General features: G+C 69.1%; 55 protein-coding genes, 2 tRNA genes and 1 pseudogene (2 of these 58 cut by a window edge). 40 read left to right on the top strand and 18 right to left on the bottom strand.

Annotated elements, in window-relative coordinates; genetic code table 11:
* Positions 1 to 455 carry the end of a UDP-N-acetylmuramate dehydrogenase gene (locus G7071_RS02315; protein ID WP_166314412.1) on the top strand. The gene continues 592 nt to the left of window position 1, outside the view, so 455 of the gene's 1047 nt are visible here — the last part of the coding sequence; the start codon falls outside the window, past its left edge; its stop codon occupies positions 453 to 455.
* A gap of 4 nt (positions 456 to 459) precedes the next feature.
* Here G7071_RS02315 and G7071_RS02310 read toward each other — a convergent pair whose 3' ends face one another.
* Positions 460 to 1155, bottom strand: a complete 696-nt coding sequence (locus G7071_RS02310) for a DUF4190 domain-containing protein (RefSeq protein WP_206062885.1) — start codon at positions 1153 to 1155, stop codon at positions 460 to 462.
* Positions 1152 to 2189 carry an adenosine deaminase gene (locus G7071_RS02305; RefSeq protein ID WP_166314409.1) on the bottom strand — a complete coding sequence of 346 codons (1038 nt, stop codon included), beginning with the start codon at positions 2187 to 2189 and terminating at the stop codon, positions 1152 to 1154. Before G7071_RS02305 ends, G7071_RS02310 begins: the two co-directional genes overlap by 4 nt.
* Before the next feature lie 151 nt (positions 2190 to 2340).
* On the opposite strand from G7071_RS02305, the gene G7071_RS02300 reads away from it, so the two are divergent.
* From G7071_RS02300 to G7071_RS19910, 23 genes and pseudogenes are all read left to right on the top strand, one after another.
* Positions 2341 to 2413, top strand: a tRNA-Trp gene (locus G7071_RS02300).
* Between the two features lie 72 nt (positions 2414 to 2485).
* Positions 2486 to 2743: a preprotein translocase subunit SecE gene (gene secE, locus G7071_RS02295; protein WP_166314406.1), complete on the top strand. Its 258-nt coding sequence runs from the start codon at positions 2486 to 2488 to the stop codon at positions 2741 to 2743.
* A gap of 86 nt (positions 2744 to 2829) precedes the next feature.
* The gene (nusG, locus tag G7071_RS02290) at positions 2830 to 3642 is read left to right on the top strand and encodes a transcription termination/antitermination protein NusG (protein ID WP_166314403.1); all 813 of its coding nucleotides are present in this window, start codon (positions 2830 to 2832) and stop codon (positions 3640 to 3642) included.
* A gap of 73 nt (positions 3643 to 3715) precedes the next feature.
* Positions 3716 to 4144, top strand: a complete 429-nt coding sequence (rplK, locus tag G7071_RS02285) for a 50S ribosomal protein L11 (RefSeq protein WP_166314400.1) — start codon at positions 3716 to 3718, stop codon at positions 4142 to 4144.
* 85 nt (positions 4145 to 4229) lie between these two features.
* A complete protein-coding gene (rplA, locus tag G7071_RS02280) occupies positions 4230 to 4949 on the top strand; it encodes a 50S ribosomal protein L1 (protein WP_166314397.1) in 720 nt (239 codons plus the stop codon).
* Positions 4950 to 5130: 181 nt separating this feature from the next.
* Positions 5131 to 5985 carry an SCO4651 family lipoprotein gene (locus tag G7071_RS02275; protein ID WP_166314394.1) on the top strand — a complete coding sequence of 285 codons (855 nt, stop codon included), beginning with the start codon at positions 5131 to 5133 and terminating at the stop codon, positions 5983 to 5985.
* A gap of 298 nt (positions 5986 to 6283) precedes the next feature.
* Positions 6284 to 6964, top strand: coding sequence for a 50S ribosomal protein L10 (gene rplJ, locus G7071_RS02270; protein ID WP_166314391.1), 681 nt, complete (start codon positions 6284 to 6286; stop codon positions 6962 to 6964).
* An 87-nt stretch (positions 6965 to 7051) separates the two neighbouring features.
* Positions 7052 to 7441: a 50S ribosomal protein L7/L12 gene (gene rplL / locus G7071_RS02265; RefSeq protein WP_166314388.1), complete on the top strand. Its 390-nt coding sequence runs from the start codon at positions 7052 to 7054 to the stop codon at positions 7439 to 7441.
* 270 nt (positions 7442 to 7711) lie between these two features.
* Entirely contained in the window at positions 7712 to 8665 is a 954-nt protein-coding gene (locus G7071_RS02260) for an ABC transporter ATP-binding protein (RefSeq protein ID WP_166314385.1), read from the top strand.
* A 7-nt stretch (positions 8666 to 8672) separates the two neighbouring features.
* Positions 8673 to 9458: an MlaE family ABC transporter permease gene (locus G7071_RS02255; protein WP_166314382.1), complete on the top strand. Its 786-nt coding sequence runs from the start codon at positions 8673 to 8675 to the stop codon at positions 9456 to 9458.
* Between the two features lie 4 nt (positions 9459 to 9462).
* Positions 9463 to 10290, top strand: a complete 828-nt coding sequence (locus G7071_RS02250) for an MlaE family ABC transporter permease (RefSeq protein WP_166314379.1) — start codon at positions 9463 to 9465, stop codon at positions 10288 to 10290.
* Positions 10291 to 10294: 4 nt separating this feature from the next.
* Positions 10295 to 11584 (top strand): MCE family protein, encoded by a 1290-nt coding sequence (locus G7071_RS02245; protein WP_166314376.1) that lies wholly within the window; start codon positions 10295 to 10297, stop codon positions 11582 to 11584.
* Positions 11584 to 12624: an MCE family protein gene (locus G7071_RS02240; protein WP_166314373.1), complete on the top strand. Its 1041-nt coding sequence runs from the start codon at positions 11584 to 11586 to the stop codon at positions 12622 to 12624. The genes G7071_RS02245 and G7071_RS02240 overlap by 1 nt, the downstream gene beginning before the upstream one ends.
* Positions 12621 to 13586, top strand: coding sequence for an MCE family protein (locus G7071_RS02235; RefSeq protein WP_166314370.1), 966 nt, complete (start codon positions 12621 to 12623; stop codon positions 13584 to 13586). The genes G7071_RS02240 and G7071_RS02235 overlap by 4 nt, the downstream gene beginning before the upstream one ends.
* A gap of 1 nt (position 13587) precedes the next feature.
* On the top strand, positions 13588 to 14742 hold the full coding sequence (locus G7071_RS02230) for an MCE family protein (RefSeq protein WP_166314367.1): 1155 nt from the start codon (positions 13588 to 13590) through the stop codon (positions 14740 to 14742).
* Positions 14739 to 16160: an MCE family protein gene (locus G7071_RS02225; RefSeq protein ID WP_166314364.1), complete on the top strand. Its 1422-nt coding sequence runs from the start codon at positions 14739 to 14741 to the stop codon at positions 16158 to 16160. Before G7071_RS02230 ends, G7071_RS02225 begins: the two co-directional genes overlap by 4 nt.
* Entirely contained in the window at positions 16161 to 17444 is a 1284-nt protein-coding gene (locus G7071_RS02220) for an MCE family protein (RefSeq protein ID WP_166314361.1), read from the top strand. It abuts the gene before it with no gap.
* Positions 17408 to 18061, top strand: coding sequence for a hypothetical protein (locus G7071_RS02215; protein ID WP_166314358.1), 654 nt, complete (start codon positions 17408 to 17410; stop codon positions 18059 to 18061). The genes G7071_RS02220 and G7071_RS02215 overlap by 37 nt, the downstream gene beginning before the upstream one ends.
* Complete coding sequence (locus G7071_RS02210; protein ID WP_166314355.1) at positions 18058 to 18918, top strand: J domain-containing protein; 861 nt, start codon at positions 18058 to 18060, stop codon at positions 18916 to 18918. The genes G7071_RS02215 and G7071_RS02210 overlap by 4 nt, the downstream gene beginning before the upstream one ends.
* Before the next feature lie 252 nt (positions 18919 to 19170).
* Positions 19171 to 22659: a DNA-directed RNA polymerase subunit beta gene (rpoB, locus tag G7071_RS02205; RefSeq protein ID WP_166314352.1), complete on the top strand. Its 3489-nt coding sequence runs from the start codon at positions 19171 to 19173 to the stop codon at positions 22657 to 22659.
* A 132-nt stretch (positions 22660 to 22791) separates the two neighbouring features.
* Positions 22792 to 26667 (top strand): DNA-directed RNA polymerase subunit beta', encoded by a 3876-nt coding sequence (locus G7071_RS02200; protein WP_166314349.1) that lies wholly within the window; start codon positions 22792 to 22794, stop codon positions 26665 to 26667.
* Between the two features lie 282 nt (positions 26668 to 26949).
* Positions 26950 to 28185, top strand: coding sequence for a geranylgeranyl reductase family protein (locus G7071_RS02195; protein ID WP_166314346.1), 1236 nt, complete (start codon positions 26950 to 26952; stop codon positions 28183 to 28185).
* A pseudogene (locus G7071_RS19910) lies at positions 28097 to 28624 on the top strand (lysophospholipid acyltransferase family protein); the annotation flags it as partial. The gene G7071_RS02195 and the pseudogene G7071_RS19910, both read left to right, overlap by 89 nt.
* A gap of 142 nt (positions 28625 to 28766) precedes the next feature.
* Here G7071_RS19910 and G7071_RS02190 read toward each other — a convergent pair.
* Positions 28767 to 29987 (bottom strand): acyltransferase family protein, encoded by a 1221-nt coding sequence (locus tag G7071_RS02190; protein WP_166314343.1) that lies wholly within the window; start codon positions 29985 to 29987, stop codon positions 28767 to 28769.
* Positions 29988 to 30034: 47 nt separating this feature from the next.
* On the opposite strand from G7071_RS02190, the gene G7071_RS02185 reads away from it, so the two are divergent.
* The 5 genes from G7071_RS02185 to G7071_RS02165 all read left to right on the top strand — a co-directional run bounded on the left by G7071_RS02185 (position 30035) and on the right by G7071_RS02165 (position 35747).
* Positions 30035 to 30928, top strand: coding sequence for an NUDIX hydrolase (locus G7071_RS02185; RefSeq protein WP_166314339.1), 894 nt, complete (start codon positions 30035 to 30037; stop codon positions 30926 to 30928).
* On the top strand, positions 30921 to 32198 hold the full coding sequence (locus G7071_RS02180; protein WP_246210316.1) for a hydroxyacid-oxoacid transhydrogenase: 1278 nt from the start codon (positions 30921 to 30923) through the stop codon (positions 32196 to 32198). The genes G7071_RS02185 and G7071_RS02180 overlap by 8 nt, the downstream gene beginning before the upstream one ends.
* A 243-nt stretch (positions 32199 to 32441) precedes the next feature.
* Positions 32442 to 33683 carry a class I SAM-dependent methyltransferase gene (locus tag G7071_RS02175; RefSeq protein ID WP_166314333.1) on the top strand — a complete coding sequence of 414 codons (1242 nt, stop codon included), beginning with the start codon at positions 32442 to 32444 and terminating at the stop codon, positions 33681 to 33683.
* Positions 33676 to 34695: a WD40 repeat domain-containing protein gene (locus G7071_RS02170; protein ID WP_166314331.1), complete on the top strand. Its 1020-nt coding sequence runs from the start codon at positions 33676 to 33678 to the stop codon at positions 34693 to 34695. The genes G7071_RS02175 and G7071_RS02170 overlap by 8 nt, the downstream gene beginning before the upstream one ends.
* Positions 34696 to 34742: 47 nt before the next feature.
* On the top strand, positions 34743 to 35747 hold the full coding sequence (locus G7071_RS02165; protein ID WP_166314328.1) for a DNA topoisomerase IB: 1005 nt from the start codon (positions 34743 to 34745) through the stop codon (positions 35745 to 35747).
* A 19-nt stretch (positions 35748 to 35766) separates the two neighbouring features.
* Here G7071_RS02165 and serC read toward each other — a convergent pair whose 3' ends face one another.
* Entirely contained in the window at positions 35767 to 36888 is a 1122-nt protein-coding gene (serC, locus tag G7071_RS02160; RefSeq protein WP_166314325.1) for a phosphoserine transaminase, read from the bottom strand.
* Positions 36889 to 36944: 56 nt separating this feature from the next.
* Here serC and G7071_RS02155 point away from each other — a divergent pair, with 56 nt between their 5' ends.
* The gene (locus G7071_RS02155; RefSeq protein ID WP_246210315.1) at positions 36945 to 37463 is read left to right on the top strand and encodes a GNAT family N-acetyltransferase; all 519 of its coding nucleotides are present in this window, start codon (positions 36945 to 36947) and stop codon (positions 37461 to 37463) included.
* Between the two features lie 87 nt (positions 37464 to 37550).
* Positions 37551 to 38129, top strand: coding sequence for a VldE C-terminal domain-containing protein (locus tag G7071_RS02150; protein WP_166314319.1), 579 nt, complete (start codon positions 37551 to 37553; stop codon positions 38127 to 38129).
* Positions 38130 to 38195: 66 nt separating this feature from the next.
* Here G7071_RS02150 and G7071_RS02145 read toward each other — a convergent pair whose 3' ends face one another.
* Positions 38196 to 39302 (bottom strand): citrate synthase 2, encoded by a 1107-nt coding sequence (locus G7071_RS02145; RefSeq protein ID WP_166314316.1) that lies wholly within the window; start codon positions 39300 to 39302, stop codon positions 38196 to 38198.
* 139 nt (positions 39303 to 39441) lie between these two features.
* Between G7071_RS02145 and pdxH the strand changes: the two genes are divergently transcribed.
* From pdxH to G7071_RS02130, 3 genes are all read left to right on the top strand, one after another.
* Complete coding sequence (pdxH, locus tag G7071_RS02140; protein ID WP_206062883.1) at positions 39442 to 40110, top strand: pyridoxamine 5'-phosphate oxidase; 669 nt, start codon at positions 39442 to 39444, stop codon at positions 40108 to 40110.
* 341 nt (positions 40111 to 40451) lie between these two features.
* Positions 40452 to 42053, top strand: a complete 1602-nt coding sequence (locus G7071_RS02135) for an MDR family MFS transporter (RefSeq protein ID WP_246210314.1) — start codon at positions 40452 to 40454, stop codon at positions 42051 to 42053.
* On the top strand, positions 42050 to 42490 hold the full coding sequence (locus G7071_RS02130) for a MarR family winged helix-turn-helix transcriptional regulator (RefSeq protein WP_166314313.1): 441 nt from the start codon (positions 42050 to 42052) through the stop codon (positions 42488 to 42490). The genes G7071_RS02135 and G7071_RS02130 overlap by 4 nt, the downstream gene beginning before the upstream one ends.
* A 10-nt stretch (positions 42491 to 42500) precedes the next feature.
* On the opposite strand, the gene G7071_RS02125 is transcribed toward G7071_RS02130, so the two are convergent.
* Together G7071_RS02125 and G7071_RS02120 are read right to left on the bottom strand one after the other, a co-directional pair.
* Positions 42501 to 44084: an alpha-amylase family glycosyl hydrolase gene (locus tag G7071_RS02125; protein ID WP_206062882.1), complete on the bottom strand. Its 1584-nt coding sequence runs from the start codon at positions 44082 to 44084 to the stop codon at positions 42501 to 42503.
* A gap of 1 nt (position 44085) precedes the next feature.
* Positions 44086 to 44847 carry a hotdog family protein gene (locus G7071_RS02120; RefSeq protein ID WP_166314310.1) on the bottom strand — a complete coding sequence of 254 codons (762 nt, stop codon included), beginning with the start codon at positions 44845 to 44847 and terminating at the stop codon, positions 44086 to 44088.
* An 81-nt stretch (positions 44848 to 44928) separates the two neighbouring features.
* Here G7071_RS02120 and G7071_RS02115 point away from each other — a divergent pair, with 81 nt between their 5' ends.
* Positions 44929 to 45615 (top strand): iron-dependent transcriptional repressor DtxR, encoded by a 687-nt coding sequence (locus G7071_RS02115; protein WP_166320881.1) that lies wholly within the window; start codon positions 44929 to 44931, stop codon positions 45613 to 45615.
* Here the strand turns inward: G7071_RS02115 and G7071_RS02110 are convergent.
* Genes G7071_RS02110 through G7071_RS02100 form a run of 3 tightly spaced genes read right to left on the bottom strand, consistent with a single transcriptional unit; the run spans position 45591 to position 48571 of the window.
* Complete coding sequence (locus tag G7071_RS02110; protein ID WP_166314307.1) at positions 45591 to 46424, bottom strand: Sir2 family NAD-dependent protein deacetylase; 834 nt, start codon at positions 46422 to 46424, stop codon at positions 45591 to 45593. The genes G7071_RS02115 and G7071_RS02110 overlap by 25 nt on opposite strands.
* Positions 46421 to 46690, bottom strand: a complete 270-nt coding sequence (locus tag G7071_RS02105) for a DUF2277 domain-containing protein (RefSeq protein ID WP_166314304.1) — start codon at positions 46688 to 46690, stop codon at positions 46421 to 46423. Before G7071_RS02105 ends, G7071_RS02110 begins: the two co-directional genes overlap by 4 nt.
* A 21-nt stretch (positions 46691 to 46711) precedes the next feature.
* Positions 46712 to 48571 (bottom strand): beta-propeller domain-containing protein, encoded by a 1860-nt coding sequence (locus G7071_RS02100; protein ID WP_166314301.1) that lies wholly within the window; start codon positions 48569 to 48571, stop codon positions 46712 to 46714.
* A 52-nt stretch (positions 48572 to 48623) separates the two neighbouring features.
* Here G7071_RS02100 and G7071_RS02095 point away from each other — a divergent pair, with 52 nt between their 5' ends.
* Positions 48624 to 49778: a saccharopine dehydrogenase family protein gene (locus G7071_RS02095; protein ID WP_166314298.1), complete on the top strand. Its 1155-nt coding sequence runs from the start codon at positions 48624 to 48626 to the stop codon at positions 49776 to 49778.
* Between the two features lie 23 nt (positions 49779 to 49801).
* On the opposite strand, the gene G7071_RS02090 is transcribed toward G7071_RS02095, so the two are convergent.
* Positions 49802 to 49877, bottom strand: a tRNA-Arg gene (locus tag G7071_RS02090).
* Between the two features lie 97 nt (positions 49878 to 49974).
* Entirely contained in the window at positions 49975 to 50334 is a 360-nt protein-coding gene (locus tag G7071_RS02085) for a hypothetical protein (protein ID WP_166314295.1), read from the bottom strand.
* A gap of 105 nt (positions 50335 to 50439) precedes the next feature.
* Between G7071_RS02085 and G7071_RS02080 the strand changes: the two genes are divergently transcribed.
* A complete protein-coding gene (locus G7071_RS02080) occupies positions 50440 to 51072 on the top strand; it encodes a DUF305 domain-containing protein (RefSeq protein WP_166314292.1) in 633 nt (210 codons plus the stop codon).
* Positions 51073 to 51151: 79 nt separating this feature from the next.
* On the opposite strand, the gene G7071_RS02075 is transcribed toward G7071_RS02080, so the two are convergent.
* The 3 genes from G7071_RS02075 to G7071_RS19550 form a co-directional block, all read right to left on the bottom strand.
* Positions 51152 to 51832, bottom strand: coding sequence for a hypothetical protein (locus tag G7071_RS02075; protein WP_166314289.1), 681 nt, complete (start codon positions 51830 to 51832; stop codon positions 51152 to 51154).
* A gap of 89 nt (positions 51833 to 51921) precedes the next feature.
* A complete protein-coding gene (locus G7071_RS19555) occupies positions 51922 to 52638 on the bottom strand; it encodes a sulfatase-like hydrolase/transferase (RefSeq protein ID WP_343043527.1) in 717 nt (238 codons plus the stop codon).
* A 41-nt stretch (positions 52639 to 52679) separates the two neighbouring features.
* On the bottom strand, positions 52680 to 53447 hold the full coding sequence (locus G7071_RS19550; RefSeq protein ID WP_166314286.1) for a sulfatase-like hydrolase/transferase: 768 nt from the start codon (positions 53445 to 53447) through the stop codon (positions 52680 to 52682).
* 169 nt (positions 53448 to 53616) lie between these two features.
* On the opposite strand from G7071_RS19550, the gene G7071_RS02060 reads away from it, so the two are divergent.
* Together G7071_RS02060 and G7071_RS02055 are read left to right on the top strand one after the other, a co-directional pair.
* Complete coding sequence (locus G7071_RS02060; RefSeq protein ID WP_166314283.1) at positions 53617 to 54882, top strand: LCP family protein; 1266 nt, start codon at positions 53617 to 53619, stop codon at positions 54880 to 54882.
* The gene (locus G7071_RS02055; protein WP_166314280.1) at positions 54879 to 55064 is read left to right on the top strand and encodes a hypothetical protein; all 186 of its coding nucleotides are present in this window, start codon (positions 54879 to 54881) and stop codon (positions 55062 to 55064) included. Before G7071_RS02060 ends, G7071_RS02055 begins: the two co-directional genes overlap by 4 nt.
* Positions 55065 to 55180: 116 nt before the next feature.
* Here the strand turns inward: G7071_RS02055 and G7071_RS02050 are convergent, their stop codons facing one another.
* The 3 genes from G7071_RS02050 to G7071_RS19905 all read right to left on the bottom strand — a co-directional run bounded on the left by G7071_RS02050 (position 55181) and on the right by G7071_RS19905 (position 56624).
* Complete coding sequence (locus tag G7071_RS02050) at positions 55181 to 55540, bottom strand: MscL family protein (RefSeq protein WP_166314277.1); 360 nt, start codon at positions 55538 to 55540, stop codon at positions 55181 to 55183.
* A gap of 61 nt (positions 55541 to 55601) precedes the next feature.
* Entirely contained in the window at positions 55602 to 56075 is a 474-nt protein-coding gene (locus G7071_RS02045; protein WP_166314274.1) for an SAF domain-containing protein, read from the bottom strand.
* A 210-nt stretch (positions 56076 to 56285) separates the two neighbouring features.
* The gene (locus G7071_RS19905; protein WP_166314271.1) at positions 56286 to 56624 is read right to left on the bottom strand and encodes an FmdB family zinc ribbon protein; all 339 of its coding nucleotides are present in this window, start codon (positions 56622 to 56624) and stop codon (positions 56286 to 56288) included.
* A 106-nt stretch (positions 56625 to 56730) separates the two neighbouring features.
* Here G7071_RS19905 and G7071_RS02035 point away from each other — a divergent pair, with 106 nt between their 5' ends.
* Positions 56731 to 56999: the 5' end (the start) of a penicillin acylase family protein gene (locus G7071_RS02035; protein ID WP_166314268.1), read on the top strand. The gene runs 2365 nt beyond the window's last position; only the first 269 of its 2634 coding nucleotides appear in the window; the start codon lies at positions 56731 to 56733; the stop codon falls past the right edge of the window.

Below are 56999 nucleotides of genomic sequence, written 5' to 3'. Positions count from 1 at the left end.
ACGCCGAGCTCGCGCGCACCCTGGGCATCGAGGTCGCGCAGCGGGCCTCGCTGGACGAGGTGCGGGCTGCCGTGCTGGCGCTCCGGGCAGGCAAGGGCATGGTCCTCGACCCGGCCGACCACGACACGTGGAGCGCAGGATCGTTCTTCACCAACCCGGCGCTGACCCCCGAGCAGGCAGCAGCACTGCCCGAGGAGGCGCCGCGCTGGCCGCAGCCCGACGGGACCGTGAAGTCCAGCGCGGCCTGGCTGATCCAGCAGGCCGGCTTCGACCGGGGCTATCCCGCCGGGGCCAGGGTGTCCCTGTCGACCAAGCACGCCCTGGCCCTCACCAACCGTGGCTCGGCCACCACCGAGGAGCTGCTGGGCCTGGCCCGGGTCGTGCGCGAGGGCGTGGAGCGGGCCTTCGGCATCCGGCTCGAGAACGAGCCGGTGCTCGTCGGCTGCGCGATCTAGCGGGTCAGAACATCGGGTCGGAGGAGGACGAGTAGCCCTCCTGCGGGTCATAGCTCATGTCCGACATGTCGTTGCTGGCTGCGAGGCCCACGGTGATGAGGACGGCGAGACCCAGGGCGATCAGCACCAGTAGCGCGGTGCCGATCATGCCCATGATCCGGCCGGCCTGCGCCTGCTCCCGTCCGGAGTAGCGACCCGGAGCGGCGTCGATCTCCTTGACCGCGCGGCCGCCGACCATCCAGGCGAACGGCGCGAGCAGGATCGGGATGCCGCAGATGAACATGCCGGCCAGGGCTCCGATGCCCAGGAGCATGGCCGTGGTCGCCGACGGGTGCGGGGGTGCGACCTGACCGCCGTACGGCGCCTGCCCGTAGGGGGCCTGGCCATAGGGCTGCTGCCCGTACGGGGCCTGGCCGTAAGGCGGCTGCTGCTGGCCGTACGGGGCCTGGCCGTAGGGCGGCTGCTGCTGGCCGTAGGGGGCCTGGCCATAGGGCGGGTATGGCGACTGCGAGCCCTCGCCCGTGGGCTGGCCCCAGCCCGGCTGGGCCGGCTGGTCCTGCGCATAGGGGTTGGTCGGGGTGTCAGGGCCCGACCGCGACGGGTCGGGCTGGCCCTGGGGTTGCTGAGGGTCCTGGGGTTGCTCCGGCTTGGGCCAGTTGGGGTCGTAGGGGTTGCTCGGCGGCTCGGCAGGTGGCGTCACGCGGGCATCATCGCAGGTCCTGCGGCGAGCCACGCGTCGATGTCGGCCATCGCCCGCGCGACCACCTCCGCGGGCGCCCGCGAGGCGACGAACGAGCTGCGCGCCAGTCCTGCCAGCGTGGCGTCGTCGAGGTCGTGCGCGGCCCTCATCGTGGCGTACTGCCCGGCGAGTCGGGAGCCGAACAGCAGCGGGTCGTCGGCGCCGAGGGCGATGGTCGCCCCGGCCTCGATGAGCTCGGGCAGCGGGACGGAGGTGAGGTCGGAATACACGCCGAGTGCGACGTTGGAGACGGGGCAGACCTCCAGCGCCACACCTGCCTCGACGATGCGCGCCAACAGCTCAGGGTCCTCGGCCGCGCGCACCCCGTGGCCGAGCCGGTCGGCACGGAGCTGGGTGAGGCACGTCGCGACGTGCTCGGGACCGCGCAGCTCGCCGCCGTGCGGGGCGAGCAGCAGGCCCGCTCGTTCGGCGATCGCGAAGGCGGGGGCGAAGTCGGCGGTGCGACCGCGGCGCTCGTCGTTGGAGAGCCCGAAGCCGATCACCCCCCGATCGGCATACTGCGCCGCCAGTCGCGCCAGGGTGCGCGCATCCAGCGGATGTCGGGTCCGGTTGGCGGCGATGACGACCGCGATGCCGAGCCCGGTGCGGTCGGCGGCGTCGCGGACGCAGTCCAGGACGAGGTCGGTGAAGGCGGTGATGCCACCGAAGCGCCCCGCATAGCCACTGGGGTCGACCTGGATCTCGAGCCAACGGCCGCCGTCGGCCACGTCGTCCTGCGCGGCCTCGAGCACCAGTCGACGTACGTCGTCGTGGGTGCGGAGCACCGACCGGGCCACGTCATAGAGGCGCTGGAACCGGAACCAGCCCTTCTCGTCGGCGGCCGAGAGCTGCGGGGGCCAGTCCTCCGCGAGGCCGTCCGGGAGGACGATGCCGTCGCGCGCCGCCAGCTCGAGCAGGGTCTCGTGGCGCATCGAGCCGGTGAAGTGCAGGTGGAGATGGGCCTTGGGCAGAGTTCGCACGTCCCGGTGGCCCATGTCGTGCATCGTAGGCACCTCGTCTTCCGTGCCGCGCCCGACTGCCGGTTCGACGTCCTCGGGGCCTGCCCCGTATGCTTCGGGTTTGGTGGTTCGCGCCATTTGCTTCGTGCTGCCCGTCCGCGGGTCGCACACGCGGCGTGGTCACCGAAGGGCACTAGCTCAACTGGCAGAGCATCGGTCTCCAAAACCGAAGGTTGGGGGTTCAAGTCCCTCGTGCCCTGCAAGAACCGCAACACCCCTGAGGCAATCCAGCAGACAACCAGCCAGCAGACAACAAGGAGAAGGTGGCCGACGTGTCGGACTCCAGTGCAGTCCACGAGTCACGCGAGGACTCGCGGCGTGACGACGGCAAGCGCACCGGCCCCGCCACCTTCTACCGCCAGGTCGTGGCCGAGCTCCGCAAGGTCGTGTGGCCCACGCAGGAGCAGCTGGTCACCTACTTCCTGGTGGTGATGGTCTTCGTCCTCGCGATGATGGCGTTCGTCGCAGTCCTCGACGTGGCGTTCGGCAAGCTCGTGTTCGCCCTGTTCGCCGGCGACACCGCCCAGTGATCGGGTCCCCTTCCTGACCTGCGCACCACCAGTCCACCGACCGGTCAGACCGGTCGCACCCAGCAGAGACAAGTTCGGAGCATCACGTGTCGGATCAGTACGACTCCTCGGATGAGAACGAGGCCCTCGAGGTCACCGAGTCCCCCGAAGCGCCCCTGGCCCCAGAGGCCGGCGACGGCGCCGAGGCGACCCAGGACGAGTCCGTGACGGCCGAGGACGTGACCGCCGAGGACGAGACCGCCGAGGACGAGACCGCGGAGGAGCCGGCTGCCGACGACCCGCTGGAGGCGTTCCGGCGCGAGCTGTGGGCCAAGCCCGGTGAGTGGTACGTCGTGCACACCTACTCCGGCATGGAGAAGCGGGTCAAGCAGAACCTCGAGAACCGCATCATCTCGTTGAACATGGAGGACTACATCCACGAGATCGTGGTCCCCACCGAAGAGGTCGCCGAGATCAAGAACGGTCAGCGCAAGATGGTCACGCGCACCGTTCTCCCGGGCTACGTCCTGGTCCGGATGGACCTCACCGACGAGTCCTGGTCCGCCGTACGCCACACGCCTTCTGTGACCGGCTTCGTCGGCCACAGCCACGAGCCCGTCCCGCTCAGCATGTCCGAGGTCGAGGACATGCTCGCCCCGGCCGTCGTCGCGGTGGCCGAGGCCGAGGCCGCTGCTGCTGCGGGGGACACCTCGGGCAACGCGCCCGGCGTCAAGAAGCCGGTCGAGGTGGCCGACTTCGACGTCTCCGACTCCGTGATGGTGGTCGACGGACCGTTCGCCACGCTCCACGCGACGATCACCGAGATCAACGCGGAGTCCCAGAGGGTCAAGGCCCTCGTCGAGATCTTCGGCCGGGAGACCCCGGTCGAGCTGAGCTTCAGCCAGATCCAGAAGGTCTGAGGCTCACAGCACCACCAGGTAGTAGTGGCAGGGGGTGTCGCCCCCGTCATGACCACACGAGAGAGAGAACGAAATGCCTCCCAAGAAGAAGATCGCTGCGCTCGTCAAGGTGCAGCTGCAGGCCGGGTCAGCTACTCCGGCTCCGCCGGTCGGTACCGCCCTCGGTCCCCACGGCGTCAACATCATGGACTTCTGCAAGGCCTACAACGCGCAGACCGAGTCGATGCGCGGCAACGTGATCCCCGTCGAGATCACGATCTATGAGGACCGGTCCTTCACCTTCATCACGAAGACGCCGCCTGCGGCGGAGCTGATCAAGAAGGCCGCCGGTCTGAAGAAGGGCTCGGGCGTCCCGCACAAGGAGAAGGTCGGCAAGCTGACCAAGGACCAGGTGCGCGAGATCGCGACGACCAAGCTGCCCGACCTCAACGCCAACGACATCGACGCCGCGATGAAGATCGTCGAGGGCACCGCCCGATCCATGGGCGTCACCACCGACTGAGTCTCGCATCCGGCGAGCAACACCCGTGGCAGAGCCGCGCTGGCTCATTCACGACCACACTCTTCAGACACAAAGGGGACTTCCCATGCAGCGCAGCAAGACCTACCGCGCGGCGGCCGAGACGTTCAACCAGGACGAGCTCTACGCCCCGCTGACCGCCATCAAGATCGCCAAGGGCGGCTCGAAGAAGAAGTTCGACGAGACCGTTGACGTCGTCATGCGACTCGGCGTCGACCCGCGCAAGGCCGACCAGATGGTCCGTGGCACCGTCAACCTCCCGCACGGCACCGGCAAGACCGCCCGCGTGCTCGTGTTCGCCAACGCCGAGAAGGCCGATGCTGCCCGCGAGGCCGGCGCCGACTTCGTCGGTGGCGACGAGCTGATCGAGAAGGTCAACGGAGGCTGGCTCGACTTCGACGCCGTCGTCGCGACCCCCGACATGATGGGCAAGGTCGGCCGGCTCGGTCGCGTCCTCGGCCCGCGCTCGCTCATGCCCAACCCGAAGACGGGCACGGTGACGCCCGACGTGGCCAAGGCCGTGGCCGACATCAAGGGCGGTAAGATCGAGTTCCGCGTCGACCGGCACTCCAACCTGCACTTCATCATCGGCAAGGCCTCCTTCTCCGAGACCCAGCTCGCGGAGAACTACGCCGCCGCCCTCGAGGAGGTGCTGCGTCTCAAGCCGTCCAGCTCCAAGGGCCGCTACATCAAGAAGGTCACCGTCTCCACGACGATGGGCCCCGGCGTCCAGGTCGACCCCAACCGCACCAAGAACGTCGCGTCCGAGGACGAGTCGCAGGGCTGAACCAGCCCGCGTCCACGCCCGGTCACCGTTCGCGGTGACCGGGCGTGTCCCATTTGCTGCGCGTGTGCCAGTCCCCGGTCAGCCTGTGGCGGGTTTCACGCCAGGTGGCACAGTGGGCATGCGTTTGTCCGCAGCTGCCCGGGGTATGCCGAGGTGCAGTCCCCCACGTGAAGGAGCCACCATGGCCCGCCCGTCCTTGGCCCGCCGTCTCGGCGCAGCCACCCTGTTCACCACGTTGGCCCTCTCGGTCGCTGCCTGCGGCGGCGACGACGGCTCGGCCACCGACGCGGGCTCCAGCGCCAGCGAGGAGTCCGAGCAGCCGGAGTCCGAGGAGTCGGCGGAGTCGGAGGGGTCCTCCGGTGAGGTTCCCGAGCTGTCGGCAGAAGAGTTCTATCCCGCCGTCATGGGGGCCCTCGAGGACGCCGAGACCTTCGCCTTCTCGACCACCACGACCGGCGCCGGCGCCGAGAACGCGGTGTCCGGGGTGATGCGCTGGGCCGAGGACGGACTGGAGATGAAGGCCTCGAGCACCGGCGCGCAGGCCTTCGACATGATCGTGAGCGACAAGGTCATGTACATCGAGAGCTCCCTGGTGGGTTCGCCCGACGGGAAGAAGTGGATCAAGGTCGACCTCAGCGACCCCAACAGCCTGTTCGGCCAGCTCGGCAAGACGCTCGACCCGACCACGATGTTCAAGGCCATGTCGAGCCCCAAGGAGCTCGAGGTGCTGGGCTCGGAGGAGATCGCCGGCGTCGAGACCAACCAGTATCGCGTCGTGATGGACACCGCCGAGTTCACCAAGGCGCTGGACATGCCCCAGGAGATGCTGGGGTCGATGCCCGACGAGATCGCCACGTTGATGTGGGTCGACGCCGACAACCGGCCGCACAAGTTCACCCAGGAGATCGAGATCCCCGGGCCTGGAGGCAAGCCGGTTGCGACCAGGGTGGAGGGCACCTACTCCGACTTCGGAGTCGACGTGGACATCGAGGTGCCCCCGGCATCCGAGGTCGGCACCATGCCCGGCATGAGCTGACGCTCCCGCAGAGCTGACGCACGAGCGGTCGGTCCCGCCAGGGGCCGACCGCTCGTGGTCTGCCGAGGCCGGCGATTTGTCCGCACCAGCGCTCCTGCGTAGTCTTGCGCTCGAAACCAGAGACCGCCGGTTGTCGACGGGCATCAGCCCCGAGATCGAAGGTTCCGCCTCACAGCGGACGTCCAGCGCAGGTGGGAGCAAGACTCGCACACATGTGAGTCCACGCCCCGAGCCTGTGCTCGGGGCGTTCGTCGTCTGACGGGGCCGACGCCGGGGGTCGACATCCGGAAGGAGACCCATGGCGCGGCCAGAAAAGACTGCTGCCGTTGCGGAGATCGTTGAGTCGTTCAACGAGGCCGCCGGTGCTGTGCTGACCGAATACCGCGGGCTCACCGTGAAGCAGCTGCAGGACCTGCGGCGCTCACTCGGCGAGAACGCCAACTACGCCGTGGTCAAGAACACGCTTGCCAAGATTGCTGCCACCGAGGTGGGAATCGAAGGCTTCGATGACCTGCTCACCGGCCCCACGGCCATCGCCTTCATCAATGGAGACGTGGTCGAGGCAGCCAAGGGTCTGCGTGACTTTGCCAAGGCAAACCCCGCTCTTGTCATCAAGGGCGGTGTCCTGGACGGCAAGTCCCTCGACGCTGCAGAGGTCGCCAAGCTGGCCGACCTCGAGTCGCGTGAGGTGCTGCTGGGCAAGCTCGCGGGCGGCATGCTCGCCTCGCTGTCCCAGGCCGTCTACCTCCTCAACGCCCCGCTCGCCCAGGTCGCCCGGCTCGCCGGCGCCCTGGAGACGAAGGCGACCGAGGACCCCTCGATCCTCGCAGGTGGTGCCGGCACGCCGGCCGCTGCCGAGGAGACCCCGGCTGCCGAGGAAGCCGCCCCCGCCGAGGAGCCCGAGGCCGCTGCGGATGCAGCTGCCGAGGCCACCGAGGTCGAGGCGACCGACGAGGCGACCGAGTCCACCGAAGCCTGACCGGGCCGACGTACACCACCTGAAACCCACCCTTATTCACACGGCCGGGGAACACGAACCGGTCACCCAACGGAAGGAAACGCCACCATGGCGAAGCTCACCACCGACGAGTTGCTCGACGCGTTCAAGGAAATGACCCTCATCGAGCTCTCCGAGTTCGTCAAGCAGTTCGAGGAGACCTTCGGCGTCACCGCTGCCGCTCCCGTCGCCGTCGCCGCCGCTCCGGCTGCCGGTGGCGCCGGTGCTGGCGAGGAGGCCGCTGCGCAGGACGAGTTCGACGTCGTGCTCGAGGCCGCTGGCGACAAGAAGATCAACGTCATCAAGGAGGTGCGCGCCCTCACCAGCCTCGGCCTGAAGGAGGCGAAGGACCTCGTTGAGGCCGCCCCCAAGCCGATCCTGGAGAAGGTCGACAAGGCTGCCGCTGACAAGGCGAAGGAGGCCCTCGAGGCCGCCGGCGCCACCGTCACCGTCAAGTGACCTGATCGGCTCACGCCGATCCTCGCCGGAGGGCGACCACCCGAGAGGGTGGTCGCCCTTCGTGCATTTCGCGCCTGCTCGCTCCCTTCTGGTCAAGCGTGTTCATTTCGTTTCGCGATCCAGACGAGACGTAGACCACGTTCGGGCGTAACCTCACCGCCAGTGAACAGTTGATACCGAGGAGTAACGCTGGCACTCGAACGCGAATGGGGAGCGCGTCGGTTGCGGCGGAGCCGTGCGGGTCCGATAGAGCACAAGGGAGATTGCGTCATGGGCGTGGAGATCAAGGTCGATGGCCTCACCAAGTCTTTCGGCAAACAGGTGATCTGGCGCGACGTGACGCTCACGATCCCGGCCGGCGAGGTGTCGGTCATGCTCGGCCCCTCGGGCACGGGCAAGTCGGTCTTCCTCAAGAGCCTGATCGGGCTGATCAAGCCGGAGCAGGGTTCGATCCTGATCGAGGGCACGGACATCGCCAGCTGCCCCGAGCGTGAGCTCTACGAGATCCGCAAGCTCTTCGGCGTGCTGTTCCAGGACGGCGCGATGTTCGGCTCGATGAACCTCTTCGACAACGTCGCCTTCCCCCTGCGCGAGCACACGAAGAAGTCCGAGAGCGAAGTGCGCAACATCGTCATGGAGAAGATGGACCTCGTCGGCCTGGTCGGAGCCGAGGACAAGCTGCCGGGCGAGATCTCCGGCGGCATGCGCAAGCGCGCCGGCCTGGCCCGTGCGCTCGTGCTGGACCCCGAGATCCTCCTGATCGACGAGCCCGACTCCGGCCTCGACCCGGTCCGCACGTCCTTCATCAACCAGCTGTTCATCGACCTCAACGCCCAGATCGACGCGACGTTCCTCATCGTCACCCACGACATCAACAGCACCCGGACCGTGCCCGACAACATCGGACTGCTCTACCACAAGCACCTCGCCATGTTCGGTCCCCGCGAGATGCTTCTCAGCTCCGAGGAGCCGGTCGTGCGCCAGTTCCTCAACGCCCAGACCGTCGGCCCCATCGGCATGTCCGAGGAGAAGGACGCCGACGAGCTCGAGGCCGAGAAGGACCTCGAGATGCCGCCGCTTCCTCCGATCCCGCTCCAGCTCGAGCCCTCCAGCGGCATCCCCCGCCGCCACCAGCGCCCGCCGGGGGAGTGGTGCAAGGAGAACGGCGTGACGCCGCCTCCCGGCTCCTTCGAGAGCACGACTGCCGGCGCGATCGGAGCCTGATCCGACCGTGGCCTCCCTGACCGCTTCCCGGGCGCTCGCCCCGATCGGGACCGCAGGCAAGCTCTTTGCCTTCGCTCTCGACGTCGGACGCGCGCTGTTCCGACGACCGTTCCAGCTGCGCGAGTTCCTGCAGCAGGCCTGGTTCATCGCCTCGGTGACGATCGTCCCCACGGCGCTGGTGGCCATCCCCTTCGGAGCGGTCATCGCTCTTCAGGTGGGTGGGCTAATCAAGCAGTTCGGCGCCCAGTCGTTCACCGGCTCCGCATCGGTGCTGGCCGTGATCCAACAGGCAGCCCCCATCGGCACGGCCCTGCTGATCGCGGGGGCCGGCGGCTCGGCCATCGCGGCCGACCTCGGAGCCCGCAAGATCCGCGAAGAGCTCGACGCGATGATGGTGCTGGGCATCGACCCGATCCAGCGACTCGTCGTACCCCGTGTCCTGGCCTGCATGCTCGTGGCGTTCTTCCTCAACGGCATGGTCAGCGTCGTCGGGGTGGCGGGCGGATACGTCTTCAACGTGATCCTGCAGGACGGCACCCCGGGCGCCTACATCGCGAGCTTCACGGCCCTGGCCCAGCTGCCCGACCTCTACATCGGGCTGCTCAAGGCGATCATCTTCGGCCTGATCGCCGCCATCGTGGCGTCCTACAAGGGGATGAACGCCAACGGCGGCCCGAAGGGCGTCGGCGACGCGGTCAACGAGTCGGTCGTGATCACGTTCCTGCTGCTGTTCGTCGTCAACTTCGTCCTGAGCATGATCTACCTCCAGGTAGTTCCCCCGAAGACGGGTTGAGGACATGGCCAACCTGAAGAGCATCTACCAGAAGCCCCTGGGCACCCTCGACGAGCTGGGCGGCCAGCTGGCCTTCCACCTGGGCGTCCTGCGAGCGATCCCGCGCTCGGTCACCCACTACCCCAAGGAGATCCTGCGGATCCTGGCCGAGGTCACCCTCGGGTCCGGGGCCCTGGCGGTCATCGGCGGGACGGTCGGCGTCATCCTCGGGATGACCTTCTTCACCGGCGCGCAGGTGGGCCTGTCGGGCTATGCCGCCCTCAACCAGCTCGGGACCGCTGCGTTCGCCGGCTTCGTGTCGGCCTACTTCAACACCCGCGAGATCGCGCCGCTGGTGGCCGGCATCGCCCTCGCCGCCACCGTGGGTTGCGGCTTCACCGCGCAGCTCGGAGCGATGCGGATCTCGGAGGAGATCGACGCCCTCGAGGTGATGGCGATCCCGTCGATGCCGTTCCTGGTGGCGACCCGGGTCGTCGGCGGCCTGATCGCGATCATCCCCCTCTACGTCGTGGGGCTGTTGTCGTCGTACTTCGCCAGCCGGCTCGTGGTGACCACGGTCTATGGCCAGTCCACCGGCACCTACGACCACTACTTCAACGCGTTCCTGCCACCGGGTGACGTCCTGTGGTCCTTCGGCAAGGTGCTGGTCTTCGCCGTCACGGTGATCCTGATCCACTGCTACCACGGCTTCACCGCCTCCGGCGGGCCTGCAGGTGTGGGAGTGGCGGTCGGACGCGCAGTCCGGACGAGCATCGTGGCGATCAACGTGATCGACCTGTTCCTCTCGATGGCGATCTGGGGCACCAACGCCACTGTCCGATTGGCGGGGTGAGGCAATGAATCCGCTGGCCAACCACAAGGTGCTCGGAGTCGTCTTCCTCGCTCTCCTCCTGGGGAGCGTCTGGGTCTCCTACGGCGTCTTCACCAAGAAGTTCACCGACTACGACGAGGTCGAGCTGAAGACCTCGAACATCGGTCTCCAGCTGCCCATGCGCGCAGACGTGAAGATCCGCGGCGTCCAGGTCGGCGAGGTGATCGAGATCGACTCCGAGGCCGACGGCGCCACGGTGACGCTGGGGCTCTATCCCGACATGCGCGAGACGGTCCCGGCCAACGTCACGGGCTCCATCGTCCCCAAGACCCTCTTCGGCGAGAAGTACGTCTCCCTGATCGTGCCCGACGAGCCGTCCCCCGACCCGATCAAGATCAACGACGTGATCGACCGCACCGATGTGTCCACCGAGGTCGAGCAGGTCCTCAATGACCTCTACCCGCTCCTGGTGGCGGTGCAGCCGGCGGAGATCAACATGACGCTCAACGCGATCGCCACCGCACTCGAAGGTCGCGGCGACCAGCTGGGCAACAACCTCGAGACCGTCGACAGCTATCTCAAGCGGTTCAATCCCGAGATCCCGGCCCTGGTGGAAGACCTGCGCCTGACCGGTCAGGTCTCCGACATCTATGCCGACGTGCTGCCCGAGGTCGCCACGATCCTGCGCAACACCATCACCACTACGCAGACCCTCGAGGGCCGCGAGGACAAGCTGAACGCGCTCTACACCGACGTCGGCGCCTTCTCGGCGACCGCGGACCGTTTCCTGACCGACAACGGAGACAACATGATCAGGCTCGGCGAGGTGAGCCAGCAGCAGCTCGAGGTGTTCGCTCGCTACTCCCCGCAGTACCCCTGCCTGCTCGGCGGCATCGTCAACGCCGGCGCCCTGCAGGCAGAGGCATTCCGAGGCTTCACCCTGCACATCGTCCTGGAGACCCTGCCGACGCAGCCGCGCGGTTATGGGCCCCAGGACCGTCCGACCTTCGGCGACAAGAGCGGCCCGACCTGCGGTCGGCTGCCCAACCCGCCCTGGAGCCAGGAGAACCCGGTGACCCGCCAGCCCAACTTCGTCGACGGCGTCGACGAGCCGACCGGCAAGGGCACGTCCCGCGCCGCCACGGGCTGGGACCGGGGCGCTGGCTACCCCGGCAGTCGCGCCGAGTCGGCGTTCATGAAGGGGCTGCTCGGCCCGGCCATCGGTACGACCTCGGAGGACGTGCCCGACCTGGGCGTGCTCCTCGTCGCCCCCATGGCCCGCGGAGCAACTGTCAGCATCGGGGAGGAGGACTGATGCCACGCGCAGGACTGGACAAGAAGACGAGCGCGGACCTCGTCCGTCTCCTCATCTTCATCGTCGTCACCTCGATGGCCACTGCTGTGCTCGTCGTCCTCGTCGGCAACCTCAACTTCGCCTCGACCCGTGACTACAAGGCCGTCTTCACCGAGGCCACCGGGCTCGTGAAGGGCGACGACATCCGCGTCGCCGGCGTCAAGGTCGGGACCGTCAAGGACGTCGAGATCACCGAGCGGACCCGGGCTCTGGTCAGCTTCACCGTGGCTGACGCCACCCAGGTCAACGGCGGCACCTTCGCGAGGATCAAGTATCGCAACCTCGTCGGACAGCGCTACATCTCGCTCACCCAGGACGTCGGCGACTCCGGTCGGTTGCCCGAGGGCGCGACGATCCCTGTCGACCGCACCCAGCCGGCGCTGGACCTGACCGTGCTGTTCAACGGGTTCAAGCCGCTGTTCCGGGCGTTGTCGCCCGCCGACATCAACAAGCTCTCCTACGAGCTCATCCAGGTCTTCCAGGGCGAGGGCGGCACCCTCGAAGGACTCCTCGCGAGCACGGCCTCGGTCACCGACACCCTGGCGGACCGCGACCAGCTCATCGGCGACCTGATCGAGAACCTCAACCAGGTGCTGGTGCACATCGGCGACCGCGACGAGCAGCTGTCGCGCCTGATCAGCTCGTTCCGGCAGCTCATCGGTGGCCTCAAGGACGACCGCCAGGCGATCCTCGGATCCCTCGAGGGCATCTCCGACCTGTCGGTGGAGACCGCGAGCCTCCTCCAGGGGATTCGCCGGCCGTTCGTGCAGGACATCAAGCAGCTGCGAGCGGTCGCGGGCAACATCGACAAGAACAAGGCCGAGCTCGACCGCGCGCTGCAGGTGCTGCCGATCAAGCTGGAGAAGGTGGGTCGTACGGCGATCTACGGCTCTTGGTTCAACTTCTATCTGTGCGAGTTCCAGGGACGCGTCAAGCTCCCGGGCGGAGTCAACGTGCCAGTGAGCTACCAGACCGGTTCTGACAGGTGTGATCTCGGATGAGCACCTCGTTCCGCGACCGCAACCCGGTCATCATCGGCGCGATCAGCCTCGCCATGATCGCGGCGTCACTCGTGCTGGCCTTCCGGGCCGACGACCTGCCGCTGATCGGCGGCGGTGACACCTACTACGCCGCCTTCGCCGAGTCAGGAGGCCTCAAGCCCGACGACGAGGTCCGGATCGCCGGCGTCCGGGTCGGCAAGGTGGACTCCGTCGAGCTCGAGGGAGACCACGTGAAGGTGGCCTTCAAGGTCGACTCGGGCGAGGCATTCGGTCCGGACACCAACGCGGCGATCAAGGTCAAGACGCTGCTCGGGGCGATGTATCTCTCGCTCGAGCCGGCCGGTCCCGGGCAGATGAAGGAGGAGGCGACCATCCCTGTCGAGCGGACGTCGTCGCCGTACGACGTCGTCGAGGCCTTCGAGGGCCTGGCCTCGACGACCGAGCAGATCGACACCGATCAGCTGGCGGAGGCCATGACCACCATGGCCGACCTGACCCGCAACACCCCGGACGAGTTCAGGGCAGCCCTCGACGGCGTGACCCGACTGTCGGCCAACGTCGCGGCTCGCGACGCCGAGATCAACACGCTGCTGGTCAACCTCGAGAAGGTCTCACGCGTGCTCGACGAGCGCGACCAGGACATCATCGCCCTGATGCGCGACGCCGACATCCTCTTCCGCGCGCTGGTGAGCCGGCGCGAGGCGATCCATGACCTGCTCGTCTCGACGTCGACGCTCTCACAAGAGCTGACGCTGCTGGTCCGCCAGAGCCGCGCCGACCTCAAGCCCGCACTCACCCACCTGGAGAGCGTCGTCAACGTGCTGAACAAGAACGAGGACAATCTCGACAACAGCCTGCGCCTGATGGCGCCCTTCTACACGGTCTTCGCCAACACCCTGGGCAACGGGCCGTGGTTCGACACCTACATCTACAACATGCCTCCGGCACCCCAGGTGGGATGACATGGCTCTCAACAGACTGATGCTGGTCCCGCTCGTGGTGCTCGCCCTGGTGGCTGCCGCAGTGCTGACCCTCCTCGGTGGCGACGACCAGAAGCGGCTCGTCGCCCACTTCCCTCGGACCATCTCGATCTACGAGGGGAGCGAGGTGCGCGTCCTGGGGGTCCCCGTGGGCACGGTCGACAAGGTCACCCCCTCCGGCACCGACGTCGAGGTGACGATGTCCTACGACGCAGAGGTGAAGGTCCCCTCCGATGCCAAGGCTGTCATCGTGGCGCCCTCCATCGTGGGTGACCGGTTCATCCAGCTCACCCCCGTGTTCCGGGACGGTGACGAGGTGATCTCCGACAACACCGAGCTCGACGTCCAGCAGACGGCGGTGCCGATCGAGCTCGACCAGATCTACGAGAGCCTCGACACCCTCAACGTCGCCCTCGGCCCGAGGGGTGCGAACAAGTCGGGCGCGCTGTCGGACCTGTTGGCGGTCTCGGCCGACAACTTCGACGGGCAGGGCGCCAACTTCAACGCCACGATCAAGAACTTCGCGCGGCTCACCGACACGTTGGCCGACAACAAGGAGGAGCTGTTCGGCAGCACCGAACAGCTCGGGAAGTTCATCGAGACCCTGGCGCAGAACGACCAGACCGTCCGAAGCTTCAACCAGTCGATGGCTGACGTCTCGGGCCTGCTCAGGGGAGAGAAGGAGGAGCTGGCCGCCGCGCTCAAGAACCTGTCGACGGCAATGACCGAGGTCTCGTCGTTCGTCGCCGAGAACCGCGAGCTCCTGGGCCGCAACATCTCGGGCCTCAACCGGGTCTCCAAGGTGCTGGTCAAGCAGCGCGCAGCGCTCGACAAGGTCCTCCAGGTCGGGCCGCTTGCGCTCAACAACCTCGCCCTGACCTACAACCCCCAGGCCGGCACCCTCGACACCCGGTCCAACATGGGTCGGATCGGCGACGAGCTCAAGTCTGATCCGGCCCTGTTCCTGTGCGGCTTCACCAACCAGGTCAAGGGCTCCGGGAAGGTCTGCGACACGATCAAGCAGATCCTGCCCCGTAGTGGTGCCCTGTCAGACCGCAAGGGGACCAGCACCATGCCGTCCGCAGCGCACCTCAAGTTCGATCCGAGCCTCGGTGGCCTCGTGGAGGTGTCTCGATGAAGCGCACGTTCAAGACCCTGCTGCCCGTCGTCCTCTCGGCTGTGTTCCTGACCGGTTGCGACTTCGACATCTACAAGCTGCCGCTGCCCGGCGGCCCGGACGCGGGTGAGAACCCGATGACGATCAAGGTGCAGTTCGCCGACGTGCTCGACCTGGTCCCCAAGTCGACCGTGAAGATCAACGACGTCAGCGTCGGCACCGTCGACGCGGTGTCCCTCGACGGCTACACCGCCGAGGTGACGCTGCTTCTGCAGGAGGACGTCGAGCTGCCGGACAACGCACTGGCCGAGATCCGGCAGACCAGCCTCCTGGGCGAGAAGTTCGTCTCCTTGAAGCCTCCGGAGGAGGGTGCGAGCACCAACCTGCTGGAGGACGGCGACCGGATCCCCCTGGAGCGCAGCGGTCGGAACCCCGAGGTCGAGGAAGTGCTGGGCGCGCTCAGCCTCCTGCTCAACGGCGGCGGTGTCGGCCAGCTCCAGACGATCACCCGCGAGCTCAACCTCGCTCTCGAGGGGCGCGAGGGCGCAGCGCGCTCGGTGTTGCGTCAGATCGCGTCGTTCATGGGCCAGCTCGACGAGAACAAGGCCGAGATCGTCACGGCGATCGAGAAGCTCAACCGGCTGGCGATCTCCATCCGCGCAGAACAGCCCACCATCGACGCCACGTTGGAGGAGCTGCCGAGCGCGCTCGACTCCATCGACCGCCAGACCGATGACCTGGTCAAGATGCTCGAGGCACTCGACGAGCTGAGCAACGTCGGCGTCGAGGTGATCCAGGCGTCCAAGGCCTCGACCATCAAGTCACTCGAGCTGCTCAACCCGGTGCTGACCCAGCTGGCTGCCTCGGGTGACAACTTCACCAAGGCCTTCCACGTCTTCCTCACCTATCCGTTCGTCGACGAGGTCGTCGGACGCGACCCACAGGTGGCTCGCAACCTGCACATGGGCGACTTCACCAACCTGTCCATCACCCTCGAGGTCGATCTCACCGACGGTGGACGTCCGCCGACGCTCCCGACCAACCTGCCGACGCAGATCGACCCGACGGTGATCATCAACGACGTGCTCGCCTGCATCAGGAGCGGCGACATCAACAGCCCTGCCTGCCAGAGAGTGCTGCAGACGCCCAACGGCATCCTCCAGATCAAGGAGGAGTGCAAGCGCGACGCCAACAAGGACAAGGACATCTGCCGCCAGCTCAACCAGATCCCCAACGAGCCGGTCCCCACGCAGCTGCCGAGCGTGCCCGTCCCGACCTCGGTGCCGACGACGCTCCCGACGTTGCTACGCCCCGAGGCGGCTCCACGCGCAGGAGCCTGGTCCCGCCCAGCCCCTCGTGGTGGCCCCACCTACGGTGAGCTGATGGACGTCTACGACGCCCACCTCGTCAGCCTGCTCGTCCCCGGGATGGTGCTCTAGATGATCACTCGTCGAACCAAGGTCCAGCTCCTGATCTTCGCGATCATCACGCTCGTGGGTGTGAGCTTCGTCGGAGCCCGCTACGCCCGCCTGGACCGGGTGATCATCGATGACGCCTACACCGTGGTCGCTCACTTCGCCGACTCCGGCGGTGCCTTCGCCGGTGCCGAGGTGTCCTACCGGGGAGTGCGGGTCGGGCAGGTCTCCGAGATGGTCCTGACCGACGAGGGCGTCGACATCCACCTCGACATCGACAACGAGCACGACCGGATCCCGGCAGACGCTCTCGCCGTGGTCGGCAACAGGTCGGCCGTGGGTGAGCAGTACGTCGAGCTGCAGCCCCAGAGCGACGAGAAGCCATACCTCGAGGACAAGTCGGAGATCGACACCGACAACACCAGCACCCCCATCCAGACCGACACGCTCCTGACACACATGTCCGAGACCGTGAGCAGCGTGGACGTGGACGACCTCCAGACGGTCACAACCGAGTTCGGCGCTGCCTTCGGTGGCGCCGGCAACGACCTGCAGACGATCATCGACTCGGGCAACGAGTTCCTCGGAGCTGCCGACGCCAACTTCGAGATCACCACCAAGCTGATCCGGGACTCCAACGTCGTGCTGCGCGGCCAGATCGCCTCCGAGAGCTCCCTGCGGTCCTTCGCCCGCGACCTCAGCGTGTTCTCGACCAGCATGGTGCGCTCCGACAAGGACCTGCGGGCCGTCATCGACAACGGCAGCGCAACGGCCAACCAGCTGCGACGCTTCCTCGAGGACAACGAGGTCGACCTCGGCTCCCTGATCAACAACCTCGTCACGACCGGCGAGGTCGTGGTGGCCAGGCTCGACGGCGTCGAGCAGATCCTCGTGCTCTATCCGCACGTCGTCGAGGGTGGGTTCACGGTGGTCGCCAAGACACCGTCGACCGGCAACTTCGACGCTCACTTCGGCCTGATAACCAACGAGAACCCGCACGTGTGCAGCGGGGGCTACGAGAGCACCGACCGCCGCTCCCCGCTCGACGGGTCCAACCGGCCGATGAACATGTCGGCAGGCTGCACCGAGCCCGCCGCGAAGTCCAACGCCCGGGGGTCCCAGCACGCACCGCGTGCGGCCGCCCCCTACGCTGACCCGATCGCCGCCTACGATCCCACCACCGGCAAGCTCACCTGGGGCGAGCAGGAGAGCAAGCGACTGCAGTCACCCGGACAGGCAGCGCCCCGCACCCTTGGAGAGGAGTCGTGGAAGTGGTTGTTCCTCCAGCCCCTGCTGACCCGGGACTGACCACGCCCCCGACCACCGACACCCCCGCGCGGCCACTGTTCCGGCTGGTGCTTGCGGTCGTCCTGCTGGCGGTGATCCTTGCGGCCACGGCGACGGCGGCCTATGTCTGGAGCGCCCGTCCGAGCACCGAGGGTGGCGAGACACAGGCCGCCCGTGAGGACGTGATGTCACAGACCGAGCAGTTCATGCTGCGCATGGGCACCTACGGTCCCGACCTGCTCGACGAGGCCAACGCCATGCCCGAATACCGCGAACGCGTCAAGGAAGTCATCACGCCCAAGTTCGCGGCGTCCTTCGACGAGCAGGCCGGCGCCGCCGAGCAGTTGGTGGCTCAGGCGGGGGTCGCACGAGTCCCTGACGTCTTCTCGACCGGGGTGGCCAGCATCGATGCCGACTCGGCGAGCACCCTGGTCGCGGGCTCCTTCAGCGACTCCTACACCGTCAAGGGCAAGAAGATCGAGCAGGAACCGATCCCGTTCCGTCTCCAGGTCAAGCTGGTGAAGGTCGACGGCGAGTGGCTGGTCGACGACTTCGACCCGGTGAGCTCCGACGGCAGCGCCCCCGAACCCGGCCTGCCGGCCCCCTCGGAACCGACCGATCAGGGGAGCGGTCAGTGACGCCGAGCTGGTACGACATCCTCGACATCGAACCCTCGGCCTCCCCCGAGGAGGTCCGGGCTGCCTGGCGTGCGGGCATCGCCGATCTCGAGCCCGGTTCGCGCCGGTTCCAGACCCTCAACCAGGCCGCGGAGGTGCTACTCGACGAGCAGAGGCGATCGGCGTACGACGCCGAGCTCGCCGCAGGCGCGCCGACCCTGACCCCGCGTGCGCCTGACCGTGAGCAGGGCCCTGTCGTCCGCGAGGTCTCCAAGGACGAGGCAAGGGAGAGCCGTCGGGCCTCGAAGGCGCTGGCGCGCGAACGACGCGGGGAGGAGAAGGCAGCACGCACGAGTGGCGCGACCGCCCAGGGCTCCGTGGCGACGCGCAGCGTCCCGGGCTGGCTCCTGGGCCTCCTCGGTGTGTTGGCGGCGGCGTCCGTCGCCCTGGCGGTCTGGATCGCGCAGGCGGCCGATGCCCAGGCCGATGCCCGGGAGGCGGCCTCGCAGGCCCAGGCCGCCGCCGAGCGAGCCATCGTGCCGGTCCTGTCCTACGACCACACGACGCTCGAGGCCGACCGCAAGCGCGCAACGGCCTATCTCACCGGCGACTACCGCGAGGACTACGACGAGCTGTTCGCAGTCATCTCCGACAATGCCCCCACGACCGAGACCAAGGTCGTGACGGAGGTGATCGCCTCGGGGATCGTCCGCTCGGGCGAGGACCGCGTCGACGTCCTGGTCTTCGTCGATCGGCCGACGACCAACAAGCTCTCACCGGAGCCGGTCGTCTACAAGGACCAGGTCACGGTGACCATGCAGAAGGTCGGCGAGGACTGGCTGGTCGACAACCTGAAGACGTCGCCGGCAACGCAGTGAGACGCAGGTGCTTGACCTGACCGTCGTCGGCGTCCATCATCGTCGGCAACGACCGACGACGGTCTCACCCGGGGTTCGACCCCGGGGTTGAGACGCGCCTCGATGTGCGCTAGTCTTCTTCTTTGCGCCTGCCCTCAAATGCCCTTCACCCTGTCCGGACGGGTGTCGACGGTGGTCGGCTGGCAGCGACTCGATCATTTGCGATCATTCGAAGGAAAACTCTTGGCCGCGCGCAGCTCCGCTGGTATCCCCATGCCCAAGTCGAACCGCACCTCTTTCGCGAAGATCACCGAACCTCTCGAGGTTCCCCCTCTCCTGTCCCTCCAGACCGACAGCTTCGAATGGCTCGTCGGCGGCGAGAAGTGGGAAGAGACGGTCGCAGCGCGCCGCGCTGCGGGTGAGGACGTCTCCGAGAAGTCGGGTCTCCAGGAGATCTTCGAGGAGATCTCTCCGATCGAAGACTTCTCCGAGACGATGATGCTCTCGTTCGACAACCCGGTCTTCGTCGACCCGAAGTACACCGAGGAGGAGTGCAAGGAGAAGGACTTCACCTACTCCCGCCCCCTCTACGTCTCCGCCGAGTTCATGAACCACGAGACCGGCGAGATCAAGGGCCAGACCGTCTTCATGGGTGACTTCCCGATGATGACCCGCAAGGGCACCTTCATCATCAACGGCACCGAGCGTGTCGTCGTCTCCCAGCTCGTCCGCTCGCCCGGCGTCTACTTCGAGCGTGCCGCGGACAAGACGTCCGACAAGGACATCTACACCTCCAAGCTGATCCCGAGCCGCGGTGCCTGGCTGGAGTTCGAGGTCGACAAGCGCGACCTCGTCGGCGTCCGCCTCGACCGCAAGCGCAAGCAGAACGTCACCGTGCTGCTCAAGGCCCTCGGCTGGACCCCCGAGCAGATCCGCGAGGAGTTCGGGCAGTACGAGTCGATGATGCTGACCCTGGACAAGGACACGCCCCAGACCCAGGACGAGGCGCTGCTCGACATCTACCGCAAGCTGCGCCCGGGCGAACCGCCCACGCGTGAGGCCGCCCAGACGCTGCTGAACAACTACTACTTCAACCCCAAGCGCTACGACCTGGCCAAGGTCGGTCGCTACAAGATCAACAAGAAGCTCGGCCTGACCGAGGCCTTCGACCAGCAGACCCTGACGGTCGACGACATCGTCGCCGCGATCCGCTACATCGTGCAGCTGCACGCTGCCGGCGCACCGACCGAGGCCCCGGACCTCGTCGACGCGCAGGGCAACGTGGTCATCGGCGCCGACGACAAGGCGATCAAGGTCCAGGCCGACGACATCGACCACTTCGGCAACCGCCGGATGCGCACGGTCGGTGAGCTCATCCAGAACCAGCTCCGCACCGGTCTGGCGCGCATGGAGCGTGTCGTCCGCGAGCGGATGACGACCCAGGACGTCGAGGCGATCACGCCGCAGTCCCTGATCAACATCCGTCCCGTGGTCGCGGCGCTGAAGGAGTTCTTCGGAACCTCGCAGCTCTCGCAGTTCATGGACCAGACCAACCCGATCGCCGGGCTGACGCACAAGCGTCGTCTCTCCGCGCTCGGCCCGGGTGGTCTGTCTCGTGACCGCGCCGGCATGGAGGTCCGTGACGTGCACCCGTCGCACTACGGCCGCATGTGCCCGATCGAGACGCCTGAAGGCCCCAACATCGGCCTGATCGGCTCGCTCGCGTCCTACGGACGGATCAACCCGTTCGGGTTCGTCGAGACGCCCTACCGCCGCGTGGTCAAGGGTGTCGTCAGCGACGAGATCGACTACCTCACCGCCGACGACGAGGACCGCTACGTCATCGCGCAGGCCAATGCTCCTCTCGACGCGAACAACAAGTTCGTCGAGGAGCGGGTGCTGGTCCGCCAGCAGCGTGGCGAGGTCGACGTGATCCTCGCCGAAGAGGTCGACTACATGGACGTCTCGCCGCGCCAGATGGTGTCGGTCGCGACGGCCCTGATCCCCTTCCTCGAGCACGACGACGCCAACCGCGCGCTCATGGGCGCCAACATGCAGCGTCAGGCTGTCCCGCTGATCACCAGCGACTCGCCCCTGGTCGGCACCGGCATGGAATACCGTGCCGCCGTCGACGCCGGCGACGTCGTCGTGGCCGAGAAGGCCGGTGTGGTGAAGGAGGTCTCGGCCGACTTCATCGAGGCGATGAACGACGACGGCAGCTACCAGACCTACAAGCTGGCGAAGTTCCGCCGGTCCAACCAGGGCACCTGCATCAACCAGCGGCCGCTGGTCCTCGAGGGTGACCGGCTGGAGGTCGGCACGCCGATCGCCGACGGCCCGTGCACCGACAACGCCGAGATGGCGCTGGGCACCAACCTCCTCGTGGCCTTCATGCCGTGGCAGGGTCACAACTACGAGGACGCGATCATCCTCAGCCAGCGCCTGGTGCAGGAGGACGTCCTCACCTCGATCCACATCGAGGAGCACGAGGTCGACGCCCGCGACACCAAGCTCGGGCCGGAGGAGATCACCCGCGACATCCCGAACGTCTCCGAGGAAGGCCTGGCCGACCTCGACGAGCGGGGCATCATCCGCATCGGCGCCGAGGTCACCACCGGCGACATCCTGGTCGGCAAGGTCACGCCCAAGGGCGAGACCGAGCTCACCCCTGAGGAGCGGCTGCTCCGCGCGATCTTCGGTGAGAAGGCGCGCGAGGTCCGCGACACCTCGATGAAGGTGCCGCACGGTGAGTCCGGCACGGTCATCGGCGTCCGCGTCTTCGACCGCGAGGAGGGCGACGAGCTGCCGCCCGGCGTCAACCAGCTGGTGCGGGTCTACGTCGCCCAGAAGCGCAAGATCTCGGTGGGCGACAAGCTCGCCGGTCGTCACGGCAACAAGGGCGTCATCGCCAAGATCCTGCCGATCGAGGACATGCCGTTCATGGAGGACGGCACCCCCGTCGACGTCGTGCTCAACCCGCTGGGTGTGCCGCGACGGATGAACATCGGGCAGATCCTCGAGCTCCACCTCGGCTGGCTCGCCAAGCAGGGTTGGGACCTCAACCTGCACGACGACCAGGGCAGCGCGGAGTGGAAGGACCGGTTGATCTCGATCCACGCAGACAAGGCCGAGCCCAACACCAAGGTCGCCACCCCTGTCTTCGACGGTGCCCGCGAGGACGAGATCACCGGCCTGCTCGGGGCGACCTACCCCACGCGCGACGGTGTCCGGATGATCGACGAGACCGGCAAGGCCTCGCTGTTCGACGGCCGCTCCGGCGAGCCGTTCCCGGCCCCGGTCGCAGTCGGCTACATGTACATCCTCAAGCTGCACCACCTCGTGGACGACAAGATCCACGCGCGCAGCACCGGCCCCTACTCGATGATCACCCAGCAGCCGCTCGGCGGCAAGGCCCAGTTCGGTGGCCAGCGCTTCGGTGAGATGGAGGTCTGGGCGATGGAGGCGTACGGCGCCGCCTACGCCCTGCAGGAGCTGCTGACCATCAAGTCCGACGACGTTCCCGGGCGCGTCAAGGTCTACGAGGCGATCGTCAAGGGCGAGAACATCCCCGACTCGGGCATCCCGGAGTCGTTCAAGGTGCTCGTCAAGGAGATGCAGTCCTTGTGCCTCAACGTGGAGGTGCTGTCGCAGGACGGCAGCCCCATCCAGTTGAAGGACGCCGAGGAAGACGTCTTCCGGGCGGCCGAGGAGCTGGGCATCGACCTGTCCCGCCGCGAGCCGTCCTCCGTCGAAGAAGTGTGATCGAAGCCTGGGAGCGGTGCGGACCGAGAGCCGTCAGCGGACCTCGACCCTCCGCTCCCAGTGCGAGATCACCCAAGGAACCGAACAGTTCCCTCAAAAATTTTTCGTATCAACTGAAGGGTTGCAGCCATCGTGCTCGACGTTAACTTCTTCGACCAGCTTCAGATCGGCCTGGCCACCGCGGACGACATCCGCACCTGGAGCCACGGTGAGGTCAAGAAGCCGGAGACCATCAACTACCGCACGCTCAAGCCCGAGCGTGACGGCCTCTTCTGCGAGAAGATCTTCGGTCCGACCCGGGACTGGGAGTGCTACTGCGGCAAGTACAAGCGCGTGCGCTTCAAGGGCATCATCTGTGAGCGCTGTGGCGTCGAGGTCACCCGCTCCAAGGTGCGCCGCGAGCGGATGGGCCACATCGAGCTCGCCGCCCCGGTCACCCACATCTGGTACTTCAAGGGCGTCCCGTCGCGTCTGGGCTACCTCCTCGACCTGGCCCCCAAGGACCTCGAGAAGGTCATCTACTTCGCGGCCTACATGATCACCTCGGTCGACGAGGACGCGCGTCACAGCGACATGTCGACCCTGGAGAACAAGGTCGGCCTGGAGCGCGAGCGTCTCGAGAAGCGCCGCGACGGCTCCATCGACGACCGCGCCAAGAAGCTCGAGGAGGACCTCGCAGCACTCGAGGCCGAGGGCGCCAAGGCCGACCAGCGCCGCAAGGTCAAGGACGGCGCCGAGCGGGAGATGAAGCAGCTGCGTGACCGTGCGCAGCGCGAGATCGACCGCCTCGACGAGGTCTGGAACACGTTCAAGTCGCTCAAGGTGCAGGACCTGCTCGGTGACGAGCTGCTCTACCGCGAGATGAAGAACTGGTTCGGCAAGTACTTCGAGGGCTACATGGGCGCCACCGCGATCCAGAAGCGCCTGCAGGACTTCGACGTCGAGGCCGAGGTCGAGTCGCTGCGCGACACGATCGCCAACGGCAAGGGCCAGAAGAAGGTGCGGGCGCTCAAGCGCCTCAAGGTCGTCGACGCCTTCCGCAAGACCGGCAACCAGCCGATCGGCATGGTCCTCGACGCCGTCCCCGTCATCCCGCCGGACCTCCGTCCGATGGTCCAGCTCGACGGTGGCCGGTTCGCGACGTCCGACCTCAACGACCTCTACCGCCGCGTCATCAACCGCAACAACCGCCTCAAGCGACTGCTCGACCTCGGTGCTCCCGAGATCATCGTCAACAACGAGAAGCGGATGCTGCAGGAGGCCGTCGACAGCCTCTTCGACAACGGCCGTCGCGGACGCCCCGTCACCGGCCCGGGCAACCGGCCGCTGAAGTCGCTCTCCGACATGCTCAAGGGCAAGCAGGGGCGCTTCCGTCAGAACCTCCTCGGCAAGCGCGTCGACTACTCGGGTCGTTCGGTCATCGTGTCCGGCCCGCAGCTCAAGCTGCACCAGTGCGGTCTGCCCAAGCAGATGGCGCTCGAGCTGTTCAAGCCCTTCGTGATGAAGCGCCTGGTCGACCTGTCGCACGCGCAGAACATCAAGTCCGCCAAGCGGATGGTCGAGCGTGCGCGCCCGGTCGTGTGGGACGTCCTCGAAGAGGTCATCACCGAGCACCCCGTCCTGCTCAACCGTGCACCCACCCTGCACCGTCTCGGCATCCAGGCCTTCGAGCCCCAGCTGATCGAGGGCAAGGCCATCCAGATCCACCCGCTCGTCTGCGGCGCGTTCAACGCCGACTTCGACGGTGACCAGATGGCGGTGCACCTGCCGCTGTCGGCCGAGGCCCAGGCCGAGGCGCGGATCCTGATGCTCTCGACCAACAACATCCTCAAGCCCTCCGACGGTCGTCCGGTGACGATGCCTTCGCAGGACATGATCATCGGCCTGTTCTGGCTCACGACGGATCGTGACGACCAGCCGGGCGTCGGGCGCGTGTTCTCCACGCCGTCCGAGGCGATCATGGCCTACGACCGCCAGGAGATCAGCCTGCAGAGCAAGGTGCGGATCCGTCTCAACGACGTCGTGCCGCCGCTCGAGGACGGCGCGGGCGCCGACTGGGAGGAGGGCCGGTCCCTCCTGCTGGAGACCACCCTGGGCCGCGTGCTCTTCAACGACACGCTGCCGGCCGACTACCCGTTCGTGAACTACGAGGTGGGCAAGAAGGCCCTCGGCGCGATCGTCAACGACCTCGCCGAGCGCTACACCAAGGTCGAGGTCGCCGCATCGCTCGACGCCCTCAAGGACGCCGGCTTCCACTGGGCCACCCGCTCGGGCGTGACCGTCTCGATCGACGACGTCACCACCCCGGGCAACAAGGCCGAGATCCTCGCCGACTACGAGGCGCAGGCGGAGAAGGTCCAGAAGCAGTTCGAGCGCGGTCTGGTCACCGACGACGAGCGTCGCCAGGAGCTCATCGAGATCTGGACCCAGGCCTCCAACGACGTGGCCAAGGCCATGGAGGCCAACTTCGACCGGACCAACCCGATCTACATGATGGTCGACTCGGGCGCATCGGGAAACATGATGCAGATCCGTCAGGTCGCTGCCATGCGTGGTCTGGTGGCCAACCCGAAGGGTGACATCATCCCGCGGCCGATCAAGGCCAACTTCCGTGAGGGCCTCTCGGTGCTGGAGTACTTCATCTCCACCCACGGTGCTCGCAAGGGACTGGCCGACACCGCGCTGCGGACCGCCGACTCGGGCTACCTCACCCGTCGCCTGGTGGACGTGTCGCAGGACGTCATCATCCGTGAGGACGACTGTGGCACCGAGCGTGGTCTGCCCAAGGTGATCGGCGAGCGCGGCGCGGACGGCGTGGTCCACAAGGCCGAGAACGCCGAGACGGCCGCCTATGCCCGTTCGGCAGCTGTCGAGGTCACCCACCCGGAGACCGGCGACGTGCTCGCCGCCGCCGGTGAGGACCTCGGGGACGTCAAGATCGGTGAGCTCATCGCGGCCGGCATCGAGGAGGTCAAGGTCCGCTCCGTGCTGACCTGTGACGCCAAGACCGGCACCTGCGCGAAGTGCTACGGCCGTTCGCTGGCCACCGGCAAGCTCGTCGACATCGGTGAGGCCGTCGGCATCATCGCGGCCCAGTCGATCGGTGAGCCCGGCACGCAGCTGACCATGCGTACCTTCCACACCGGTGGTGTGGCCTCGGCCGACGACATCACGCAGGGTCTGCCCCGCGTGGTCGAGCTCTTCGAGGCCCGCTCGCCCAAGGGTCGTACGCCGATCAGCGAGGCCGCCGGTCGCGTCGAGATCGACGACACCGACAAGGCCCGCAAGGTCCTCGTCACCCCCGACGACGGCTCGGAGGTCCAGGAATACCCGGTCTCCAAGCGTTCGCGTCTCAACGTCGAGGACGGCGAGCACATCGAGGTGGGCCACCACCTCACGGCCGGAACCCCCGACCCGCAGGACGTGCTGCGCATCCTGGGTGTCCGCAAGGCACAGGAGCACCTGGTCGACGAGGTCCAGAACGTCTACCGGTCGCAGGGTGTGTCGATCCACGACAAGCACATCGAGATCATCGTCCGGCAGATGCTGCGCCGGGTGACGGTCATCGAGTCGGGTGACACCAACCTGCTGCCGTCCGACCTGGTCGACCGCGGCAAGTTCGAGGAGGAGAACCGCCGCGCGGTCTCCGAGGGCACCAAGCCCGCCTCGGGTCGTCCGGTGCTGATGGGCATCACCAAGGCCTCGCTCGCCACCGAGTCGTGGCTCTCGGCGGCCTCCTTCCAGGAGACCACCCGAGTGCTGACCGACGCGGCCATCAACGGTCGCTCGGACTCGCTGCGCGGTCTCAAGGAGAACGTGATCATCGGAAAGCTCATCCCGGCCGGCACCGGCCTGGAGCGCTACCGCAACATCCGCGTCGAGCCGACCGAGGAGGCCCGCGCCGCGGCCTACTCCGTCACCGGTTATGACTCCTACGACTACGACTTCGGTGCAAGTGGCCAGGCCGTGGCGTTGGACGACTTCGACTTCGGCTCCTACCAGAGCTGAGTCACGCGCGTAGCAGTCGTCGAGCCCGGTCCCACCTCGGTGGGGCCGGGCTTCGTCGTTGGCTCCTGCTCGACGTACGAGCGCCAGGGAGCGGTGTGTGAAGCGGCTTCTGAAGGGGCGGAACCCGCATGGCTCACCGCTGGTCGGCGTGTCTGGAGTTACTCGCCGAAGCGCCGGTACGTGACGCGGCTTCTGCGGCGCTCGAACCAGCCTCACGCACCGCTCGATGAAGGCGGGGTCCGGGATTTCAACGGGCTGGGACTTGCCTGAGAGAATTCAGCCGTGACCACACCCACCTCCACCGACGTCCTCGTTGTCGGCGCCGGTCCCGCGGGCTCGGCCGCGGCGGCCTGGAGTGCTCGGGCCGGTCTCGACACCGTGCTGGTCGATGCCCAGGTCTTCCCCCGCGACAAGACGTGTGGCGACGGCCTGACCCCCCGGGCGGTCGCGGAGCTGTCGCGGCTGGGCCTCGAGGACTGGTTGCGCGCCCACACGGTCAACCACGGGCTCCGGGCGCACGGCTTCGGCCAGACCCTCCACCTGCCCTGGCCTGGCGGCTCGCTGCCCGCCTGGGGCTCGGCCGTGGCCCGCACCGAGCTGGACGACCACATCCGCACGGTCGCGATCAAGAGCGGGGCGCTGGCCCTCGACGGAGCTCGTGCCGTCGACATCCGCATGGACGGCTCGAGGGTTGCGGCCGTGACGTTCAAGTCGGGTGACGAGATCTTCGACATCGAGTGCCGACGCCTCGTCGTCGCCGACGGCGTCCGGTCGCCGTTGGGCAAGCTGCTGGGCCGTGAGTGGCACCGCGACACCGTCTATGGCGTCGCCGGTCGCGCCTACATCGGGTCCTCGATGTCCGACGACCCGTGGATCAGCTCCCACCTCGAGCTGCGGGGCGAGGACGGCGAGCTGCTCAGCGGCTATGGCTGGATCTTCCCGCTCGGCACCGGTGAGGTGAACGTCGGTGTCGGCACCCTGGCGACGTCGAAGCGGCCGGCCAACATCGCGATCAAGCCCCTGATGAGCTTCTATGCCGAGCAGCGCCGCGCCGAGTTCGGTCTCTCCGGCGACCTGCGGATGCCGACGTCAGCGCTGCTTCCCATGGGGGGTGCCGTCTCCGGCGTCGCCGGCGACAACTGGGCGCTGATCGGTGATGCGGCGGCGTGCGTCAACCCTCTCAACGGCGAGGGCATCGACTACGGCCTGGAGACCGGCCGCCTGGTCGCACAGCTGCTCGCCGACGAGGGGCACCTCGGCACCGCGTGGCCCGCGATCCTGCGCGAGCACTACGGCGAGGCGTTCTCGATCGCGAGGCGGCTGGCCGGGGTCGCGACCGTCCCGCAGGTCGTCGCGGCCCTGGGCCCCGCCGGCATGCGCTCGGACTGGCTGATGACGCTGGCGCTGCGGTGGATGGGCAACCTCGTCGATGACGCCGACCGTGACCGTGCGGCGCGCGTATGGCGCTGGGCCGGCCGCCGCTCGATGGCGCGTGACGCGCGGCCACCCTTCGCCTGACATGGCCGAGGTCTGCTATCGCCTCGCCAACGCACTGGGCCGGGTGGCGTTGAAGGGGCTCGCGATCGACGTCCAGCACACGGGGACCGAGCACGTGCCGACGCGAGGACCGGTCCTGCTGGCTGCCACCCACGTCTCCTACCCCGACTTCGTGTTCCTCGAGCATGCGGCGATCACCCGTCGCCGCTTCGTGCGGTTCATGTGCCGCCACGACATCTGGCACCACCGCGTGGCCGCGGTGCCAATGAGCCGGATGCAGCACGTCCCGGTCGACCGCGAGGCTCCGGCGGCGGCATACCTTCGAGCACGACGACTGCTGCGCGAGGGCGAGGCCGTGTGCGCCTTCCCCGAAGCGGGGATCTCCTACTCCTACACGGTCCGGTCGCTGATGAGAGGGGTCGCCAGCCTCGCCCGGGAGACGGGAGCTCCGGTCGTGCCGGTCGCCCTGTGGGGCAGCCAGCGTCTCTACAGCGTGGGGCGCCCGGACGAGCGGGGTGCCGAGCCGCCGCCCGACTGGACGCGTCGCCGGCGCGTCGACGTGGCGTTCGGCGAGCCCATGTGGATCGGCGAGGGAGAGGACCTCACACAGTGGACTCGGGGCCTCGGCGCTCGGTTGACGGGGCTGCTAGAGGGAATCCAGGCCCAGCCGCACCATCGGCCGCGGGCGGGGGAGTGGGCGCCGTGGTATCCGGCCCACCTGGGGGGATCGGCGCCGACCCGGCACGAGGCAAGGGAGCTGGACTCGGTTCCGCGCTCGGCCGTCCGTCCGTCGTGGGGACCTGAGGGCTGCGGTCCTCCCGACGTCGGGCTGATGTGCGACGCGACTCCCACGTGCCGAGCGGATTGACCACCCACGAGAGATAGCGCCGTGACCACGGGCTGGCCAGCACCAGCGCCAGGGCGATCGAGCCGAGCGTGGTGAGGACCAGCGCCAGCGTCGGGTGGTCGACGCTCCACTCGGCGAACCCGTTGGCCCTGACGGTCTTGATCACGAAGCCGTGCAGGAGATAGACGTTCATCGTCGCTGCGCCCATCGCGGTGAACCACCCTGCCCGGCGCGGGACCAGGGCCATGACCGAGAAGGCCCCGATCAGCCCCACGGCGATGATCGAGAGCCGGGTCTGCACCGCGGTCGCGACCTGGAGGTCGAGATCCTCATAGCCGGCGTCGTACCAGAGGAAGGCGGTCCTGGCCCACTCGTCGGTCTGGCTGGAGACGAGGCCGATGAGCAGCAGGGCACCGACCGCGGAGACCTTGACCCACGGATCGTCGAGGCGGCGCAGGTGTCGCGGCTTGAGGTGCAGGCCGAGCACGAAGAACGGCAGCAGGCCCAGGATGCGCGGCAGCATGAACCAGTCGAGGGTGAGCAGTCCGGCGACCAGGCTGACGACCACGGAGCCGGGCAGGAAGAGCCAGTGCCGCTTGAGGATCGGGGTCATCAGGCGCCAGAAGAACAGGACGATGAGATACCACATCGTCCAGTGCGGCTGGAGGTAGAGCATTCCGGGCTCGGTCTCGCCGAGGCTGACGCGGTAGTAGTACAGCGCGGGCTCGAAGACGAGGTAGGGGAGCACCAGGACGTAGAGGAGTCCCTTGAAGTGGCGCCGGGTCCACTCGAAGGACTTGGAGAGATAGCCGCTGAGGAAGACGAACGCCGGGATGTGCCAGAAGTAGAGGAAGTCGTAGGCCCAGTTGCTGGCGTGGGTGTCGGGGAGCAGCCCCCACGCGTGACCGATCACGACGAGGGTGACGAGGACCATCTTCGTGTTGTCGAGCCAAGGATCGCGCTGTGCTGCTGCCACGGGTGTCACGCTACGACAGTGCTTGTGCGTCATGGCAGGTTAGGGGCATGGGCTACCCGAAGCGACAGCGCGTGGCGGCATACGCCGTGGTCATGCGCATCGTGGACGAGCCACAGGTCTTGTTGTGCCGGCTCGCACCACGCATCAGCCGCACCGAGCTGTGGACGCTGCCCGGCGGCGGCCTCGACCACGGCGAGGACCCACGTGAGGCCCTGCTGCGCGAGATCGTCGAGGAGACGGGACTCGAGGCCACCGTCGGCGACGCGGCACACATCTATTCGGCCCACCTGCCCCGCGCGTCGCGCGACGGGGTGATGACCGACTTCCACGCACTACGGATCGTCTATGACGCCTGGGTGCCGGCCGACGCGCCCGAACCTCGTGTGGTCGAGGTCGGTGGCTCGACCGTGGAGGCCCGCTGGCACCCGCTCTCGGCCGTCCTCGACGAGACGGTGCCCGTGGTGGCGATGGTCGGCGAGGCGCTGGCCGACCACGCGCCATACCGCCTGCAACGGGTGGCGGCCTATGCCCTGGTCCGTCGCGGCTCGGCCGTGCTGCTGACCCGGCTCTCGACGCGCGCCCACCACGTCGGCTCGTGGACGCTGCCGGGCGGCGGCATCGACCACGGCGAACCGCCGGCCGACGCACTGGCCCGCGAGGTCAAGGAGGAGTGTGGCGTCGACTGTGAGGTCGGTGAGCTGCTCGGCGTCCACGACACCCACTTCGCAGGGCAGGCGCCCAGCGGCCGGGTGGAGGACTTCCACGGCGTCCACCTCGTCTTCCACGGACGGGTGGACGCGGACGCAGACCCGCGGGTCGTCGAGGTCGACGGGACCACCGACGAGGTCGCCTGGGTCGAGGTGGCCGACATCGAAGCCGGACGAGTGCAGGTGCTCGACGTCGTGAGGTTTGCCCTGGAGAGCGGAGATGCCCGTGAGTGAGTCGGTCTTCACCTATGCAGCGCCCGGCCTGAAGTTCGGCTCGGGGGCCTCGGCCGAGATCGGCCACGACCTGCGCGCCCTGCTGTCCGCCCCCCACCCACGGGTGCTGGTCGTCACCGACCCGGGCGTCGCCGCCACCGGCCACCCGGAGCGGATCGCGCGCCAGATCGCCCGACGCGGGTGCGACACCGATGTCTTCGACCGTGCTCGCGTGGAGCCCACCGACGAGTCGCTCGAGGAGGCCATCGCCTTCGGCCGGGAGCGGGGGCCGTGGGACGCGATCGTCGCGATCGGTGGCGGCTCCGCGATCGACACCGCCAAGGCGGTCAACCTGCTCGTCACCAACGAGGGCGAGCTGCTTGACTACATCAACGCGCCCGTGGGCGCCGGGGGGGCGCCGGCCAACCCGTTGCTGCCGATGGTCGCAGTGCCCACCACGACCGGCACCGGGTCGGAGTCGACCACCATCTGCGTGCTCGACGTGCTGGCGCTCAAGGTCAAGACCGGGATCAGCCACTCCCGGCTGCGGCCGACCCTGGCGGTCGTCGACCCCGACCTGACGATGAGCCAGCCGGCGATGGTGACGGCCGCCTGCGGGATGGACATCCTGTGCCACGCCCTGGAGAGCTACACCGCGCGGTGGTTCGCCGACTTCGAGCGCAAGACCCCGGAGCAACGGGTGCCCTACTGCGGCGCCAACCCGATCGCGGACATGTGGGCCGAGAAGTCCCTCAGCCTCCTCGGGGAGTCGTTCCGCACGGCCGTCCGGGACGGCTCGGACGAGCACGCCCGCGGCCAGATGGCGCTGGCGGCCACGTTCGCCGGCCTCGGCTTCGGCAACGCCGGGGTGCACATCCCGCACGCCTGCGCCTACCCGATCGCCGGCCGCGTGCGCGACTACCGACCGGCCGGCTATCCGCAGGACGAGCCGCTCGTGCCGCACGGCATGGCGGTCTCGCTCACCGCGCCGGCGGCGTTTGCGCTCACCTTCGAGGCGTCTCCTGAGCGCCACCTGCGGGCGGCCGCGTTGCTGGGCGGCAGCGGTGCCGACGCCGACGCCGGCCCCGATGCCCTGCCGACGGTGCTCCGGGCGCTGATGCGTGACATCGACATCCCCAACGGCCTCGCCGAGGTCGGCTATCTCGCGAGCGACGTCGACGACCTCGTCGAGGGGGCGCTCAAGCAGCAGCGGCTGCTCGCGACGGCGCCGCGCGAGGTGAGCGCCGAGGACCTGGCCGGCGTCTTCGGCGCGTCCCTCGAGCTGTGGTGACGCACGGTCGCGACCGCTGTCACCCGCGGGTGGTGGGGTCTGGTGGTCGCTGGTGCGGTGTTCTGCGTGGGTGGAAGGCGCCATACGACCCCACCACCCGCGGGTTGCGCGAGTGTGGTGGATGACGGCAGCGGCCCTACGATGAGGAGGTGAATCCCCGCTACCGCCGCCTTGTCATCCCGGTCGCGTTGGGAGCTCTCATCCTCATCGTCGTCGTCGCGTCGTTCTTCTGATGGTTCGCTGATGGCGACCGAACCGCTGCTCGACGCACTCTCCCGCACTCGCGGCCAGCTCCTCGATCCCGAGGCCCTGGTCCGGGCCGTCGCGTCCGGGCGCCGGAAGGGCCAACGGATCCCTCACGTGCAGGGTCGCGAGGTGCGTCGGGTGGAGCTGCGCTACGTCGATCTCAAGGCCGGGCGACACCTGCAGGTCACGTCGTACGACGACACGCAGGCCCACACCGTCAACGCGCTCGCCGGTCCCGCGGCCGAGGCGGCAGTCGACCAGCTGCTCGACGAGCCGTTCGGCAACTGGCACGTCGAGACGACCACCCAGACCCATCAGGTCCGCGTCACCAAGAAGCTCGAGGCAGCCGTCAGCACCCAGGACCGCGCCGAGCCCGTCGCGGCCGACCGGGGGCACGACCGCGACAAGCAACGGCTCCTTGCCGAGGACGACCCCGTGCTGCTCGCCCTGGGGATCTCTGATGCGCAGGGTCGCATCAAGCCGACCAGGCAGGCGAAGTATCGCCAGGTCGAGGAGTTCCTCCGTCTGCTCGACGCGTCCATCACCGATGCCCTCGACAAGGGCCACCTGCGTCGGCCGACGCCGCAGGACCCGCTCCGGATCGTCGACCTCGGCTGCGGCAACGCCTATCTCACCTTCGCCGCCCACCGCTTCCTGACCAGCACCCGCTCGCTGCCCGTGCGGGTCACCGGGGTCGACGTCAAGCAGCAGTCGGCCGACCACAACGCGGGCGTGGCGCAGGCGCTGGGGATCGAGGCCGACTTCGTCGTCGGCACCATCGCCTCGGCGGAGCTCACCGCGGCGCCTGACGTCGTCCTGGCGCTGCACGCCTGCGACACGGCGACCGACGACGCCCTGGCCCGCGCCGTCGAGTGGGGCGCCGGCCTCGTGCTGGCCGCTCCCTGCTGCCACCACGACGTCGCAGCCCAGCTCCGGCGCTCGTCGACGCCCTCGCCATACGGCCTGCTCACCCGGCACGGCATCCTGCGCGAACGCTTCGCCGACACCCTGACCGACGCCCTGCGCGCCTCGATCCTGCGGCTCGTCGGTTATCGCGTCGACGTCGTCGAGTTCGTCGAGAGCGCCCACACTCCTCGCAACACCCTGCTCCGTGCGACGAGCACAGGGGTGCGCGAGGTCAGGACGGACGAGGGGCTGCGCGCCGACTACGACGAGCTGACGACCGCCTGGGGAGTGACGCCCCGCCTCGCCGAGCTGGTGGGCCTGCACGATGCGTGATCCCCTCCGGCGCGGCCTCGGGGCGTTGGCCCTGCTCACACCCTTCGTGATCGGCGTCAGCGCCGCCGGGGCCGACCGGGACGGCGAGGAGCTCTTCCGGTTCACCGACCCCGAGATCGTCGAGTCCAGCGGGCTGGTCGTCGAGGGCGACCGGGCACACACCGTCAACGACTCGGGCGACACCGGGCGGGTCTTCACCGTCGACACCGCAACGGGCGAGACCGTCGGCGTCACGGACTGGGCCGACGGACCGCAGGACGTCGAGGCGCTCGCTCCGGCCGGGGCCGGTCAGGTCTGGGTGGCCGACATCGGCGACAACACGACGTCGCGCGACTCGATCTCCGTCACCCGGGTCCCGGTCGGCGACGGCGACCGGGTCGTCACGCAGGACGCGATCGACCTGGTCTATCCCGATGGTCCCCGCGACGCCGAGGCTCTGCTCGCCCACCCGCAGACGGGCCGGCTGTATGTCGCCACCAAGGGCGTCTTCTCGGGCGAGCTCCACGCCGCGCCGCCCGAGCTGGCCGCCGACGCCCCCAACACCCTCGGGCTGATCGCCGAGATCCCGGGAATGGTCACCGACGGGGCCTTCTTCCCCGACGGGGAGCACCTGGTGCTGCGGACCTACACCGAAGCCGTGGTCCTGTCCTTCCCCGAGCTGGACGTCGTCGGCTCCTTCGAGCTGCCCCGCCAGCAGCAGGGCGAGGGCATCGCCGTCACCTCCGAGTCCCACGTGCTCCTCAGCAGCGAGGGCCAGCAAGCACCGGTCCTGCGGGCGGCACTGCCGCGGCAGGTCCGCCAGGCGCTGGCCGAGGCGGCGCCCACGATGACTGCGCTCCCGACCCCCTCCGCCGCCAGCGAGCCGACTCCCGCCGGGCAGGACGGCGGTGCCAGCGCCGTCGACGACCTGAGCGCCGAGGTCCGTGACCGCGACGCCTGGTGGTGGTTCGCGAGCGGCATCGTCGGCCTGCTCGTGGTGCTGGTGCTGCTCCGCGCCCTCAAGCCCCGCTAGTCCGCACGGGTGGTCCGGCCGGGACCTCGCGCCGCTAGCCTTCCGACATGGCTCGACTGCGGCGCACGTCCCCCGACCAGCCGGGCTGGAGCCGACGTCGCTCGGGGAAGGGCTTTGCCTATCTCGACGAGGCGGGCCTGCCGCTGGGCCCCGACGACCGGCAGCGCTGCAAGGACCTGGTGATCCCACCGGCCTGGAAGGACGTCTGGATCACGCCCCATCCCAACGGCCACCTCCAGGCGGTCGGCACCGACGACGCCGGCCGGCGCCAGTACCTCTACCACCCGGACTGGCGCACCAGCCGCGACGCGTTGAAGTTCGAGCGGATCATCGACTTCGGCCGGGCGATGTCGAAGGCCCGCGAGCGGGTGCTGGTCGACCTCGAGGCCGAAGGGATGTCGCTGGAGCGGGCGTGTGCGGTCGCCGTACGCCTTCTCGACCTCGGCTACTTCCGGATCGGCAACGACGTCTACACCGACACCAACGGCAGCTTCGGGCTGACCACGCTGTTGCGCGAGCACGTCACCAAGCGCAAGGACAAGCTGCGCTTCTGCTTCGTGGGCAAGTCGGGCGTGGAGCACAGCATCGAGATCGACGACGGACCGACGATCGAGGGGCTCGACGTCATGCGGCGCCGACGGGGCGGCGGGGACCGGCTGCTGGCCTGGAAGGACGGCCGCACGTGGCGCGGGCTCGACTCCTCCCAGGTCAACGACTACATCCGCGCGACCACCGGGCTGGACTCCACGGCCAAGGACTTCCGCACCTGGCACGCCACCGTGCTGGCGGCGGAGGCGCTGGCGCTGAGCGACGAGCCGGGCAAGACCAAGGCCTCGAGGAAGCGGGCGGTGGCGAGCGCGATGAAGGACGTCTCCGACTTCCTCGGCAACACCCCGACGCTGGCCCGCTCGTCCTATGTCGACCCGCGCGTGATCGACGCCTATGAGAAGGGTCGCACGATCGGCCGCGCGGCCCAGCGCTCGTTCGACACTGCCGACGAACGCCAGGCCGCGCTGGAGCGGGCCACCCTCAAGCTGCTGCGAGCAGGCTGAGACGAGCGGGGGTGGGGCCTCAGAGCTTGTCGACCACGAAGTCGATGGCCCGCGTGAGCGTCTCGATGTCGCTGGGGTCGACGGCGGGATACATCGCGATGCGGAGCTGGTTGCGGCCGAGCTTGCGGTAGGGCTCGGTGTCGACGATCCCGTTGGCGCGCAGCACCTTCGCGATCTCGGCGGCGTCGATGGCGTCGTCGAAGTCGATGGTGCCGATCACGAGCGAGCGCATTCCGGCGTCGGCGACGTAGGGGGTGGTGTAGTCGGTCGACTCGGCCCAGCCGTAGAGCGCGTCGCTCGAGGCAGTGGTGCGTTCGACCATGCCGGCGAGCCCGCCCTGGGAGTTCATCCAGTCGAGCTGTTCGGCCATCAGGAAGAGCGTCGCGACCGAGGGGGTGTTGTAGGTCTGGTTCTTCGCCGAGTTGTCGATCGCGGTCGGCAGGTCGAAGAAGGCCGGGATGTGGCGGTCGGCGCCGGCGATCTCCTCGGCGCGGGCCAGGGCCTTCGGCGACATCAGCGCGATCCACAGGCCGCCGTCGGAGGCGAAGCACTTCTGTGGCGCGAAGTAGTAGGCGTCGACCTGGGTGAGGTCGACGGGCAGCCCACCGGCGCCCGAGGTGGCGTCGACGAGCACGAGCGCGTCCTCGGCCGCACCGGTCGGGCGCAGCACCGGGGCCATGACGGCGGTGGACGTCTCGTTGTGGGCCCACGCATAGGCGTCGACGCCCTCCTCGGCGACCGGCTCGGGACGTGAGCCGGGCTCGCTCTTGAGCACGCTCGGGTCGGCCAGCCACGGGGCGTCGGACGCGGCCTTGGCGAACTTGGACGAGAACTCGCCGAAGGCCAGGTGCTGGCTCTTCTCGCGGATCAGGCCGAAGGTGGCGATGTCCCAGAAGGCGGTGGCCCCGCCGTTGCCGAGGACGACCTCATAGCCCTCGGGCAGGTCGAAGAGCGCAGCCAGACCCTCCCTGACCCGACCGACCGTGTCCTTCACCGGCGCCTGGCGGTGGGAGGTGCCCATCAGCGAGGCACCTGTCGCGGCGAGTGCGTCGAGGTGGCTGGTCTGGATCTTCGAGGGGCCCGCGCCGAAGCGGCCGTCGGCCGGCAGGAGCTCAGCGGGGATCTTGATTGCGTCGGCCATCGTGTGGTGCCTTCCGGGAGTCAGTGTGCATGGACGTCCCTGACTACGCTGTCAGCGTGCCTAGCCTCTCATCAGCCGCGGCGGATGTCGCATCGGGTCCGCGGCTGGAGATCCGCCAGGTGCCGATCACGCACCCGTCGGCACAGCTGCTGATCGAGCAGGTGCAGGAGGAATATGTCGTCCGCTACGGCGGGCGCGACGAGTCGCCGATCGACCCCGACGAGTTCGTCGAACCCCGCGGCGCGTTCTTCCTCGCCCAGGTCGACGGGCAGCCGGTGGCCACGGGAGCCTGGCGCCGTCGTGACGGTGTCCCCGAGGCGCAGGGGAGGCCGGCGGCGGAGATCAAGCGGATGTATGTCGTGCCGTCGATGCAACGCCGTGGCGTCGCCCGTGCGGTCCTCGCCCACCTCGAGGCCACCGCCAGGGACGCCGGGGTCGAGGTGATGGTCCTGGAGACCGGCAGCGCCCAGCCCGAGGCCATCGCCCTCTATGTCTCCTCCGGCTACGAGCCGATCGCCGGCTTCGGGCACTACCGCCACTCACCGGTCAATCGGTGCTTCGCGAAGTGGTTCTGACGGCGCGTCCACCCGACACGCCGATGTTGCGGCGGTTTTTTTCTCGTTCTCGTCCGTCGTCCCACTGGCACCTCTAGTGTCCTGCGCGTGCGCAAGGGACTGGTGGCTGTGGTGCTCGCGGCGCTCACGTCCGCCCTGCTCGCGGTGCCCGCGGAGGCGGGCTATGTCTTGCCCGTGGACTCCTACGCGACGTACCAGCCCCAGAAGAAGTGTGCGAAGAAGGCGAAGCCGGGCACGGTCGCGCTCGCTGAGTGGCTCGCGGCGCGGGGTGGTGCGTATGGCGGGACCGTCCGCTCGTGCGGCAGCGGCGGGGCGTCGGAGCACAAGGACGGGCGCGCGTTCGACTGGATGCTCGACGCCACCGATCCCGACGACGACGCGGTGGCCCAGGCCTTCATCGTCGAGGCGTTCGCCGACGACGAGCTCGGCGACACCGATGTCCTCGCGCGCCGCATGGGCATCATGTATGTCATCTGGGACGACAAGATGTATGCCGCGTGGGACGGCTTCGAGCCGGAGAACTACCTCAGCTCGGGCTGCCGCACACGCCGCAAGTGCTCACCGACCCTGCGTCACCGCGACCACATGCACATCTCGCTCAGCAAGGCCGGCGCCAAGGCCAGGACGAGCTGGTACGTCGAGCAGCCTGCGCCCGTCGTCGGCTGAACGCAGGACAGCGGCGCCCGACGCCGCTGGAGGCGCCTGACACCGCTGTCCGGTGGAAGCTGTGGGCTACTTGGCCCAGGCGTCGTTCCAGCCCTCGACATCGTTGGCCGGCCGCGCGGACGGGCCGGTGTAGATGGCCGAGGGTCGGATGAGCCGGCCGGTGCGCTTCTGCTCGAGGATGTGCGCCGACCAGCCGCCGGTGCGGGCACAGGTGAACATCGCCGTGAACATGTTGGCCGGCACCTCGGCGAAGTCGAGGACGATCGCGGCCCAGAACTCGACGTTGGTCTCGAGCACCCGGTCGGGGCGACGGTCGCGCAGCTCGGCGAGCGCAGCCTGCTCGAGCCGCTCGGCGACCTCGTAGCGGGGCGCGTTGAGCTCCTTGGCGGTCCGCCGGAGCACGCGGGCGCGGGGGTCCTCGGCGCGATAGACGCGGTGGCCGAAGCCCATCAGCCGCTCGCCGGAGTCGAGGAGCTCCTTGACGTAGGACGCGGCGTCGCCGTCGCGCTTCTCGACCTCTTCGATCATCGTCAGCACGCGAGCCGGAGCCCCGCCGTGCAGCGGTCCGCTCATCGCGCCGATGGCGCCCGAGAACGCTGCCGCCACGTCTGCGCCGGTCGAGGTGATGACCCGCGCCGTGAACGTCGAGGCGTTCATGCCGTGCTCGGCGGCCGAGCTCCAGTAGGCGTCGATCGCCTGGACGTGCTTGGGGTCGGCCTCGCCCTTCCAGCGGATGAGGAACTTCTCCGCCAGGGTGCCGCCGGCGTCGACGACCTTCTGCGGGACGACGGGGCGCTCGAGGCCGCGGGCCGACTGCGCGGCATACGACAACACCATGACGGCGACGCGGGCGAGGTCCTCGCGGGCCTGCTCGTCGCTGATGTCATAGGACTGGCCGAAGCCGAAGGCCGGTGCGAGCATCGCGACTGCGGCCTGGACGTCGACGCGGACGTCGCCGGTGTGGACCGGGAGGTTGTAGGGCTCGGCGGCGGGCAGGCCGGGGGTGTAGGAGCCGTCGATCAGCAAGCCCCAGATGTTCTCGAACGGGACGCGGCCGACGATGTCCTCGATGTCGACACCGCGGTAGCGCAGTGCCGAGCCTTCCTTGTCCGGCTCCGCGATCTCGGTTTCGAAGGCGACGACGCCTTCGAGTCCGTGGTGGACCTCAGTCATGCGGCAGACGCTCCTTTGCGTACGACGTGGCCCGCCGAAGGGAAATCACTCGCGAGCGGACTCATTGTGCACCGCTGTGACGCACAGATCACCACCGAGTCCCTACCCCTGCCTCCGCGGCGACGTCTAGGGTGCGGCCATGACCAACGCGGAGGAGCCGGTCGACCCCCCGATCGATCTGGCGGCGTTGCGCGCCGAGTATGCCGATGTGGGGCTCGACGAAGCAGACCTCGCCCCCGATCCGGAGCAGATGTTCCGGCGCTGGATGCACGATGCGCTGGCCGCCAGGGTGCACGAGCCCAACGCCATGGTCCTGAGCACGGTCGGCCTCGATGGCCGGCCGGCCTCACGCATGGTGCTGCTCAAGGGGATGGACGCGCGCGGCTTCGTCCTCTTCACCAACCACACCTCGCGCAAGGGTCGAGAGCTGCTGGCCGAGCCGCGCTGCAGCCTGCTCTTCCCCTGGCACCCGCTCGAGCGTCAGGTGCGCATCGAGGGCGAGGCGCAGGTGCTCGAGCGCGACGAGGTCGAGGCCTATCACCGCTCCCGACCTCGCGGGGCCCAGCTGGGCGCCTGGGCCAGCAGGCAGTCCCAGCCGGTGTCCTCGCGGGCCGAGCTCGCCGCGCTCTATGCCGCGATGGCCGAGCGCTTCGAGGGCCGCGAGATCCCCGTGCCCGACCACTGGGGCGGCTATCGGGTGGTGCCGTCGATGGTGGAGTTCTGGCAGGGGCGCCCCGGGCGCATGCACGACCGCCTGGCCTACGTCCGCGACGGCGACGCCTGGCTCGTGCAACGGCTCGCTCCCTGAGGCGCAAAAAGGCGTTGAGTCGCCTCCGGCTGCGGCGTACCGTTGCCGTACACGGAAAGGAGGTGGTCCGAGAAATGAAGTCTTTTCGGATGAGTGAGGTGGCTGCCCGCTAGGCAGCAACCGGCCGGCCGTCGCTCGACGGTCGCATCGCCGACGCAGTGCCGGCGAATCCACAGCAGTCACCCGACCCGCAGGCCCCCGGAGTCATCCCCCGGGACCGCTCCCGTGAGCGGTAGGCCTGCGGGTCGTCTGCGTGATCGAGGGCACGTCGTCGCGGGCGGGACAGGTGGGCCGTCCTCGGATAAGGTTGTCGTTCGCAACCAATCGTCGGAACGAGTCACGTGTCGCACGCCCCCGCCCCGGCCGAGCAGGCCGCCCAGATGACCCATCGCGAAGTGATGGAGGCCCTCAGCGGCCTGCTGCTCGCGATGTTCGTCGCCATGCTCTCGAGCACGATCGTCTCCAACGCGCTGCCGGCGATCGTGCCCGACCTCGGGGGCAGCCAGACCGGCTACACGTGGGTGGTCGTGGCGACCCTGCTCACGATGACCGCGACGACCCCGATCTGGGGCAAGCTCGCCGACCAGTTCTCCAAGAAGATGCTCGTGCAGAGCGCGCTGGTCATCTTCTCGATCGGCTCGGTCATGGCCGGCCTCGCCCCGTCGATGGAGGTGCTCATCGGCGCCCGGGCGATCCAGGGCCTCGGCGTCGGAGGCCTGACGGCGCTCGTCCAGGTCGTCATCGCCAGCATGGTGTCGCCGCGTGAGCGCGGTCGCTACAGCGGCTACATCGGCGCCGTCTTCGCCGCCGCCACGGTCAGCGGACCGCTCATCGGTGGCCTGCTCGTGGACACCGTGGGGTGGCGCTGGTGCTTCTTCGCCGGCCTGCCCGTCGCGGTGCTCGCCTTCGTCGTGCTGCAGAAGACGCTGCACCTGCCGGTCGTGAAGCGCGAGGTCCACATCGACTACCTCGGCGCGACCCTGCTCATGGGCGGCGTCTCGCTGCTGCTGGTGTGGGTCTCGCTCGCGGGCAACCAGTTCGAGTGGACGTCGACGACCAGTGGGGTGCTGGTGCTCGCCGCCGTCGTGGTGACCGCCGCCGCGGTGTACGTCGAGGCGCGGGTCGCCAAGGACCCGGTCATCCCGCTCCGGCTCTTCCGCGACCGCACGACCACCCTCGCCACGGCGGCGTCGGTGCTCATCGGCTTCGCGATGTTCGGGGCCACGGTCTATCTCGCGCAGTACTTCCAGCTCGCGCGCGGGATGTCCCCGACGCTCGCCGGCCTGATGTCGATCTGCATGGTCGGCGGGCTGTTGGTCTCGAGCATCATCTCGGGACGGCTCATCACCCGGACCGGTCGGTGGAAGAACTTCCTGATCGGCGGCATGGTCTTCGTCATCGTCGGCCTCGCGCTGCTGGCCACGATCGACGACACCACCCCCCTCGTCGTGGTCGGCGTCTACATGGCGATCCTCGGCCTGGGTCTCGGCGCGACGATGCAGAACACCGTCCTGGCCGTGCAGAACAGCGTCGCTGCCGCCGACCTCGGAGCCGGCTCGAGCGTCGTCGCGTTCTTCCGCTCCGTCGGCGGCTCGGTCGGTGTCTCGGCGCTCGGAGCCGCCCTGAGCCACCAGGTCAGCGACCAGACACGCAGCGGCCTGGCTGCTCTCGTCGAGGCCGGCAGGGTCTCGAGGCAGACCTTGGTCGAGCTCGGCGTCGACGCGCACTCGATCCCCGACCTGGACACGCTCCCGGCTCCGGTGCGGACCGTCTTCGAGCACGCCTTCGGCGAGGCCACGGGTCACATCTTCTTGATCTCGGTGCCGTTCGCCGTACTCTCCCTGGTCCTGCTGCTGTTCATCGAGGAGAAGCCGATGCGCGAGAGCGTCCTGAGCGACGAGGAGATCGCCGCGGCCGCAGCGGGAGCGACGGCGAAGCCATGAGCAGCGACCGCGAGAGCATCATCCTCGACCTCGAGCACGAGGTCGCGGTGCTGGTCCGTCGCCTCAAGCGGATCATCTCCGAGCGTGCGCGGATGATCCACGAGGACCTGACCCCCACCGGCTACCTGGTGCTCGCCCATCTGGTCGAGAAGGGACCGATGCGTCCCTCGACCGTCGTCGACGCCTTCGACCTCGACAAGGGGGCGGTCAGCCGGCACGTCCAGACCCTCGTCGACCACGGGCTCGCGACCAAGGAGCGCGATCCCGACGACGGGCGCGCCTGGGTCGTCTCTGTCACCGAGGAGGCCCGACACCGGTTGAACGAGGTGGCGGCGTCGCGGCGGGCCCGCCTGGGCCGGCTCCTCGAGGACTGGTCCGACGACGAGCTCGGTGCCTTCGTCGCGACCCTCGGTCGCTACAACGCGACGCTGGACTGAGCGAGGCGGGTCAGCCGCGCAGCCACACGGTCGTGTCGGGCGGCAGGTCGCCGTCGACAGGTCCGCTCGCGATGACGACCTCGCCGTCGGGCAGGGCACAGGCCGTGTCGCCCGCGTTGAGGACGACGGTGACGTCGCCGCGCCGGAAGGCCAGCACGTCGGGGCCGGCGTCGAGCATCTCGACGTCTGCCCCGGCGCCGGCCAGCTCGGCCCGACGCGCGGCCAGCGCTGATCGATAGAACTCCAGGGTCGAGCCGGGTGTGCCCCGCTGGGCGGCCACGGTCAGGTCGGCCCAGTCGAGCGGCTGCGGGAGCCACGGTTGTCCGCTCCCCGGTCCGAAGTCGTATGGCGGCGCACCGCCCGCCCAGGGCATCGGCACCCGGCAGCCGTCGCGGAACTTGCCTCCGCCGCGGTGCCACGTCGGGTCCTGCCGGTGCTCGGGCGCCACCTCGACCTCCTCGAGCCCGAGCTCCTCGCCCTGGTAGATGTAGGAGGCGCCGGGCAGGGCGAGCATGGCCAGCGTCGCGGCCCGGGCTCGGGCGAGACCGGTCGTGCCCCCGCCATAGCGGGTGACGTGGCGGATCACGTCGTGGTTGGACAGCACCCAAGTGGGGGTCGAGTCGACGGGTCGGACGGCCGCGATCGTGTCGGTGATGACCTGGGCGAAGGCGGCGGCCGACCAGTCGGCCAGCAGCCAGGCGAAGTTGAACGCCTGGTCGAGCTCGTCGGGACGGATGAAGCGCGCCAGCGACTCCGGCGTCTGGGTCCAGGCCTCGGCGACGGCCATGCGGTCCGGTCCGTGCTCGTCGAGCACCTTGGCCCAGCGGCGATAGACGTCGTGGACCTCGGGCTGGTCCCACATCGGCTCGTCGTCGAGCGTGCGCTCCACCATGGCCCGGGTCTCGCCCGCAGGGGCGCGCTCGGGGACCACCTGGTCGCGCAGCGACTCCTCCTTGAACAGTCCGTGCGCCACGTCGACCCGGAAGCCGTCGACGCCCCGGTCGAGCCAGAAGCGCAGGACGCCCTCGAACATGTCGCCGACCTCCGGGTTGCGCCAGTCGAAGTCGGGCTGGGTCGAGTCGAAGAGGTTGAGGTACCACTGGTCGGTCTCCCCGACGCGGGTCCAGGCCGGTCCGCCGAACACCGACTCCCAGTTGTTCGGAGGCTGCTCACCGCCCTGGCGGCCGGTGCGGAAGAGATAGCGCGCCCGCTCGGGGGAGCCCGGCTCGGCGGCGAGGGCCGCCCGGAACCACGGGTGCTCCGAGGAGGAGTGGTTGGGCACGAGGTCGACGATCACACGCAGGCCGAGCTCGCGGGCACGGGCGAGCAGCGCATCGGCGTCGGCGAGGTCGCCGAAGAGCGGGTCGACGTCGCAGTAGTCGGCGACGTCGTAGCCGTGGTCGTGCTGCGGGGAGGTGTAGAAGGGCGTGATCCAGACCGCGTCCACCCCCAGCCACTTCAGGTGGGGGAGCCGCTCGGTGATCCCCGCCAGGTCGCCGACCCCGTCGCCGTCGGCGTCGCCGAAGGACCGGACGTAGACCTCGTAGATGACCGCGTCGCGCCACCAGCGGTGGTCGTCCGTCGTCGAGACCACCTCAGGCACCGAACGCGGCCGGGTCGATGGCGAACCACACGTGCTCGGCGCTGGCGACCACGCGGTGGTCGGAGTCGTAGAGCGTGGCAGCGGTGAAGGTCTTGCGGCCCTCGACCTGGATCTCGGCGCCCACGACGACGTGCTCCTCGCCGATCACCGGGAGGGTGTCGACGCGGGCCGTGATCCGTCCCAGCACCATCGGTCGTCCGATCAGGTCGCTGGCCCAGCCGCCGACGCAGTCGATCGCCGCCCAGGTCGCGGCGACCGAGGCGTGGGCGGTCGCGTCGACATACGTGTGCCAGTCCTCGGCCAGGCTCGGGTGGGGACGCCAGGTCGCGGCGACCCGCCCGTCGCCGACGGGCCCGGGGAAGATCCGCAACCCGTCGCCCTCCTCGCGGTCGGGGCCGCACGAGAAGCAGTTGGGGAACGGGTGGGAGACGTGTCCGGCGTATGCCGACTCGGCGGCCCTCGCCTCGTCCGGACCGACCGGGTCGACGTCGCTGATCGTGTGCTCGACGACCCGCCCGGTGGCGATGACCGCTCCGCCGAAGGTGGCGGTGGTGACCCCGTCGGACTCCTCCAGCAGGAGCGGGGTGTCCAGGGGCGGCGGCTGCCGGAGGGTGACCTCGATCGCCGGCCAGCCGTCGATGCGGTTGTCGGGGCACTCGGCGACCAGGTGGGTGGCCAGCTCGCCTGAGGTCCACCCGCCGTTGCCGGAGCCGGTCGGTCCGTTGAAGCGTCCGGGGACGATGATCTCGTTCACGCGTGACCACTGTGCCTGAGACCCGGGTGCCGTGCCAGTCCGGGGGCGGGTCGTGTCGGGGTCATGAGCGACAATGGCCCGGTGAGCGACCTGATCGACACCACCGAGATGTATCTCCGCACGATCTATGAGCTCGTGGAGGAGGACATCGTCCCGCTGCGGGCGCGGATCGCCGAGCGCCTGCACCAGAGCGGACCCACGGTGTCGCAGACGGTGGCGCGGATGGAGCGCGACGGTCTCCTCACCGTCCAGGGCGACCGGCACCTCGAGCTCACCGACGAGGGCCAGCGCCTGGCCACCCGGGTGATGCGCAAGCACCGGCTGGCCGAGCGACTGCTCACCGACGTCATCGGGCTCGACTGGGAGCTGGTGCACGCCGAGGCGTGCCGCTGGGAGCACGTCATGTCCGAGACGGTCGAGCGGCGCCTGGTCGAGCTGCTCGGCCACCCCACCGAGTCGCCCTACGGCAACCCCATCCCGGGTCTCGACGAGCTGGGGGAGTTCGAGGTCGGCGAGGACTTCATGGACGGCGTCGAGCCGCTGTCCGCCGTCGCAGGTCCGGCCGAGTCACGCGTGCTGGTGCGGCGCATCTCCGAGGAGATGCAGAAGGACGAACAGCTGATGAGCGCCCTTCGTCGGGTCGGAGCGCTGCCTGACAAGACGATCACGGTCGCCACCACCGAGGAGGGGATCCTGATCGGCTCTGGCGGGGAGACCGCCGAGGTGTTCGCCGAGGCGACCGATCACATCTTCGTGCGGCGGCTCTGAGCCAGCTCGTCGAGGAACTCGCTGGTCCCCGTCTCGAGCTTGTGGGTGGCCAGCTCGTCACCGCGAGTCGCGCCGCGGTTGACGATCACGACCGGGGTGCCCGACCTGGCCGCCCGCTTGACGAAGCGCAGGCCGCTCATCACCGTCAGTGAGGAGCCCGCCACCAGCAGTGCTCCGTCCTCACCGAGGGCGTCGACCGCGTCGTAGCACTGCTGCACGCGCTCGGCCGGGACGTTCTCCCCGAAGAAGACGACGTCGGGCTTGAGCGACCCGCCGCAGTCCTCGCACCCGGCGACCACGAAGTCGTGGGTCGCGTCGAGGTCGACGTCGCCGTCAGGTCGCATCGCCGAGTGCCCGTGCCGGGCCATCCAGTCGGCGTTGAGCCCGTCGAGACGGCGTTGCAGGGCCACCCGCGACGCCGTACGGCGACAGGCCAGACACACGACGTCGGCGACCCGGCCGTGCAGCGCGACGAGGCGCGGCGACCCGGCGGCCTCGTGGAGGCCGTCGACGTTCTGGGTGATCAGCAGCGAGGGGTCGATGCGAGCCAGCGCGTGGTGACCGGCGTTGGGAGCGGCCGCCCCCATCCGTGCCCAGCCGAGGTGGCTCCGCGCCCAGTAGCGCTGCTGCGCCTGCGCCCCGGAGACGAACTCCTGGAACGTCATCGGTGCGCGCACGGGGGCGCCCGGGCCGCGGTAGTCGGGGATGCCGGAGTCGGTGGACAGGCCCGCGCCGGTCAGCGCGACCAGCTCGCGGTCGGCGAGGAAGGCCACGACCTCGGCGCCGGGCGCCTCGACGGTGAGGCTCACGTGCCGTAGCGCAGCTGGGCCCTGGCCTTGGCCTTGGTCGCCTCCACCTCGCGGTTCTTGGGTGGCGCGGTGGTCACGAGGTCCGCGAGGAGGTGTTCGGTGACGTGGGCGATCTCGCGCACGGCGGCGTAGAAGACCTCTTCGTTGGCCTGGGACGGCTTGGTGGTGCCGGCGACCTTGCGGACGTATTGCAGGGCGGCGGCCGTGACCTCGTCGCCGGTCGCCGGCGGCTCGAAGTTGTTGAGCGGGCGGATGTTGCGGCACATGCCGACGAGATTACGCCGGGATCAGACGTCGAAGAAGGACACCGCGTCACCGGTCACCAGCACGACCCGCCCGTCGGCCAGCGGCACCAGCCGGACCTGGGCCACCTCGTCGCCATACTCGACCTCGACCATGCGGTTGGACATCTTCCCGCCGGCCAGGGACAGCACCGAGACCCAGCCGGTGCGGCCGACCCAGCCCTTCGAGACGACGGTCAGGGCAGTGCGGCGATCGGGGAGCCAGGTGAACTGGCGGGGGTCGAGGCCGGCGTCGGCGGTGGTGCCCTTCGCGAACTTCACGACGTCGAGCTGCTGGGGGCTCGTCAGGTCGGTGACGTCGAACAGCGCCGCCTGGGCGCCCACGACCCCGCCGCGCCCGGTCGTGCTCTGACCGACGCCGATGAGTCGTCGCTCGCCCAGGGGGTGGAGGTATTCGCTGAAGCCGGGGATCTTGAGCTCGCCCAGCAGCTCCGGTGCCGCCGGGTCGGAGAGGTCGACCGCATAGAGCGGGTCGACCTGGCGGAATGTGACGACCAACGCGAGGTCGTCGAACCAGCGCACCGACTTGATCTCCTCGTTGACGCCGAGCTTGTCGACGCGGCCGACCTCCGTCAGGGTCGCGTCGCTCTCGCGCATCGTCACGACCGAGCTGAAGTTGCCGGTCCTCCTCGTGGGACCGAGGGCCAGGCGCAGTGCTCCGTCGGCGAAGTCCATCGACCACCGGTCCCGGACGATGCCGTCGACACTGCCGGCTGCGACGAAGGTCGTCTCGGTCCCGTCGAGGGCGAAGGCGAACAGCTCGGTGCTGCCGTCGTCGGTGCCGGGGCCGCAGACGTCGATGCAGTCGATCGTCGGGCTGCCCCACCAGCCGAAGGAGGAGGCGCTGGTCGTGAGATAGAGGCGGTCGGTGGAGAAATAGGTCGTCGCGGCGCTGGTCGCGACAGCGCTGGCGGACCGGTCGAGGAGCGCGGGCTCGAGGGTCAGCACGGTGGTCGTGCCCAGTGTGGTCTCCACCTGTGGCAGGGCGACCGCGGCACAGTCGACGGCGAGCTCCCCGCCCGAGGTCGGCAGCCAGTCGGCGAGCGTCGTGCCGCGGACGAGCTGCTGGTTGAAGCTGAGGGCGCCGTTCTCGGTGAGCCGGCCATGGGGATGGCGGAAGTCCAGGTCGGGGAGACCGCTGTCGAGGACGACCCGGACGACGCCGCCGTGAAGCCGCGCGGCACTGAGGGTGCCGGAGAAGTCGACCTGCTCGACGACCTGCGGGGCGGCCGGGTCGGCGACGTCGACGACCACTACCCGTGCCCCGGTGGGCCGGTGCCGGCTGCCCAGGTTTCCGACCACGACCGCCCGGTCCCCGCTGAGGAGGACCTCGGCGTCGTGCAGGTCGACCAGGCCAAGGGTCGAGAGCAGCGCCGGGACTTCGCCACCCACGTCGTAGGCCCGCATGGCGTCGTCCGAGATCCGGAGGAGGAGGTCGCCGGCCACCTTCACGACGTCGGGCTCGTCGACACCGATCTCCTGGACGTTGGTACCGGTCTCGCTGCTGTTCGAGCGCACGGTGCTGGGGAGTCCTGGAGACCCGGTGGCGCGTTCGGCAGCCATCGTGGCGCCGCCCGTGGTGTCCAGGGTGTAGATCGGGCCGCCGCCCCAGCCGTAGGCCGTGACGAGGTCGAGCCCGCGCTCGACATACGACCCGAGCAGGGCGTCGCAGTCCTGCGCCGGCCGCAACGATGCGTTGCTCACGGCGACGCGGTCGGTCGCGACTGACCGGGACGCGGGGGCGGCGAGGCGATCGTCGTCCTCCAGGGTGGCCCCGACGGCCACCCCGCCGCCAGCAGCGACGACGGCCACGGTGGCGCTCGCAAGCGCGGTTCGGATCCTCACTCCCTTGAGACGACGCGGGCCCTGGTGTGGTTCCGCCTGTGAGGATGGGGGCATGCCTGATCGCGATCTCGACATCGTCCTGTTCGGAGCCACCGGGTTCACCGGTGAGCTCACGGCCGCCTACCTGGCCCGGAACGCCCCGGCCGACCTGCGCTGGGCGCTGGCCGGACGCAACCTGGCCAAGCTCGAGGCGGTGCGGGAACGGCTCGGCCTGCCCGACCTCGAGCTGCTGCAGGCCGACTCGACCGACCCCGTCTCGCTGTCCGACGTCGCGCGCCGGGCGCGGGTCGTGATCAGCACCGTCGGTCCCTACCTGCAGTACGGCGACGCGCTGGTCGGCGCCTGCGCGGAGAGCGGAACCGACTACGTCGACCTGACGGGCGAGTCGGAGTTCGTGGACCGGATGTATCTGAAGCACCACCAGACGGCGGTCGAGTCGGGCGCGCGGCTCGTCCACGCCTGCGGCTTCGACTCGATCCCGCACGACCTCGGCGCCCTGTGGACCGTCATGCAGCTGCCGGACGACCAGCCGATCACGCTGCGTGGCGTCGTTCGCAGCGGAGGCACCGCCTCGGGCGGGACGCTCCACTCCGCCCTGGGCCAGATGGCCCGCGCGCGGCAGATGAAGCAGGCCTACTCCGCCCGGCGGCGCGCCGAGGGCAAGCCCGCCGACGGGCGCTCGTCGAGGTCGGTCGCCGGCAAGCCGCACCGCGACTCGGTGCGGGGCTACTGGCTGCTCCCGCTGCCCACGATTGACCCGATCGTCGTGGCGCGGAGCGGGGCGGCGCTGTCGACGTACGGCCCGAAGTTCCGCTACTCCCACTACGCCGGCACCAAGACCCTGCGCTATGCCGCCGGCGGTGCCGTCGGCGTCACCGCCCTGGCTGCAGCTGCCCAGGTCGGCCCGCTGCGCAAGCTCCTGCTCAGCAAGATCCCAGCCGGCCAGGGTCCGTCGGAGAGCCGGCGGGCGAAGTCGTGGTTCACGGTCGACTTCGTCGGCGAGGTCGCCGGTCAGACCGTCCACACCCGCGTCAGCGGCGGCGACCCGGGCTACACCGAGACCGCGATGATGCTGGCCGAGTCGGCGCTGTGCCTGGTGCTCGACGACAACCCGGCGACCTCGGGACAGGTCACGACCGCCCAGGCGATGGGCGAGAACCTGATCGAGCGGGTGCAGAAGGGCGGCCTCACGTTCGAGATCCGCTGAGATGCGGTGTGTGCAGGACGTGCTGGTGCCCCAGGCAAGAGTCGAACTTGCGACCTTTCGCTTAGGAGGCGGCTGCTCTATCCACTGAGCTACTGGGGCGAGCCAGGGGCGCGTCGTGTCGAGACGCTCCCCGCGGCGGGCGTCATTTTGTCAGCAGACGGCGCCGGTGGCGAATGCGCCCCCGACGTGTTGACGTTCAGCGGCAGAACGCGTGGACCTTGAACCCGAGGACCGGCTTGTTGAAGGTGTGCTCCAGCGCCACGTGCACGGTCCACCCGTCGCCATACGTCGGCCCGTCGTGACCGGGCCACGTGACCACCGCGTGGCCCGGGTGCGTCCCCCTGACGTCGGCGGGAGCGGTCGACCTCCAGCAGTCGTGGGCGGCGATCAGGTCCTTCGCGCTCCGTGGGTGACCCGACTGCTGCCGGATCTCGACCGCGTCCGGAGCCGAGTCGGTCGAGCGCGAGTCGTGGGTCGGCAGCACGGCCGTGGTGGCGGCGAACCCACCCACGAACAGGACCGGCAGGACGAGGCCCTGCACAAGGGCGCCTGTCAATGCCTTCCCTAGCGTCAAGGACTCGAGCTCGCGCACCATGTCAGGACAACGCGGGGGCCTGGAGGGGGTTACGTCCGAGCTCCGGCGGTGACGCATAGTTGACTCATGCGCAACCTCCTCGATGTCCGCGCGCTCGGCGCCGCCGCCCTCACCCTGGCCGTTGCGTATGGCGCAGTCGGCTGCGGGAGTGACGACGACCCGACGAGCACGGCCGCCGCCCCGTCGGCGACCGAGCACAACGACGCGGACGTGGCCTTCGCCTCCGACATGCTGCAGCACCACGCGCAGGCCCTGTCGATGGTCGACCTGACCCTGGACCGTCCCCTCGATCCCGAGGTCGTGGAGCTGGCCGAGCAGGTCCGCTCGGCCCAGGGGCCGGAGATCGAGACCTTCACCGACTGGCTCACCGAGTGGGGCGAGCCGATCCCCGAGACCATGCGCGACCACTCCAACGCGGGCCACGGCGGTCACGACGTCGGCGACTCGATGGAGGGGATGGACACGGACATGCCGGGCATGATGTCGGCCGAGGACATGACCGGCCTGCAGCAGGCCGAGGACGCCGACTTCCAGGCCATGTGGCTGGAGATGATGATCGAGCACCATGAGGGTGCCGTCGAGATGGCCGAGGCCCACACCGACGAGGGCCGCTACGCGCCGGCCATCGAGCTGGCCCGCGACATCGCCGAGGGACAGACCGCGGAGATCGCCGAGATGCAACGGCTGCTGGACTCCTGAAGCCACGGGTCTGGCAACGCACCCGGGCGGCCACCTGCATTCGCAGGTGACCGCCCCGGTGGAGGGACTTGCTCGAGGACTACTTGCGGAGGACTCCACACACGGCCGGGTCGGTCGCCTCGGCGGGCAGGCTCTTGTCGAGCTCGCTCTTGCCGGCGCTGTCGAAGTCGTAGGTGCCGTTGTTGTTGTAGTCGACGCCGTGGATCACGACGACGCCCTTGCCCTGGCGGATCGCGCGGGCGACGTTCTTGCCGGTCTTGATGGTGCGCTCGTAGCGCACGTGGCCGTTCTCGGCGGTCGGGTAGCGGTCGACGGCGAGCACGCTCTTGGCGCTGGTGTCGCCGTTGGTGGTCAGGGAGGCCCGGACCGGGCCGTAGGCGGGGACGCCCTCGACCGTGGTGAGGCGGACGTCACCGTTGGTGTCGTCGGCGACCGAGGGGCACTCGTTCCGGGCCGTGGCGCCGAAGTGGATGTGCTGGGCGTGGGGGAGGTTGGGGGCGAGGTTGTGCGCCTTGACGGTGACGTGCAGCCGGCGTCCCTTCGACTCCACGACGGACTTGCCCATGACGCCGGAGTTGTTCAGCGGGTTCAGGTCCGCCCGGACGGTGGATCCCTTGGCGGCTGAGGCCCCCGCGTTGGACGCGCTGGTGTCGGTGGCGTTCGCGGCGCTCAGGATGCCCGCGCCGCCGAGGGCTGCGGCTGCGACGAACGCGGTTCCGACGAGTACTGTCCGCTTGTTGCTCTTGGTCTTGGCCTGCATGTGAACCTCCGGGATCTGAGGGGGCAAGGTGCCTCCGGGGTGGGGTTCGTCGCCAGGTCGTCAGCGGATTGGTGATCCGTCCAGGAGTCTCAGCGGCCGGGGCGGGGCAGCGGTCCGAAGTCGCGGTTGCACTCGCTGCCAGCGCAGTCGGAGAGCACCTTCAGACGGCGCTCGAGCTCTCGGCGTACGCCGCGATAGCGCTGTGAGGTCAGGACGTTCCGGAGCTCGTGCGGGTCGCTGTGGTGGTCGTAGAGGAACCCGTCGTCGGGGGGGTTGTTGACCCGTCGACCATAGGCGTAGCGCTGGGTCAGCACCCCGCGGTAGGCCCATCCGGGGAACTCGGCGCGACGGTCCTTCGCACCGGTCTGGATCAGCATCGTGTCCCTGAAGCCGGGGGCGTCGGGGTTGCGCAGTGTCGGCGCGAAGGTCTCGCCGTCGGTGACCAGGGTGGGGGAGAGGCCCATCAGCTGCACCAGGGTCTGGGTCAGGTCGATCAGCGAGACGCTGCGCGACGACCGGGTGCCGGCCGGGATCCCCGGGCCGCGCACGACCAGCGGGATGTCGAGGGCCTCGTCGGTGAGGCGGTCCTTGCCGAGGTAGCGGTGCTCGCCGAGGGCCAAGCCGTTGTCGGAGGTGAAGACGATGTAGGTCTCGTCGAGCTCGCCCGCACGCTCCAGGGCGGTGACCGCGTTGGCGACCGCCTCGTCCACGGAGAGCAAGGAGCGGATGCGGGCGAGGTTGAGCCGCTTGAGGGCGCGCGGGGCCAGCCGGGCCCGGCCGCGGACGATCGACTCCTTGTCGCGCATGTCGGCCTCGTTGAAGGCCGGGTCCTTGAAGGCCTTGGGCGTCAGGCCCGCGTACGCCTTGGCATAGGCCGCCTCGGCCGGGGGACGCGGCCGCCGCGGTCACCGTCGCCGTCGCCCTTGGCGGAGCGCGGCATCCACATGTGCGGCGCGACGTGGTTGGCCAGGAGCAGGAACGGGCGGCGACCGGCCCACCTGTCGATGTTGGCGACGGCGCGCTCGTCGAGCCGGGAGGTGACGTTGTCGTCGGTGAAGGAGTCGCCGTCGAAGAACGTGAAGTCCTCGTAGTCGGTGGCCGGCTCGAGCAGGACGTCGAAGTCGGTCCAGCCCGGGTCGGCGTCCGCTGCGGAGTCGAACTTGTTGAGGTGCTTGCCGTGGATCGCGGTGGCGTAGCCGGCGTCCTCTGACCACGTCGCGAGGGTCGAGGCGGTGTCCAGGGCCTGCCAGCCGCCATACGGCCCGGAGTTGTGGTGGACGCCGTTGTTCTGCGCGTACTGACCGGTGAGCAGCGCCGCCCGGGCCGGGCAGCACAACGGGTGCGGCGACGTCGCTTCGGTGAAGGTCATGCCCTGCTTGACCAGCAGCCGGCGGACATGGGGCAGATAGCCGAGATCGTCCTTGCGCATGTCGTCGGTCAGGAACACCACGACGTTGGGCGCATCGCTGCGCACCGGGCTGCTCGTGGCGGTGTATGTCGCCTCGCCGGTCGACGGGCTCCACGAGTCGACCGCCTGGGCGCCGGCGGCGGCCGCCGATCCCACCGCGAGGATGCCGAGGGTCGCTGCCACGACCAGACGACGCGGCTTGGACATGTGGGACCTTTGACTGACCGGGGACGAGGAGCAGACACCATCTTGACCCATCAACCCGGAGGCGCGGAATTTGTCCCGGGCGCGGCTACGGTGACAATTTGGGAGATGCGCATAGGTTGCGGGCGTCGCCCCCAAGGGTGTGCTCCCCGGATGAAGGTTGGACGAAGACGTGGCAGGTGTGTCGAGCCCGGGCGCTGAGGCTCCGGCGCCCAAGCGCAAGGCTCCGGTCAAGCGCAAGCACACCGTCGCCAGGGTGATGCTGCTGAGCTCGCTGGTGCTCGCCATGGTCACGGGCCTGGGGGTCGTCTACCTGGTTCGCCACCTCGACGGCAACATCGGCTCCACCGACCTGGAGGGGATCCTCGGGGAGGACCGTCCGGAGAAGCGCTACAACGGCAACGGCGACCCCCTGAACATCCTGGTGATGGGCGATGACACTCGCGCCGGCGAGGGGAACGGCATCGACCAGGAGTCCGGCGGAGGCGGTTCGGACACCACGATCCTGGTGCATCTCTCGGCCGACCGGACCCGAGCCTATGCCGTCTCCATCCCCCGTGACTCCATCGTCGACCGACCCGACTGCGGCGAGGACGACGAGCTCGCGGGCGCCACCGATGTCCGGTGGAACACGGCCTTCGCCACGGGTGGACCCGCGTGCACCGTCGAGCAGTTCGAGCAGACGGCAAACGTGCGCGTCGACCACTTCGCAGCGATCGACTTCAACGGCTTCGGCGAGATGGTCGACGCCGTCGACGGCGTGCCGGTGTGCATCCCCGAGGACCTCGTCGACAAGGAGCACGGCATCTTCGTCCCTGCCGGCGACCCGTCGATCCTCACCGGTGACGAGGCCCTCGACTACGTGCGAGCCCGCTCGGTCGGTGAGCTCATCCAACGCAACGACATCAGCCGGATCAAGCGCCAGCAGACGTTCATCGGGGCACTGGTCCGCAGGGTGAAGTCGGCCGGCACCCTGACACGGTTCGACCGGGTCGTCGGCTTCCTCGACGCCGCCACCAGCTCGCTCGAGACCGACGAGCAGCTCGCGTCGGTGGGCAGGATCGCCAAGATCGCCATGCAGCTGCAGAACGTCGGCCTGGAGAACATCAAGTTCGTCACTGTCCCGACGGAGTACTACCCGGTCGACTCCGAGCACAGCGGCGCGGTCTTCTGGACCGAGGACGTCAAGAACCTCTGGCGGCTGATCGGCGAGGACAAGCCGCTGCCGCGGAAGTTCCTCAAGGACTCGCTGTCCGCCGAGCCACCGAAGACCTCCAGCGAGTCGGCTGACCCGGCGCCGGCCGATCCTGGGCAGTCAGACCCGGCCTCTCCGTCGCCGACGCCCACCGAGACCGAGACCCCGGCCCCGGTCGAGGAAGAGACCCCGGCCGAGGAGGAGTCCCCGACACCGGAGGCCATCCCGGGGATCTGCGCGTGAGCGGTTCGCCCGAACTCGACCCCCAGCCCGAGTCGGACTGGGAACGTCGCCAGCGGCTCGCCGCGGTCTTCGGCGACGTGCTGCCCGAGGAGACGAGCGACGACCGGCCGGCCGACTCCGTGAAGAGCGACGGCAAGGGCGACGACTGGTATCGCGACCAGGTCCCGCCCCACCACGGCTGACGCGGGTTCACACGCGGGTGGTGTGGGCGGGCTGTCGCTCCCACCCGCGCATGCGCCCGCACCAGCCGCCACCCGACCACACCACCCGCAGGTGGTGTGGCCGTCGGCGATGAAGCTCAGACGTTGCGGGCCTGGAGCAGGTCGCGGATCTCTTCGAGCAGCGCGACGTCGGCGGGGGTGCCCTCCTGCTCGCCGGGGAAGTACTTCTCCTTGGCAACGGTGTAGGGCTTGACGATGAAGAAGTAGACGACAGCGGACAGGATCAGGAACGAGATGAGCGCCGTCAGCAAGGCGCCGATGGAGACGCCTGCGGGTTCCCAGTTGGAGAAGTCGGGCTGGCCGCCGGCCTTGCCGATGAGGTCCATCAGCACGTCGACCATCGCGAGGACGACGGCCGCGAAGGCGGTCGCCATGATGAAGGCGACGGCAAGCTCGATCAGGTTGCCGCGCAGGATGAAGTTCTTGAATCCGCTCATGTGGTTTTCCTTTCGGTGCCCCGAGAGTCGGAGCCGATCGATGTCCTGACAACCCAGCACGCTAGCGGACGTAGGCCACGCTGAGGAACTGCGTGAGTGCTGCGGCGGCGACGTCTGCGGCGCGATCGGGCGAGATCCCCAGGACCACCAGCCGACCGGTCAGGGAGGACTCGGCGACCGACGGAGGCGGGATGGCCAGGACGACCACCCCGCCTGCCAGCTCCTGGGCGGTGCCGCTCTCGGGGTCGACAGCACTCAGGTCGACGCGGTCACCCACCTCGAGCAGGTCGACGACGGCGGGGTCGGGCAGCCGCACGGGCAAGACCGTCAGGCCAGGATGAGCCTGCGCCAGGTCTGATCCGACGAGCCGGACGCTGGTGACCGGTTCTCCGGCCCGCACCGGAGCGGCGAGCGTCCGCCCCGCGATGGACCCGGGGATCCCCGACGGGGCCAGGTCTGCGGGCCACTCGCGCAGCGTGACGTCGTCGGCTCCGATGCGGTCGCCGCTCGCGAGGTCATGGCTGGCGACGGGCACGGGCACTGTGGAGGGGGCGGCCCAGCGGTGGCGCGGAGCCCGACCAGCACCGAGAGGGCGAGGAGGAGCGCCGCGAGCGGCCGCCGGTGGGCGAGCACGCGGCGTCGTACGCTCCGCAGGCCCAGGCGCGACGAGGTGAGGGACGGCATGGCGCGACGCTAGGTCGACGCTGGCCCCGAGCCGCCCGGGCTTCCACAGCCCGGGGGTGGATCAGCTGGACGAACCGCCTGTGGACGACGACGAGCCCGACGACGAGCTCGAGGCGGCCGCCGGGGACGAGGAGGTCGACGTGGAGTCGGACGACGAGGTCGACTTCGACGCCGCGGCGGACCCCGAGTCGGAGCCCGAGGACGGGGTGCTGGCCGAGGACGACGCGCGGCTGTCGGTGCGATAGAACCCCGACCCCTTGAACACGACGCCGACCGCGTTGAACAGCTTGCGCAGCCGGCCCTGGCACTCGGGGCACACGGTGAGCGAGTCGTCACTGAAGCTCTGGAACTGCTCGAAGGCGTGACTGCACTCGGTGCAGGCGTACTGGTAGGTCGGCATCGGGAAACCTTGCGTGCTGGGGAGGCGTAGGTCGAGCAGGTGGGTCCGCGACTCGCTGGCACTCCACCCGATCGACTGCCAAGAATACGGCACAATGCATCGCGACATGACCGAGTCGCGAGCCTCCGCCAGCCCAGCCCCGTCCCGCAACGATGACTTCAACGTGCGAGACGCGTTCCGGCGAGCGCCCAGAGGCGTGCGCTGGTCGGCCTATGTCGCGGCCGCGTTGGCGCTCCTGCTCGTGCTCCTGGTGCTCGCCGCCGGTGCGTTCGTACGCCGACCGCTTCCCGGCATCGATGGCGAGCTCGAGCTGGCTGGACTGGACGCGTCGGTCGAGGTGCTTCGCGACGAGCACGGAATCGCCCAGATCTATGC

Origin of the sequence: Nocardioides piscis, assembly GCF_011300215.1 — a bacterium.
GTDB lineage: Bacteria > Actinomycetota > Actinomycetes > Propionibacteriales > Nocardioidaceae > Nocardioides > Nocardioides piscis.
This window is presented reverse-complemented; position numbering and strand designations above follow the sequence as displayed.

Excerpts from the sequence above, each read along its gene's own strand:
- rplA (WP_166314397.1), top strand. The coding sequence starts at position 4,230 with ATGCAGCGCAGCAAGACCTACCGCGCGGCGGCCGAGACGTTCAACCAG.
- G7071_RS02105 (WP_166314304.1), bottom strand. The coding sequence starts at position 46,690 with ATGTGCCGCAACATCCGCCCGCTCAACAACTTCGAGCCGCCGGCGACC.
- G7071_RS02260 (WP_166314385.1), top strand. The coding sequence starts at position 7,712 with ATGGGCGTGGAGATCAAGGTCGATGGCCTCACCAAGTCTTTCGGCAAA.
- rplJ (WP_166314391.1), top strand. The coding sequence starts at position 6,284 with ATGGCGCGGCCAGAAAAGACTGCTGCCGTTGCGGAGATCGTTGAGTCG.
- G7071_RS02075 (WP_166314289.1), bottom strand. The coding sequence starts at position 51,832 with ATGCAGGCCAAGACCAAGAGCAACAAGCGGACAGTACTCGTCGGAACC.
- G7071_RS02230 (WP_166314367.1), top strand. The coding sequence starts at position 13,588 with ATGGCTCTCAACAGACTGATGCTGGTCCCGCTCGTGGTGCTCGCCCTG.
- rplL (WP_166314388.1), top strand. The coding sequence starts at position 7,052 with ATGGCGAAGCTCACCACCGACGAGTTGCTCGACGCGTTCAAGGAAATG.
- G7071_RS02185 (WP_166314339.1), top strand. The coding sequence starts at position 30,035 with ATGGGCTACCCGAAGCGACAGCGCGTGGCGGCATACGCCGTGGTCATG.
- G7071_RS02275 (WP_166314394.1), top strand. The coding sequence starts at position 5,131 with ATGGCCCGCCCGTCCTTGGCCCGCCGTCTCGGCGCAGCCACCCTGTTC.
- rpoB (WP_166314352.1), top strand. The coding sequence starts at position 19,171 with ATGCCCAAGTCGAACCGCACCTCTTTCGCGAAGATCACCGAACCTCTC.
- serC (WP_166314325.1), bottom strand. The coding sequence starts at position 36,888 with ATGGCCGACGCAATCAAGATCCCCGCTGAGCTCCTGCCGGCCGACGGC.
- G7071_RS02080 (WP_166314292.1), top strand. The coding sequence starts at position 50,440 with ATGCGCAACCTCCTCGATGTCCGCGCGCTCGGCGCCGCCGCCCTCACC.
- G7071_RS02130 (WP_166314313.1), top strand. The coding sequence starts at position 42,050 with ATGAGCAGCGACCGCGAGAGCATCATCCTCGACCTCGAGCACGAGGTC.
- G7071_RS19905 (WP_166314271.1), bottom strand. The coding sequence starts at position 56,624 with ATGCCGACCTACCAGTACGCCTGCACCGAGTGCAGTCACGCCTTCGAG.
- rplK (WP_166314400.1), top strand. The coding sequence starts at position 3,716 with ATGCCTCCCAAGAAGAAGATCGCTGCGCTCGTCAAGGTGCAGCTGCAG.
- G7071_RS02095 (WP_166314298.1), top strand. The coding sequence starts at position 48,624 with ATGCCTGATCGCGATCTCGACATCGTCCTGTTCGGAGCCACCGGGTTC.
- G7071_RS02145 (WP_166314316.1), bottom strand. The coding sequence starts at position 39,302 with ATGACTGAGGTCCACCACGGACTCGAAGGCGTCGTCGCCTTCGAAACC.
- G7071_RS02235 (WP_166314370.1), top strand. The coding sequence starts at position 12,621 with ATGAGCACCTCGTTCCGCGACCGCAACCCGGTCATCATCGGCGCGATC.
- G7071_RS02305 (WP_166314409.1), bottom strand. The coding sequence starts at position 2,189 with ATGGGCCACCGGGACGTGCGAACTCTGCCCAAGGCCCATCTCCACCTG.
- G7071_RS02170 (WP_166314331.1), top strand. The coding sequence starts at position 33,676 with ATGCGTGATCCCCTCCGGCGCGGCCTCGGGGCGTTGGCCCTGCTCACA.
- pdxH (WP_206062883.1), top strand. The coding sequence starts at position 39,442 with ATGACCAACGCGGAGGAGCCGGTCGACCCCCCGATCGATCTGGCGGCG.
- G7071_RS02245 (WP_166314376.1), top strand. The coding sequence starts at position 10,295 with ATGAATCCGCTGGCCAACCACAAGGTGCTCGGAGTCGTCTTCCTCGCT.
- G7071_RS19550 (WP_166314286.1), bottom strand. The coding sequence starts at position 53,447 with ATGTCCAAGCCGCGTCGTCTGGTCGTGGCAGCGACCCTCGGCATCCTC.
- G7071_RS02220 (WP_166314361.1), top strand. The coding sequence starts at position 16,161 with ATGATCACTCGTCGAACCAAGGTCCAGCTCCTGATCTTCGCGATCATC.
- G7071_RS02165 (WP_166314328.1), top strand. The coding sequence starts at position 34,743 with ATGGCTCGACTGCGGCGCACGTCCCCCGACCAGCCGGGCTGGAGCCGA.
- G7071_RS19555 (WP_343043527.1), bottom strand. The coding sequence starts at position 52,638 with ATGCGCGACAAGGAGTCGATCGTCCGCGGCCGGGCCCGGCTGGCCCCG.
- G7071_RS02050 (WP_166314277.1), bottom strand. The coding sequence starts at position 55,540 with ATGAGCGGATTCAAGAACTTCATCCTGCGCGGCAACCTGATCGAGCTT.
- G7071_RS02175 (WP_166314333.1), top strand. The coding sequence starts at position 32,442 with ATGGCGACCGAACCGCTGCTCGACGCACTCTCCCGCACTCGCGGCCAG.
- G7071_RS02240 (WP_166314373.1), top strand. The coding sequence starts at position 11,584 with ATGCCACGCGCAGGACTGGACAAGAAGACGAGCGCGGACCTCGTCCGT.
- G7071_RS02225 (WP_166314364.1), top strand. The coding sequence starts at position 14,739 with ATGAAGCGCACGTTCAAGACCCTGCTGCCCGTCGTCCTCTCGGCTGTG.
- G7071_RS02250 (WP_166314379.1), top strand. The coding sequence starts at position 9,463 with ATGGCCAACCTGAAGAGCATCTACCAGAAGCCCCTGGGCACCCTCGAC.